This is a genomic window from Methyloversatilis discipulorum (assembly GCF_000385375.1).
Taxonomy (GTDB): Bacteria; Pseudomonadota; Gammaproteobacteria; order Burkholderiales; family Rhodocyclaceae; genus Methyloversatilis; species Methyloversatilis discipulorum_A.
Genome location: NZ_ARVV01000001.1, coordinates 1,117,656 through 1,169,918 on the forward strand (window position 1 = coordinate 1,117,656; position 52,263 = coordinate 1,169,918).

66 protein-coding genes, 3 tRNA genes and 1 pseudogene (2 of these 70 running past the window's edge) are annotated in these 52,263 nt (G+C 65.8%); 41 read left to right on the top strand and 29 right to left on the bottom strand.

Going from position 1 to position 52,263, the window contains the following annotated elements; all coding sequences use genetic code 11:
* The 4 genes from secD to queA all read right to left on the bottom strand — a co-directional run.
* Window positions 1-795, bottom strand: the 5' end (the start) of a protein-coding gene (secD, locus tag METRZ18153_RS0105330) for a protein translocase subunit SecD (RefSeq protein ID WP_020163746.1). Its footprint begins 1,056 nt before the window's first position; 795 of the gene's 1,851 nt are visible here — the first part of the coding sequence; its start codon is at window positions 793-795; its stop codon lies off the left edge, out of view.
* Between the two features lie 63 nt (window positions 796-858).
* On the bottom strand, window positions 859-1,185 hold the full coding sequence (gene yajC / locus METRZ18153_RS0105335; protein WP_019919264.1) for a preprotein translocase subunit YajC: 327 nt from the start codon (window positions 1,183-1,185) through the stop codon (window positions 859-861).
* A 102-nt stretch (window positions 1,186-1,287) separates the two neighbouring features.
* A complete protein-coding gene (tgt, locus tag METRZ18153_RS0105340) occupies window positions 1,288-2,397 on the bottom strand; it encodes a tRNA guanosine(34) transglycosylase Tgt (RefSeq protein ID WP_020163747.1) in 1,110 nt (369 codons plus the stop codon).
* On the bottom strand, window positions 2,387-3,478 hold the full coding sequence (gene queA, locus METRZ18153_RS0105345; protein WP_020163748.1) for a tRNA preQ1(34) S-adenosylmethionine ribosyltransferase-isomerase QueA: 1,092 nt from the start codon (window positions 3,476-3,478) through the stop codon (window positions 2,387-2,389). The genes tgt and queA overlap by 11 nt, the downstream gene beginning before the upstream one ends.
* 61 nt (window positions 3,479-3,539) lie before the next feature.
* On the opposite strand from queA, the gene METRZ18153_RS0105350 reads away from it, so the two are divergent.
* Window positions 3,540-3,624 (top strand) — tRNA-Leu (locus METRZ18153_RS0105350).
* A 65-nt stretch (window positions 3,625-3,689) separates the two neighbouring features.
* On the opposite strand, the gene METRZ18153_RS0105355 is transcribed toward METRZ18153_RS0105350, so the two are convergent.
* The 21 genes from METRZ18153_RS0105355 to METRZ18153_RS0105455 form a co-directional block, all read right to left on the bottom strand.
* Window positions 3,690-4,688: a tyrosine-type recombinase/integrase gene (locus METRZ18153_RS0105355; RefSeq protein WP_020163749.1), complete on the bottom strand. Its 999-nt coding sequence runs from the start codon at window positions 4,686-4,688 to the stop codon at window positions 3,690-3,692.
* 9 nt (window positions 4,689-4,697) lie between these two features.
* Window positions 4,698-4,928 carry a DUF4224 domain-containing protein gene (locus METRZ18153_RS0105360; protein WP_020163750.1) on the bottom strand — a complete coding sequence of 77 codons (231 nt, stop codon included), beginning with the start codon at window positions 4,926-4,928 and terminating at the stop codon, window positions 4,698-4,700.
* On the bottom strand, window positions 4,925-5,128 hold the full coding sequence (locus tag METRZ18153_RS0105365) for a hypothetical protein (RefSeq protein ID WP_020163751.1): 204 nt from the start codon (window positions 5,126-5,128) through the stop codon (window positions 4,925-4,927). The genes METRZ18153_RS0105360 and METRZ18153_RS0105365 overlap by 4 nt, the downstream gene beginning before the upstream one ends.
* On the bottom strand, window positions 5,125-5,457 hold the full coding sequence (locus METRZ18153_RS0105370) for a hypothetical protein (protein ID WP_020163752.1): 333 nt from the start codon (window positions 5,455-5,457) through the stop codon (window positions 5,125-5,127). The genes METRZ18153_RS0105365 and METRZ18153_RS0105370 overlap by 4 nt, the downstream gene beginning before the upstream one ends.
* Window positions 5,454-5,861 carry a hypothetical protein gene (locus METRZ18153_RS0105375; RefSeq protein WP_157257188.1) on the bottom strand — a complete coding sequence of 136 codons (408 nt, stop codon included), beginning with the start codon at window positions 5,859-5,861 and terminating at the stop codon, window positions 5,454-5,456. The genes METRZ18153_RS0105370 and METRZ18153_RS0105375 overlap by 4 nt, the downstream gene beginning before the upstream one ends.
* A gap of 204 nt (window positions 5,862-6,065) precedes the next feature.
* Window positions 6,066-6,566 (bottom strand): DUF551 domain-containing protein, encoded by a 501-nt coding sequence (locus METRZ18153_RS0105380; protein WP_020163754.1) that lies wholly within the window; start codon window positions 6,564-6,566, stop codon window positions 6,066-6,068.
* Window positions 6,563-7,285, bottom strand: a complete 723-nt coding sequence (locus METRZ18153_RS0105385; RefSeq protein WP_020163755.1) for a hypothetical protein — start codon at window positions 7,283-7,285, stop codon at window positions 6,563-6,565. The genes METRZ18153_RS0105380 and METRZ18153_RS0105385 overlap by 4 nt, the downstream gene beginning before the upstream one ends.
* A complete protein-coding gene (locus METRZ18153_RS0105390; RefSeq protein WP_020163756.1) occupies window positions 7,282-7,536 on the bottom strand; it encodes a hypothetical protein in 255 nt (84 codons plus the stop codon). Before METRZ18153_RS0105390 ends, METRZ18153_RS0105385 begins: the two co-directional genes overlap by 4 nt.
* The gene (locus METRZ18153_RS0105395) at window positions 7,533-8,486 is read right to left on the bottom strand and encodes a phosphoadenosine phosphosulfate reductase domain-containing protein (protein WP_020163757.1); all 954 of its coding nucleotides are present in this window, start codon (window positions 8,484-8,486) and stop codon (window positions 7,533-7,535) included. Before METRZ18153_RS0105395 ends, METRZ18153_RS0105390 begins: the two co-directional genes overlap by 4 nt.
* Window positions 8,483-8,932, bottom strand: a complete 450-nt coding sequence (locus METRZ18153_RS0105400) for a hypothetical protein (RefSeq protein ID WP_020163758.1) — start codon at window positions 8,930-8,932, stop codon at window positions 8,483-8,485. The genes METRZ18153_RS0105395 and METRZ18153_RS0105400 overlap by 4 nt, the downstream gene beginning before the upstream one ends.
* Window positions 8,929-9,930 carry a recombinase RecT gene (locus tag METRZ18153_RS0105405; protein WP_020163759.1) on the bottom strand — a complete coding sequence of 334 codons (1,002 nt, stop codon included), beginning with the start codon at window positions 9,928-9,930 and terminating at the stop codon, window positions 8,929-8,931. The genes METRZ18153_RS0105400 and METRZ18153_RS0105405 overlap by 4 nt, the downstream gene beginning before the upstream one ends.
* Window positions 9,912-10,823, bottom strand: coding sequence for a YqaJ viral recombinase family nuclease (locus METRZ18153_RS19930; protein WP_020163760.1), 912 nt, complete (start codon window positions 10,821-10,823; stop codon window positions 9,912-9,914). The genes METRZ18153_RS0105405 and METRZ18153_RS19930 overlap by 19 nt, the downstream gene beginning before the upstream one ends.
* Complete coding sequence (locus METRZ18153_RS0105415) at window positions 10,810-11,073, bottom strand: hypothetical protein (RefSeq protein WP_157257189.1); 264 nt, start codon at window positions 11,071-11,073, stop codon at window positions 10,810-10,812. The genes METRZ18153_RS19930 and METRZ18153_RS0105415 overlap by 14 nt, the downstream gene beginning before the upstream one ends.
* Before the next feature lie 102 nt (window positions 11,074-11,175).
* Window positions 11,176-11,412: a hypothetical protein gene (locus METRZ18153_RS20490; RefSeq protein WP_029143569.1), complete on the bottom strand. Its 237-nt coding sequence runs from the start codon at window positions 11,410-11,412 to the stop codon at window positions 11,176-11,178.
* Window positions 11,409-11,741: a hypothetical protein gene (locus tag METRZ18153_RS0105430; RefSeq protein ID WP_020163764.1), complete on the bottom strand. Its 333-nt coding sequence runs from the start codon at window positions 11,739-11,741 to the stop codon at window positions 11,409-11,411. The genes METRZ18153_RS20490 and METRZ18153_RS0105430 overlap by 4 nt, the downstream gene beginning before the upstream one ends.
* Window positions 11,738-11,974 carry a hypothetical protein gene (locus tag METRZ18153_RS0105435; protein ID WP_020163765.1) on the bottom strand — a complete coding sequence of 79 codons (237 nt, stop codon included), beginning with the start codon at window positions 11,972-11,974 and terminating at the stop codon, window positions 11,738-11,740. Before METRZ18153_RS0105435 ends, METRZ18153_RS0105430 begins: the two co-directional genes overlap by 4 nt.
* Window positions 11,971-12,306 (bottom strand): hypothetical protein, encoded by a 336-nt coding sequence (locus METRZ18153_RS0105440; RefSeq protein WP_020163766.1) that lies wholly within the window; start codon window positions 12,304-12,306, stop codon window positions 11,971-11,973. The genes METRZ18153_RS0105435 and METRZ18153_RS0105440 overlap by 4 nt, the downstream gene beginning before the upstream one ends.
* A gap of 219 nt (window positions 12,307-12,525) precedes the next feature.
* Window positions 12,526-12,816, bottom strand: coding sequence for a hypothetical protein (locus METRZ18153_RS0105445; RefSeq protein WP_157257190.1), 291 nt, complete (start codon window positions 12,814-12,816; stop codon window positions 12,526-12,528).
* Window positions 12,798-13,238 carry a thermonuclease family protein gene (locus tag METRZ18153_RS0105450; protein WP_020163768.1) on the bottom strand — a complete coding sequence of 147 codons (441 nt, stop codon included), beginning with the start codon at window positions 13,236-13,238 and terminating at the stop codon, window positions 12,798-12,800. The genes METRZ18153_RS0105445 and METRZ18153_RS0105450 overlap by 19 nt, the downstream gene beginning before the upstream one ends.
* Window positions 13,211-13,552 (bottom strand): hypothetical protein, encoded by a 342-nt coding sequence (locus METRZ18153_RS20795; RefSeq protein WP_157257191.1) that lies wholly within the window; start codon window positions 13,550-13,552, stop codon window positions 13,211-13,213. Before METRZ18153_RS20795 ends, METRZ18153_RS0105450 begins: the two co-directional genes overlap by 28 nt.
* A gap of 36 nt (window positions 13,553-13,588) precedes the next feature.
* Window positions 13,589-14,050: a hypothetical protein gene (locus tag METRZ18153_RS0105455; protein WP_157257192.1), complete on the bottom strand. Its 462-nt coding sequence runs from the start codon at window positions 14,048-14,050 to the stop codon at window positions 13,589-13,591.
* Window positions 14,051-14,137: 87 nt separating this feature from the next.
* Between METRZ18153_RS0105455 and METRZ18153_RS0105460 the strand changes: the two genes are divergently transcribed.
* From METRZ18153_RS0105460 to METRZ18153_RS0105575, 23 genes are all read left to right on the top strand, one after another.
* Window positions 14,138-14,368, top strand: coding sequence for a transcriptional regulator (locus METRZ18153_RS0105460; RefSeq protein ID WP_020163770.1), 231 nt, complete (start codon window positions 14,138-14,140; stop codon window positions 14,366-14,368).
* A gap of 168 nt (window positions 14,369-14,536) precedes the next feature.
* Window positions 14,537-14,905, top strand: coding sequence for a hypothetical protein (locus METRZ18153_RS0105465; RefSeq protein WP_020163771.1), 369 nt, complete (start codon window positions 14,537-14,539; stop codon window positions 14,903-14,905).
* Window positions 14,902-15,030 carry a hypothetical protein gene (locus tag METRZ18153_RS21205; protein ID WP_020163772.1) on the top strand — a complete coding sequence of 43 codons (129 nt, stop codon included), beginning with the start codon at window positions 14,902-14,904 and terminating at the stop codon, window positions 15,028-15,030. The genes METRZ18153_RS0105465 and METRZ18153_RS21205 overlap by 4 nt, the downstream gene beginning before the upstream one ends.
* Complete coding sequence (locus METRZ18153_RS0105475) at window positions 15,027-15,392, top strand: hypothetical protein (protein WP_020163773.1); 366 nt, start codon at window positions 15,027-15,029, stop codon at window positions 15,390-15,392. The genes METRZ18153_RS21205 and METRZ18153_RS0105475 overlap by 4 nt, the downstream gene beginning before the upstream one ends.
* The gene (locus tag METRZ18153_RS20355; protein ID WP_020163774.1) at window positions 15,389-16,441 is read left to right on the top strand and encodes a YdaU family protein; all 1,053 of its coding nucleotides are present in this window, start codon (window positions 15,389-15,391) and stop codon (window positions 16,439-16,441) included. Before METRZ18153_RS0105475 ends, METRZ18153_RS20355 begins: the two co-directional genes overlap by 4 nt.
* Window positions 16,392-16,796 carry a hypothetical protein gene (locus tag METRZ18153_RS0105485; RefSeq protein ID WP_157257194.1) on the top strand — a complete coding sequence of 135 codons (405 nt, stop codon included), beginning with the start codon at window positions 16,392-16,394 and terminating at the stop codon, window positions 16,794-16,796. Before METRZ18153_RS20355 ends, METRZ18153_RS0105485 begins: the two co-directional genes overlap by 50 nt.
* Window positions 16,793-17,014 carry a hypothetical protein gene (locus METRZ18153_RS0105490; protein ID WP_020163776.1) on the top strand — a complete coding sequence of 74 codons (222 nt, stop codon included), beginning with the start codon at window positions 16,793-16,795 and terminating at the stop codon, window positions 17,012-17,014. Before METRZ18153_RS0105485 ends, METRZ18153_RS0105490 begins: the two co-directional genes overlap by 4 nt.
* Window positions 17,011-17,415: a hypothetical protein gene (locus METRZ18153_RS19945; protein WP_020163777.1), complete on the top strand. Its 405-nt coding sequence runs from the start codon at window positions 17,011-17,013 to the stop codon at window positions 17,413-17,415. Before METRZ18153_RS0105490 ends, METRZ18153_RS19945 begins: the two co-directional genes overlap by 4 nt.
* Window positions 17,412-18,014 (top strand): hypothetical protein, encoded by a 603-nt coding sequence (locus METRZ18153_RS20360; RefSeq protein WP_020163778.1) that lies wholly within the window; start codon window positions 17,412-17,414, stop codon window positions 18,012-18,014. Before METRZ18153_RS19945 ends, METRZ18153_RS20360 begins: the two co-directional genes overlap by 4 nt.
* A 2-nt stretch (window positions 18,015-18,016) precedes the next feature.
* Window positions 18,017-18,247: a hypothetical protein gene (locus METRZ18153_RS0105510; RefSeq protein WP_020163779.1), complete on the top strand. Its 231-nt coding sequence runs from the start codon at window positions 18,017-18,019 to the stop codon at window positions 18,245-18,247.
* On the top strand, window positions 18,247-19,854 hold the full coding sequence (locus METRZ18153_RS0105515; RefSeq protein ID WP_020163780.1) for a portal protein: 1,608 nt from the start codon (window positions 18,247-18,249) through the stop codon (window positions 19,852-19,854). The genes METRZ18153_RS0105510 and METRZ18153_RS0105515 overlap by 1 nt, the downstream gene beginning before the upstream one ends.
* Window positions 19,855-19,864: 10 nt before the next feature.
* Window positions 19,865-21,214 (top strand): hypothetical protein, encoded by a 1,350-nt coding sequence (locus tag METRZ18153_RS0105520; RefSeq protein ID WP_020163781.1) that lies wholly within the window; start codon window positions 19,865-19,867, stop codon window positions 21,212-21,214.
* Between the two features lie 32 nt (window positions 21,215-21,246).
* Window positions 21,247-21,486: a Bbp19 family protein gene (locus tag METRZ18153_RS0105525; protein WP_020163782.1), complete on the top strand. Its 240-nt coding sequence runs from the start codon at window positions 21,247-21,249 to the stop codon at window positions 21,484-21,486.
* Window positions 21,470-22,438 carry a hypothetical protein gene (locus METRZ18153_RS20800; RefSeq protein ID WP_157257196.1) on the top strand — a complete coding sequence of 323 codons (969 nt, stop codon included), beginning with the start codon at window positions 21,470-21,472 and terminating at the stop codon, window positions 22,436-22,438. The genes METRZ18153_RS0105525 and METRZ18153_RS20800 overlap by 17 nt, the downstream gene beginning before the upstream one ends.
* A 15-nt stretch (window positions 22,439-22,453) precedes the next feature.
* Complete coding sequence (locus tag METRZ18153_RS0105535; protein ID WP_020163785.1) at window positions 22,454-22,795, top strand: Gp49 family protein; 342 nt, start codon at window positions 22,454-22,456, stop codon at window positions 22,793-22,795.
* 202 nt (window positions 22,796-22,997) lie between these two features.
* On the top strand, window positions 22,998-23,864 hold the full coding sequence (locus METRZ18153_RS0105540) for a phage capsid protein (protein WP_020163786.1): 867 nt from the start codon (window positions 22,998-23,000) through the stop codon (window positions 23,862-23,864).
* A gap of 26 nt (window positions 23,865-23,890) precedes the next feature.
* A complete protein-coding gene (locus METRZ18153_RS0105545) occupies window positions 23,891-24,400 on the top strand; it encodes a hypothetical protein (RefSeq protein WP_020163787.1) in 510 nt (169 codons plus the stop codon).
* Between the two features lie 82 nt (window positions 24,401-24,482).
* Entirely contained in the window at window positions 24,483-25,064 is a 582-nt protein-coding gene (locus METRZ18153_RS0105550; RefSeq protein ID WP_020163788.1) for a phage connector family protein, read from the top strand.
* Entirely contained in the window at window positions 24,988-27,240 is a 2,253-nt protein-coding gene (locus METRZ18153_RS0105555) for a phage tail protein (protein WP_198291207.1), read from the top strand. Before METRZ18153_RS0105550 ends, METRZ18153_RS0105555 begins: the two co-directional genes overlap by 77 nt.
* Window positions 27,233-27,685, top strand: a complete 453-nt coding sequence (locus METRZ18153_RS0105560; RefSeq protein WP_020163790.1) for a GNAT family N-acetyltransferase — start codon at window positions 27,233-27,235, stop codon at window positions 27,683-27,685. Before METRZ18153_RS0105555 ends, METRZ18153_RS0105560 begins: the two co-directional genes overlap by 8 nt.
* A gap of 2 nt (window positions 27,686-27,687) precedes the next feature.
* The gene (locus METRZ18153_RS19960; protein ID WP_020163791.1) at window positions 27,688-28,206 is read left to right on the top strand and encodes a hypothetical protein; all 519 of its coding nucleotides are present in this window, start codon (window positions 27,688-27,690) and stop codon (window positions 28,204-28,206) included.
* A gap of 3 nt (window positions 28,207-28,209) precedes the next feature.
* On the top strand, window positions 28,210-30,291 hold the full coding sequence (locus METRZ18153_RS0105570) for a hypothetical protein (RefSeq protein ID WP_020665891.1): 2,082 nt from the start codon (window positions 28,210-28,212) through the stop codon (window positions 30,289-30,291).
* The gene (locus METRZ18153_RS0105575) at window positions 30,291-31,541 is read left to right on the top strand and encodes a hypothetical protein (protein WP_020163792.1); all 1,251 of its coding nucleotides are present in this window, start codon (window positions 30,291-30,293) and stop codon (window positions 31,539-31,541) included. Before METRZ18153_RS0105570 ends, METRZ18153_RS0105575 begins: the two co-directional genes overlap by 1 nt.
* Here METRZ18153_RS0105575 and METRZ18153_RS0105580 read toward each other — a convergent pair.
* Complete coding sequence (locus METRZ18153_RS0105580; protein WP_020163793.1) at window positions 31,519-31,719, bottom strand: hypothetical protein; 201 nt, start codon at window positions 31,717-31,719, stop codon at window positions 31,519-31,521. The two genes, METRZ18153_RS0105575 and METRZ18153_RS0105580, sit on opposite strands and share 23 nt — an antisense overlap.
* Between METRZ18153_RS0105580 and METRZ18153_RS0105585 the strand changes: the two genes are divergently transcribed.
* The 16 genes and pseudogenes from METRZ18153_RS0105585 (at window position 31,718) to METRZ18153_RS0105655 (ending at window position 45,679) form a co-directional block, all read left to right on the top strand.
* On the top strand, window positions 31,718-34,249 hold the full coding sequence (locus METRZ18153_RS0105585; protein ID WP_020163794.1) for a hypothetical protein: 2,532 nt from the start codon (window positions 31,718-31,720) through the stop codon (window positions 34,247-34,249). The genes METRZ18153_RS0105580 and METRZ18153_RS0105585 overlap by 2 nt on opposite strands.
* A gap of 2 nt (window positions 34,250-34,251) precedes the next feature.
* Complete coding sequence (locus tag METRZ18153_RS19965; RefSeq protein ID WP_020163795.1) at window positions 34,252-34,590, top strand: hypothetical protein; 339 nt, start codon at window positions 34,252-34,254, stop codon at window positions 34,588-34,590.
* Window positions 34,556-36,205, top strand: a complete 1,650-nt coding sequence (gene terL, locus METRZ18153_RS0105595) for a phage terminase large subunit (RefSeq protein ID WP_020163796.1) — start codon at window positions 34,556-34,558, stop codon at window positions 36,203-36,205. Before METRZ18153_RS19965 ends, terL begins: the two co-directional genes overlap by 35 nt.
* 42 nt (window positions 36,206-36,247) lie before the next feature.
* Window positions 36,248-37,441 (top strand): hypothetical protein, encoded by a 1,194-nt coding sequence (locus tag METRZ18153_RS0105600; RefSeq protein ID WP_020163797.1) that lies wholly within the window; start codon window positions 36,248-36,250, stop codon window positions 37,439-37,441.
* 74 nt (window positions 37,442-37,515) lie between these two features.
* Complete coding sequence (locus tag METRZ18153_RS0105605) at window positions 37,516-37,824, top strand: hypothetical protein (protein ID WP_157257198.1); 309 nt, start codon at window positions 37,516-37,518, stop codon at window positions 37,822-37,824.
* A complete protein-coding gene (locus METRZ18153_RS0105610) occupies window positions 37,821-38,129 on the top strand; it encodes a phage holin family protein (protein WP_020163799.1) in 309 nt (102 codons plus the stop codon). The genes METRZ18153_RS0105605 and METRZ18153_RS0105610 overlap by 4 nt, the downstream gene beginning before the upstream one ends.
* Window positions 38,126-38,527: a M15 family metallopeptidase gene (locus METRZ18153_RS0105615; RefSeq protein ID WP_020163800.1), complete on the top strand. Its 402-nt coding sequence runs from the start codon at window positions 38,126-38,128 to the stop codon at window positions 38,525-38,527. The genes METRZ18153_RS0105610 and METRZ18153_RS0105615 overlap by 4 nt, the downstream gene beginning before the upstream one ends.
* On the top strand, window positions 38,524-39,048 hold the full coding sequence (locus tag METRZ18153_RS0105620; protein ID WP_020163801.1) for a hypothetical protein: 525 nt from the start codon (window positions 38,524-38,526) through the stop codon (window positions 39,046-39,048). Before METRZ18153_RS0105615 ends, METRZ18153_RS0105620 begins: the two co-directional genes overlap by 4 nt.
* 197 nt (window positions 39,049-39,245) lie before the next feature.
* Window positions 39,246-39,368 (top strand) — tRNA-OTHER (locus METRZ18153_RS20805).
* 49 nt (window positions 39,369-39,417) lie between these two features.
* The gene (locus tag METRZ18153_RS0105625) at window positions 39,418-40,359 is read left to right on the top strand and encodes a bifunctional riboflavin kinase/FAD synthetase (RefSeq protein WP_020163802.1); all 942 of its coding nucleotides are present in this window, start codon (window positions 39,418-39,420) and stop codon (window positions 40,357-40,359) included.
* A gap of 15 nt (window positions 40,360-40,374) precedes the next feature.
* Window positions 40,375-43,188 carry an isoleucine--tRNA ligase gene (gene ileS, locus METRZ18153_RS0105630; protein ID WP_020163803.1) on the top strand — a complete coding sequence of 938 codons (2,814 nt, stop codon included), beginning with the start codon at window positions 40,375-40,377 and terminating at the stop codon, window positions 43,186-43,188.
* Window positions 43,189-43,198: 10 nt separating this feature from the next.
* Window positions 43,199-43,693: a signal peptidase II gene (lspA, locus tag METRZ18153_RS0105635; RefSeq protein ID WP_020163804.1), complete on the top strand. Its 495-nt coding sequence runs from the start codon at window positions 43,199-43,201 to the stop codon at window positions 43,691-43,693.
* A complete protein-coding gene (locus tag METRZ18153_RS0105640) occupies window positions 43,690-44,124 on the top strand; it encodes an FKBP-type peptidyl-prolyl cis-trans isomerase (RefSeq protein ID WP_020163805.1) in 435 nt (144 codons plus the stop codon). The genes lspA and METRZ18153_RS0105640 overlap by 4 nt, the downstream gene beginning before the upstream one ends.
* A 10-nt stretch (window positions 44,125-44,134) precedes the next feature.
* Window positions 44,135-45,061: a 4-hydroxy-3-methylbut-2-enyl diphosphate reductase gene (gene ispH / locus METRZ18153_RS0105645; RefSeq protein ID WP_020163806.1), complete on the top strand. Its 927-nt coding sequence runs from the start codon at window positions 44,135-44,137 to the stop codon at window positions 45,059-45,061.
* A gap of 43 nt (window positions 45,062-45,104) precedes the next feature.
* Window positions 45,105-45,525: pseudogene (locus METRZ18153_RS19970) on the top strand (Fur family transcriptional regulator).
* A 78-nt stretch (window positions 45,526-45,603) separates the two neighbouring features.
* Window positions 45,604-45,679 (top strand) — tRNA-Thr (locus METRZ18153_RS0105655).
* Between the two features lie 130 nt (window positions 45,680-45,809).
* On the opposite strand, the gene METRZ18153_RS0105660 is transcribed toward METRZ18153_RS0105655, so the two are convergent.
* On the bottom strand, window positions 45,810-46,397 hold the full coding sequence (locus METRZ18153_RS0105660) for a hypothetical protein (RefSeq protein ID WP_020163807.1): 588 nt from the start codon (window positions 46,395-46,397) through the stop codon (window positions 45,810-45,812).
* Between the two features lie 256 nt (window positions 46,398-46,653).
* Between METRZ18153_RS0105660 and pepN the strand changes: the two genes are divergently transcribed.
* Entirely contained in the window at window positions 46,654-49,302 is a 2,649-nt protein-coding gene (gene pepN, locus METRZ18153_RS0105665) for an aminopeptidase N (RefSeq protein WP_020163808.1), read from the top strand.
* A 39-nt stretch (window positions 49,303-49,341) separates the two neighbouring features.
* Here the strand turns inward: pepN and METRZ18153_RS0105670 are convergent, their stop codons facing one another.
* Window positions 49,342-51,471, bottom strand: coding sequence for a TonB-dependent siderophore receptor (locus METRZ18153_RS0105670; protein WP_232415973.1), 2,130 nt, complete (start codon window positions 51,469-51,471; stop codon window positions 49,342-49,344).
* Between the two features lie 54 nt (window positions 51,472-51,525).
* Window positions 51,526-52,263: the end of a PepSY-associated TM helix domain-containing protein gene (locus tag METRZ18153_RS0105675; protein WP_020163810.1), read on the bottom strand. It continues 840 nt past the right edge of the window; the window shows 738 of its 1,578 coding nt (coding positions 841-1,578); its start codon lies beyond the right edge, outside the window; its stop codon occupies window positions 51,526-51,528.

Sequence of the window (52,263 nt, forward strand, 5' to 3'; positions counted from 1 at the left end):
GACGACGATGCGGTCCGCGCCCTGCTGCTGGATGATGGGTTCGGCCACGCCCAGTTCGTTCACGCGCTTCTGCAGCGTCAGGATGTTCTGCTTGATCGCCGACTCGCGGATGTCCTTCTCGGCGATTTCCTTCATGCGGCCGGTCAGCACGAAGTCGCCGCCGGATTCGCTGGTGGTCCAGGCCATGTCGGGCAGCACGCTCTCGACCGTGCCGCGCGCGGCGTCGCGGCCGGCGGCGTCGCGGAAACGCAGCGCGAGCGTGTCGCCTTCGCGGTTGATGCCGCCATGACGGATGTTCTTCTCGCGCAGCTGGGTGCGCAGGTCGGACGCCATCGAATCGACACGCTTGGTCAGCGCGCCCTTCATGTCGACCTGAAGCAGGAAGTGCACGCCGCCGCGCAGATCGAGGCCGAGGTACATCGGCAGCGCACCGAAGGAGCGCAGCCAGGTCGGCGATTTCGACAGCAGGTTCAGCGCCACGACGTAGCGGGCGTCATTGGCGTCCGGGTTCAGCGCCTTTTCGAGCACGTCGCGTGTCTTCAGCTGGGTGTCGGTATCGGCCAGGCGCACGCGTACGCCGCTGTTGTCCAGTGTCAGGCCGGTGTGGGCGATGGACGCCTGCTTCAGCGTGTTCTCGACCTGCGACATCAGTTCTGCGTCGATGGTGACGCCGGTGCGCGCCGTCGACACCTGCACGGCCGGGGCTTCGCCGTAGAAGTTGGGCAGCGTGTAGATCAGCCCGAGCAGCAGCGCCACGATCACCAGCGCGTTTTTCCAGAGCGGGTAGCGGTTCATTGCGAGGCGGGAATCAGGAGGGGAAATGCCGGTGGCGCTCGCCACCGGCCGGGCCGGAATGGCTTACAGCGCCTTCAGCGTGCCCTTGGGCAGCACGGTCGATACAGCCTGACGCTGCACCGCGACTTCGACGTTCGGTGCCAGTTCGACGGTGATGAAGTTGTCGCTCACCTTGACGATGCGGCCGGCGACGCCACCCTGGGTGACGACCTCGTCGCCCTTGGCCAGCGCTTCGACCATGGACTTGTGTTCCTTGGCGCGCTTCATCTGCGGGCGGATCATCAGGAACCACAGCACGACGAACATCAGGACGATGGGCAGCAGGCCCATGATGCCGCCGGTGGGATCGGCGGCGCCGGCGGCTTGCGCGTAGGCGGGGGAAATGAGCACGGTGGTCTCCGGTTGGACTTATTTGAAAGCTCGCGAGTATATCAGTCGCGTCCTACATGCCCGGATGGGCAGGATTTGCTCACATATCGGCCATTGCGCGGGTCAGACACCGCGCATGCGTTCGGCCAGGAAGGAAGCTGACCACTGAGCGTATTGGCCGGCTTCGATCGCTTCACGCGCTTCGCGCGTGAACTGCTGGTAGAAGTGCAGGTTGTGCAGCGTGTTCAGGCGCGCGCCCAGCATTTCGTTGCAGCGGTGCAGGTGGTGCAGGTAGGCGCGCGTGTAGTGCGTGCAGGTGTGGCACTCGCAGGAGGCGTCGAGCGGCGCGGTGTCGTCCTTGTAGCGCGCGTTCTTCAGCTTGATGTCGCCGTAGCGGGTGAACAGCCAGCCGTTGCGCGCATTGCGGGTCGGCATGACGCAGTCGAACATGTCGATGCCGTAGCCGATCGCGTGCACGATGTCTTCCGGCGTGCCGACCCCCATCAGGTAGTGCGGCGCGTCCTGCGGCAGCCGGGGCGCGGTGTGCGCGAGGATGCGCTGCATGTCCTCCTTCGGTTCGCCGACCGACAGACCGCCGATGGCGTAGCCGTCGAAGCCGATGTCCTTCAGTCCGGCGAGTGACTCGTCGCGCAGGTCTTCATGCATGCCGCCCTGCACGATGGCGAACAGCGCATTCGTGTTGCCCAGCTTGTCGTGCGCGTCGCGCGAGCGCTGTGCCCAGCGCAGGCTGAGCCGCATCGACTCCGCCGCCGTCGCGTGGTCGGCCGGGTAGGGCGTGCACTCGTCGAAAATCATCACCACGTCGGAATTCAGGTCGTGCTGGATGCGCATCGACTCCTCCGGCGTCAGCATGAGCTTGTCGCCGTTGATCGGGCTGGCGAAGCGCACGCCTTCTTCTGTGATCTTGCGCAGCGCGCCGAGCGAGAACACCTGAAAGCCGCCCGAGTCGGTCAGTATGGGCCGGTCCCAGCCCATGAAGCGATGCAGGCCGCCGTGCTTGCGGATGATGTCGGTGCCCGGTCGCAGCCACAGGTGGAAGGTGTTGCCGAGCACGATGCGCGCGCCCATGTCCTTCAGCTCGGCCGGGTCCATGCCCTTGACCGTGCCATAGGTGCCAACCGGCATGAACACCGGCGTTTCGACGCTGCCGTGCGCCAGCGTGACACGGCCGCGGCGGGCGAGACCGTCAGAGGCGAGCAGTTCAAACTTCATCGGAGTCCTTCATGCGCGTCGGAATGAACATGGCGTCGCCGTAGCTGAAAAAGCGGTAGCGCTGCGCCACCGCATGCGCGTAGGCAGCGAAGATGCGGCGCCGGCCCGCAAGCGCGGAAACCAGCATCAGCAGCGTCGACTTCGGCAGGTGGAAATTGGTGAGCAGGCCGTCGATGACGCGGAAGTCGTAGCCGGGTGTGATGAACAGCCGGGTATCGCCGCTGCAGGCGGTCAGTGGACCGTCGCCACAGGCGGCCGCCGCCGATTCCAGGCAGCGCAGGCTGGTGGTGCCGACGGCGATCACTCGCCCGCCGGCTGCCCGGGTGTCGGCGATGGCCTGCGCAGTGTCGGCCGACAGCTGGAAGCGCTCGCTGTGCATCCGGTGCTCGGCCAGGTTTTCGACGCGCACCGGCTGGAAAGTGCCGGCGCCCACGTGCAGCGTCACCCGTGCGGTGCGCACGCCGCGCGCGGCGACCGCGGCCAGCAGCGCTTCGTCGAAATGCAGGCCGGCGGTCGGTGCGGCGACCGAGCCGGGTTCGCGCGCGAACACGGTCTGGTAGCGCTCCTCGTCGGCTTCCGCCGCCGCGCGGTCGATGTAGGGCGGCAGCGGCAGGCGGCCGTGGCGCTCCAGCAGGTCGAGCAGCGGTGCATCGGCCGGTCCGCGCAGCACGAAGAATTCGCCGTCGCGCCCGAGCACTTCCAGGTCGAAGGCGTTCTCCATGCGCAGCCGGCCGCCGGGTCTGGGCGTCTTGCTGGCGCGTACCTGGGCCAGCGCCTCGTGCTCGCCGGTCAGCCGTTCGATCAGTACCTCGACCTGACCTCCGCTGTCCTTCTGTCCGTACAGGCGGGCGTGCATCACCCGTGTGTCGTTGAACACCAGCAGATCGCCGGGGTCGAGCCATTGCGGCAGGTCGCGGATGCTGGCGTCGGTCGGCGCGTCGCAGCCGACGACCAGCAGGCGGCTGGCGCTGCGTTCGGGCAGTGGCGCCTGCGCGATCAGTTCGTCGGGCAGGTCGTAATCGAAGTCGGAGAGCGTGAGCACGGCGTCGGACGGGGCGGAGAAGCGCGAAAAACCGCGCATTGTACCGCCCGGCGACTTGCCGGACGGCGTCGGTCGCCCGCATAATCCGGCCCTCTTCCCTGCCGGGATGGCGGAATCGGTAGACGCAGCGGATTCAAAATCCGCCGCCGCAAGGTGTGGGGGTTCGAGCCCCCCTCCCGGCACCAGAACCAGCGCGGGTTTCAGCGATTCGCTGGAATCTCACCCGCTCACTACGCGCACTATCAGCGCACTATTTCGCGGGGTCGACCAGCTTGCCGCGCCGGATGTAGTGGCGCTGAGTGGTGGCGATCTGCTTGTGTCCGAGTGTGGCCTGTGCGCGCTCGATGTCGTCCATGTCCGTGGCTACCTTCGGGCGGATGTCCCGGAACTGATAGTGGGTTTCGACGCCGGCCGATGCCCGCGCACGGGCGAATCTCTTGACGAACGTGTTGTAGGGCATAGCCTGCCCAGTGTCGTCCTGCACGAGATAGATCGATGTCGCGATGCGCCGGCGCGTGCGTAGCTCGTCCAGCAGCAGGCCCAGCTCGTTCGGCGCCCCAGCCTCGTCGCGCAGTCGGAAGCGAACGGCCGACCCCGTCTTCGTGCGCTGCATGCGCAGGGCGTCGCCTTCGATCTGCCGCGTTGTGGCCTTCAGGATCACGCCGATGTCGGCGCCGGTGAGGCGGCCGATGCGCATTGCGTCTTTCACCGACTGATCGCCGGCCAGCAGGATCGCCGAATAGACCGCGTCCGACATGTACACGTCGCGGCCGCGCTCCCGGTTGCGGCTTACGCCCTGGCACGGATTCGGCTGCGTCGTGTAGCCGTGCTCGCGCGCCCAGTTCCACAGCTTCGAGAGCAGGGCCAGTTCCCGGTTTGCCTGCGTCGCGGCTTTCGCCGACCGGATGCGCCGGTACTCGGCTACGTCGGCCGGCGTCACGCTGTCCAGCGCGGATGCGCCGAACACGCCCACCAGGTTGTCGAGCTGGCGCAGGTAGTCGCGCCGGGTCTTGAGCGCCTTCGTCGGGATGTACTGCTCGCGGAACTTGCCGGCGACGGCCGCGAACGTCACGGCATCGGGGTTCAGGCGCACGCCCTCGCGCTGCGCCCACTCGATCAGGGCCTTCGGCAGATCGTCGGCCGGCGCGACCTTCGTCTCACGGCGGTTGAGGTCGCGGTAGTAGTAGCCGTCACGCTTGAGATACAGGCGCGCGGGAAGATCGCGATTGACGGTGCGGCGGCGTCCCATGTCGAGTGATCAGGCAGCGATGGCCGAAAAGTTGTGCTTCGTCCCGGCATGCACGGTCGGGGCGGTCGATTTTGCGCCGGTCAGGCGGTCCAGCCAATACTGCCGCAGCACGCGGATGTGGCCGGTCTCCGCGATGGCGTAGGGCCAGCGGTTGCGGTCCAGCCACGCCTGCTGTCGCGCCCGGTGCGCGCAGCCGGTTAGCTCGCGCAGTTCTCCGGACGAGAGGTAAGTGTCGGTCATTCCTTCTCCTTCAGCGCGACGGCTTCCGCGTAAAACTCGTGCCCGATGTCATTCGCGTAGAATCCGGCCCATCCGTACAGCCACAGGAAGACGCGTCGGCTGAGCCATCTGACCGGAACGGCCATGACTACCCAGTAGCACACAAATCCCAGCGCCATCTTCAATGCCCATTCCCGGTAGAGCGCGTCGGTGATTTTCATGCTTGCTCCTTCAGCGCTTCGGTCGACGTAATTTTCGCTTCCACGATGGCCTCACGCAAAATGTTCTCCGCCTTGGCCAGCGCACCTTTCGTGTCCGGCTCTGACAGCAGCATCCGATAGCAGCGCTCGATGTCGCTCAGCAGCTTCTCGCGCCTCCTGCGCTCCCCATGCCACTGATCGAAGTAATCACGATGCTCGCGCTCCAGCACTTCCAGCCGATTGGCGGCGGCATCGATCAGTTCGCCCAGCGCGGCCGGGTCTGGCTGCTTGAGCCGCTTGTCTCCGCGGCGCCAGCGGTTGTAGCGGCGCAGCCGGTCGGATAGGGTCATTGCGGCTCCTTCAGCGCGCTTTCGTCGTCCTTGATCAACTGGTAGTGGCGCCCGCCAAGATGGCGCATCCGCAGCGGCTTTGGCTTGTCCCAGATGCACCACGTCCCGTCAGACACTTCCTGCGTCCGCTTCCCCTGTGCATACCAAAGGCTGACCGCCTCCCAGAACGGAGAAGCGCCAGAAGGCTGTTCGATCGGGTCCCCGCGCCTATCGACGACCACGGGGCCGCAGCGCGGGTGATCCTCGAAATGCCATTTCTTGGTGCCGACGGCGATGATTCGAACCGGGCCGCCGAGCGAGATGTGGATATCGTGCATCACTTCTCCTTCAGCGCGCGGATGGTCGATACCCGCCCCTTCGGACAACTCGCCGAGCAGTGCCCGGACTGTCCGCAGATCATGCATCGGTTGTAGATCGGGTCTGTCCGGTGCTCGAACAGCAGCCGTTGCAGTCGGTCGCGCGGGGTCATGGCGTCTGCCACCAGAAGCGACGCGCGAATGAAAAGCCAACCTTGGACGCCTCTCGCTTTGACTGCATGTCGGTCTTGTGGTCGCGCCACAGCTTTGCGGCGCGTGCCCTGCGCTGTAGAAACGTTGAGCCGCACCGGATCATCCCTGCGCTCCTTCAGCGAGTGCGGCAACCGGCGGGGTGGGCAGCGGCATCCAGTGTGTCGGCTCGCCTTCGTGGATCGCCACTTCGGTGTAGTCGTTCCAGTTGTCGATGCATTCGTACCAGCCGCCCTCCAGGCCCACGCCATCGGCGTCTGTCTCTGCCGCTTGTTCGTCGGTCAGCCACCGCGCCATCACGGTTCGGGGCCTGCTGTGGCTGTTTCGATAAAACAGGATTACCTTGCGGCCATCCTTCGGCGCCGTATCAATCGGCTGCCACTGCATCCGCGCCTCGCGCTCACGGCTGGCGGCGAGTTCGGCGCGCAGGCGGCGGATTTCTTCGGACTGCTGGAGCAGCTTGCCGGCTACATCAAGCGTCGGTTGCGGCGTCGGGTGCCAGCACTGGCATTGCGGGCCGGCGTAACCATAGACCCCGGACAGCTTCGGTAGAGAGCACTGCGGGCAGACGATCACGCCCATCGGTGTGTTGATGTCGCTCACGGCTTCACCTCCCCGCGCAGGGCGGCTTCCATCTCGTCGGCCAGTTCCAGCACGCTGTTGTTCCACTCCTCCGCCTCGCGGCTTGCGAACACGAAAGATCCGGTGTCGTGTTCGTGGTAGCCGTTCTCCCCAGCGTGCTTCTCCGCGCTGGCGCGAAGCCAGTTCGCTGCACGCGCGTATCCAGCAGCCTCGCGGGCGGCGCCGTATGAGATCGCAGCGGGCAGGAGGGTCACTCGTTCTCGAAGCTGGTGGGCGGTCGGCTCGTAAGTGCAAAAATGCGGCGGGCCATCGCCAATGCGCGTACCGTTCCAGCATACCCAGCCGATTTCCTCCGGCATCGGCACCTCTGCCGGATCCGCCATCATTTTCGCGGCGTCACGAAATTGATCGGGCGCGGGGGCGAGCGCGGCACGCTGCTGAATTCCGACTTCGCGCACTCTGGCGGCGAGCGCTTCGTCGACATGTCGTCGCGCGAGCTTCTCGGCTAATTCATAGAACCAGTTCGGCATGTCGCTCTGCCCGAGAAAGTACAAGCTTGCGGCGTGACCCATCAGCGTGAAAACGACGGCTTCCCACTGGTCACGCTCGTTCCCCTCCGGCACTCCGCGCTGGATGTGCGCGAGCAGGGCGGCTAGCGCTTCGTCGCTTCCTTCACCGAGGAGAACAGCATCCGCATACGCTTGAGCCAGCCGCTCCGCTTCCTTCATGATGTCGCTCATCCCTGCTTCTCCTTCGTGTTTCGCCCCGGCCGTGGCCCATGCACCTCGGGCAGCAGCGGCGGTGTGTTGCTCTGGCCGTACTGCGCGACGGTCTCTGCGTGCAGTCGGTGGTAGCGGTTGCGGGCGTCCTGCAGGCGGATGCGTGCGCCGATCAGCTCGTCGATCTGCGTGCATATCTCGGCGTCGATCGCGCGCAGCCGCGTCAGCCGGCCGGCGAGGTCGTGCATCTGGCGCTCGATGAGGGTGCTCATTCGCATAGTCCATATGCAGACGCGCACGCCGTCGGCTCGATCAGGTCGGCCAGCAGGTCGTACTGCTTCCCGCCGCGACTGGTCTTCGCCCACTCGACGCGCGCATAGATGTTCAGGTCGGCGAATATCTCGCGACGGTCCGCGGCTTCGTGCCCATCTGACAGCATCGTCGAGAAGCCTCTCTTGCAGGCCTGCCCGACCAGCAGCTCCCACTGCGCGATTCGCTCAACGTGCTCCGGCCATCGCGCGGATATCTGGCGCAGCTCATCCTTACCCACGTTGATGCAAGGCATGCAGCCGACACGCGAGCAGCCCTGCAGATAGAGCGGGTTGGGCTGGATGCCGGCCTGCGCGCAGTGATCGAACACCTGGGCAGCCGACCACTCGACCAGCGGCCTGAAAGCGAACATGCGCGGCCCGATGCGCTCAAACTTCAGCGCATTGGCACGCGCCGGGGATTCGTCGCGGCGCACGCCCTGCCAGGAAACGACCGTATGACCCTGGTCGACCAGTCCCAACTGGAACAGAACGGCGGGCTTCGTCTTGAGCTCTTCCGTGCAGAACTGGGCTTTCCTGCTCGGGAACCGCCCTTTCCATAGACACAGGTCCAGGAACGGATTGCCTGTTGGATGCAGCACAGCCAGCGCTCTGCGCTTGGCCTTGTTCGACCAGCGGAGCCGCCGCCCGGATTTGTCGCGCCTCTGCCGCTGATCCCGCGCGATGAACATCCGCTTCGCAGCAATCTCGTCATCGAACGACGCGCGCAGGCGGTGGATCTGGATGTCCAGCGCCCGTTCGAGGTAGTCCAGGTACTCATAGACCGCCTCGTGCTCATTCCCGGTGTCGCAGAAGATCGGCACCACGCGGTCGCGGCGGAAACGCGACATGGCGAGCAGCAGCGTTGCCGCGCTGTCCTTGCCGCCGCTGACGGAGACGACATGCAGAATCACGCCGCCACCTCCCCCACCTGCCGCGCCCGCTCCTCGCGCCGCATCTGCACCATCTGCTGATACGCCACCCGGAACAGTTCGCCGGACTGCGCCGACCAGAAGCGGATCGCCGTGTCCGCCAGCAGCACCAGCGCGGCGGATTCGTCGGCGCTGACGCCCCACTTGCCGGTCCGCAGCTCGCGGTCGTGAATGTTCAGGATGGCCACCTCGGCCACCTTGCAGGCCTCCGGCACACCCGCTACCGGGCGCGCAGCCATGCTGTTCGCGAGCGCCAGCAGGTCGTGCGTGTCGCACATGTCCAGGAAATGGTCTTTGCCCGCGAAGCCACCGGTGAAGGCCGTCACGCTCATGCGCAGCCGCGTTTCATACCGCGCGTCGAGGCTGATGCACACGATGCCGGGCGGCTGCGCGGCACGGTGCTTGATGTGGGCGCCGCGCTTTCTCACGACGGAATATCCCCGGTCAGCTCGGCGCGCTTCAGGCGGTACTGCTCGCGCAGTGCTTCGCGCTCGTCGGCGTCCTGCACGAGGTCGATCAGCGTAGCGTCGGCGTCGAGCATGTCGGCGTCCTTCGCAGCCTCGATGCGCACCGTCAGGCTGGAGAAGGTCGGGGCTTCGGGCGCGCTCGATTCGATGGCCACCGGATCGGTATCCGCCGGTAGCGCAGGCAGTTCCGGGTCAAGCATGTCGATCATCTGGTCACGGCCGTCGCTGGCCATTCCATCGAGCGCGACCGCGGTCTGGAACTCGATCGAGAGCGGCAGGTACTTGGCGAGCCGGCGGATCACCGTCTTGCGGCCCATCTCGACGAAGTTGTCCTTCCACGGACCGTACTTTCCCTTGCTCTGCGTGCCGGCCATGATCTGCTCGACCTGCTTGCGGCTCATGAACTCGAACGAGTGGCCGCCGTCCTTCAGCTTCGCCACGGCGTAGAAGCCGATCAGCGCGCCGCGCTCGTCGAAGCTCGGACGATGCTCCAGCTTCTCGTCGAGGCCGTAGACCAGTTCGAAGTGATCGTTCTCATGCACCTCGTGCGCGGCGATGCTGACGATCTGGCCTGACCTGCGCGCGAGGTCGATCAGCCCCTTGTAGCCGATGATGACCTGCACCGACTTCACCCAGCGCTCATTACCCTGGCCATCCTTGCGCTTCGTGTTGAACGGCACGAGATAGGCGTGGCCCAGCACCGTGTTCGGCTCCAGACCCATCTGCGCGCACTGGCCGATGGATCCGATCAGGCTGGGCACGTCGCATTCCAGCAGGCCCGGCGTGGTGGTGACAGCGATCTGCGCAACCTTCAGCAGGCGCTCCGCGTTCAGGTGCCGAGGCAGCATCTTGGCGATCTCGCCCTTGCGGGTGTCCAGCAGATGCGCGACCTGCTGCTTCGGCGTCATGTCCTGCAGCTTCTGTCCGGTAGCGATGGCCTTCAGTGCTTGCGTGCCCATTGTTCGGTGTCCTTGGCGTTGGTGAGGCGGAAGTCGATGTATTCGCAGGCCGGCTGCACGATGGTCGTGGCCTTCTTGCGGATCAGTTTTCTGCGGTAGGCCTTGCCGTCGGGGAAGCGCAGAAGCGCCGCGTTGCCCATCTCGGCCAGCAGGTGAGCGCGGGCGCCGTCGACCACGCCTTGGTACTTGTCGCGCATCTCTTCAGCGGTCTTCAGCACGGCGCGCCAGTGCTCGTGCATCGGTGTCGCGTCCAGCGTGCTGCCGTCCGTACCCGGATACAGCTTGCGCAGCGTGTCCAGCGTCTTGCGGTCGGCGAAGTCGAGCGGCGGCTGTGCTTGTGGGATGACGAACTGTTGCCAGAAGTCCGCAGCGCGCTGGCGCATGACGCCAATCAGCTCGTCGTCGCGCTCGACGACATACGGGCGCAGGTCGTCACCGATCAGCGCGAAGACGTGGCAGAGATGACGGCCCGTGATGCCCAGTCCCCACTGCACCTGCGCGACGTAGTGCAGCGGCAGGTTGTCGGTGTCGAGGTCGCCCCACTCTTTGGCCTTGAACGGATGCACCGTCTTGATCTCGATGTTCTCGTCCGCCGTCTGGGCGTCGATCTCGGCAGCGAAGAACGGCACATCGCCGTCGATGTAGCGCACGTTCTGCGCGACGATCTGCAGCCCGTGTTCCTCGCGGATCATGTCGAGGATGTAGGGCTCAAGGCGCGACCCTCGACGCTTGGCAGCAGCGTTGCGGCCGTCCTCGACTGCCGGCTTGATCTTGTCCAGCCACAGGTCGGTTGCCGTCTTGTACGGGCTCACGCCCAGGATGGCCGCGATGTCGCTGCCGCCGATGTACTTCTGGCGGTCGTGCGTCTGCGGAAGGCGCTCAGGCGCATTCATTCCGGTACTCCTTCAGGTTCTTCATCACGCGGCGGGTGCGCCGCATCTGGTGTTCGATCTCGCGCAGTACTTCGGCGGTCTGCACTTGGTAGGCCGTGGCGCGGCACACGGCCACGGCGTCGCCGCCGATGAACTCGGTCTGCGCTGCGATGCTGTCGGCGGCCAGCACGCGCATGGCGGCATGGGCACGGCGCCAGCGCAGGGCGAGGATTCGAGCGCGGAGGGCGAGGGCGGACGGGCGTTTATTCATCGTCCGGCCCTCCCATCTCGTCGATGCAGCGGCCGGCGATCTGCGCAACGGTCATTGCGATGACGACGTAGATCAGTGCGCCGAGCAGGATCAGCGGGGCGCTCATTTCGCGCGCTCCTTCAGCATTGCGTCGGCCATCGCATAGGCGTCCATCGCTGCGCCCGTCCGCCACGTCTCGTCGGGGAACTCGGGGCATTGAGCAAGGCAGACTTGCATCGCCTTAGCCGCGAAGTAATCGCGCAGGGTCATGCCGGCTTCCGGATAGATGAAGTCACCGTTGGGGAGGTTGCTCAGTCCAGGAACCGGAAACGCCGGCCCTCCGTTCTCGTTCGCACTCATGCCGGCACCCCCTCACGCTCGACGATGCCAACCGGCACCACCCCCGGCGTGCCAACAGGCACGACAACCACTTCGCCACCGCGGATCGCCAACTGGTGACCGAGCAGCCGTGCAGCGCGGGCCACCTCGAACACGCTGGCGTTGTCTTCGACCTGCGCGCCCTCGCGGCTACGCATGTAGATGCAGCCGGCGGTCAGCAGCGTCTGCATCACCGCGTCGTAGCCCTGCGTCTGGCCGATCATGCGAAGCGCCGGGTTCTCGTTGCAGGTGGCGACGACGAGGCAATCCACGTCCTCGCGCACGTCGAATTCGTAGCGAGGGGCGTTCATGCCGCCACCTGCTTCGGTTGCTGCATCTGCTTGATCTGCGCGAACGCCTCAGACCCCGGACCGAACTTGGTGACGATGTGGCCGAAGGCATTAACCAGTGCTTCGCGGTTCTCGCAATCGGCGCGGACCATCAGGGCCGCGAGGTCACGGACGAATCCGCCGCCGAACTTCGCCATGGCCTTGACCATCGTGGCGAAATCGTCGTCCGTCATTTCTGCGTAGGTGATGTTCATGCCGCCACCCCGTAGCGCTGGAAGTCGTTCAGCCGGGCGCGGGCCAGACGGTCGTCGGTCGCGAAGTCGTCGGCCAAATCAGCCGCGCGCAGATCGATCTCGACGCGGGCGATCGGCTCGATGATGTGCAGGTCACGCGCCGCGCGGATCGCGGCAAGCTGCTCGTCCCACGGTGCGCCCGATGCCAGCACACGCAGCACGTCGCGCGAGAACGCCTCAACGTCCGCGCCGTGCCATTCCAGCGACTTGCGATCCGGCATGCCGCCCGTCTGTTCGATCGGTTCCCGTACCCGGGCCTCGATCACCTGCTCTGCTGCGCTCCTCGTTTCCATCGCTTCCTCCGTGTGGGGTGTCGATGGCTGAACATTAGCGCAGCTAAATCACAAAGGCAATAGCGGTGCTAAACTTTTTTGCGGGGTCATCCTTTCGGACGATGTCCGCGAACATGGAGGCAGGCGCGATGGACCAAAAAAAACCCGCTCAGAGCGGGGATGGTGTCAAGGTTGAGGGGTCAGAGTTCTACGAGTACCCGGACAAACCGTGGGTGCCGATCATTCAGCGGCTTGAGAAAGAAGGGCTGTGGCCTCCCTCAGAGCCTGCTCTATGTCATACATGCCCTCTATCCAGACCTCGGGGGTTTTTCCGTCGAACTGCTCGATGGCTGATTGATGTTCGACATGACTTAGCGCTTTATCGGCAGCGCGCCTGGCGACCGCTGCGTCGCTTCCTGCCAAGGCTTTGATGAGCACGATCAGGGCTTGAGCACGCCCGGAAATACGCAGCGCTTCTTGCGCGTCGAATGGCCGGCCGGATGGCGAGTCGCTCACCTGTTCTTCCTCCATTCCCACGGCGGCACCGGCTTTGGCTCACCCCACAGGCCACGGCCAGCGGCCCGCGCATCGTCTTGCAGGCCGTACAGGGTGCGGTCTGTGACGTAGCGGTCGAACACCCAGGCCATGCCGCTGCGCACTTGGTGCGCGCTGGCGTCCTCACCTCTGCATGTAACGCGGGCGACGGTGCGGCCGTAGCGGTCGGTCTTCTGAGGGTGTATCTCGGCGCGCACGTTGAAGCACAGGTCGGACAGAGACCGTTTGGAGGCGGCGCCGAACGGCTGCCGGCTCTCCGGCGCATCGATCTCGGCCACGCGCACCTTGAGCTGCTCGCCTCCGTCCGGGCGAACGGTGATGGTGTCGCCGTCGGAGATGGCGACTACGAGGGCGAGCAGGACCTGCGCAGTCAGACGAATTTCTCTTTGATCGCCCATCCCGACGATGGGACGAACTCGGGTTTTATCTCGGATACCACCAGTGCAACTGGGCCAGAGCCCGGAACGACCGCAAACTGAGCAAGGCACAGGCACGCGATGAATGATGCCGGGTAATGCACTTGCTCTGGGAATCCGGCAAGGCATTGCTTTGGGCCATCCGGCGACGGGTATCTGATTCTGGCGATTGAGTCGTCGACGTCGTCGACAACGACTGGAAGACAAGCCCCATCGCGAAGGTTGCAGTCGAGGAACTCCCCTGCAAACTGGATCGCCGCATCTGGACACGAAAACACCAAAGGTTTGGTGTTCATGCGACGGCCTACCAGGCGAGACCACCGGGACATGAGCTATTGCCCCTGTGTCTGCGTGACGCTTTTCCGAGCCCTGGACGCACGGGGCTTCGCCCCGAACTCCTCGACGCGATGGGCTGGCGCCTGCTCTGCGATGCCAAGCGCTGCTTTCATTGCCGGGGTCGAATCGCTCATTGCGTCGGCGATCTGTCGGATGATGCCCCTGACCGTTTCCTGTGTTTCCTCAGGGAGGGTTCGATACAGGACGATCATCATCCGCTCGTCGTCTGTGGGCTTCAGTTCATCCTCCGGGTCGTCTCTCTTGAGCCCGTCGAAGAATCCTGTTCCAAGCCCAAGTTTCAGCTCAATGTGCCGCGCACTGGCGTCGCCAAGCCTCCGATGCGTGGAAAGCCACTGGCTGACCAACGACGCCGGCTTGCCGATCGCGCGCGCGAAGTCCGCCTGGCTGCTGTTGAAGCGGCCAGCAATGAGGCGGCGCAGAAGGTCAAGGCGGTCCATACCCACATAGTAAGCAAAGCTAAATTTAGCGGGGCTATTGACCTTTGACTTTAGCGCGGCTAAATTCAGAGCGTCTAAGGAGTCCATATGAAGCTTGAAACCTACCTTTCCGAAGTCGAAAGCGCTGCCAGCCTGGCCGCGAAACTTGAGGTCACGCCCAGCTTCATCAGCCAGATCGTTACCGGTCGGAAGCCTGTTCCCGCCGAACGCTGCTCGGAAATTGAGCGTGCGACTGGCGGAGCCGTGACGTGCGAAGAGCTTCGCCCGGACCTCGCTGACCACTGGGCTTATCTGCGCGGTACGCAGGCCGCCGCATGACCCCCGGCTCCTCTGCCGTGGTTCTGACCCCAGGCCACGGTCTTCAACCCCTGCCTTCCGGCCGCTTCATGTCGACCGCGCGATCCGGTTGGCGGGGTCTCTTTTTTTTCCTCCGATTCCAACCTGTAACGCAACCTGTAATTCGGTCGCGTTGCATCAGTTCTGCTGATGGTGGCCGCCATGCAACGTGAAATGCCGTTCCTCGAATCGCTCCAGAAATCAAGCTGGGTGGCCGAATCCATCGTTACAGGTTGGGAAACCTACCGTGACGCGGTGATCTGGTGTTGGCAGAACCGCAGGCGGAACAGCCGCGATGAGATCGGCGATCAGGCCATGTTCGCGCGCTCGTCCGGCGTTCATCGCCCGCATGTCTCGCGGATGCTGAACCCGCGCACCAAGGCGCCGATGGATCTCCCGCCCGATCAGCTGCCCAGCTTCGAGGCATTCACCGGTTGGCGCGGCGTTACTCAGTACATGGCGCACATCGGCCGCACGACGGTCATGGAACAGGTGATTGCGGAAAGGAACGTGGCATGAGCCAGTTCCTGCGCCGCTACCTGCAGGTCTGCATGGACGCCGGGTCGTTCCTTGGAATCATCTTCGGAACAGTCGGCGTTCCGTTCGTGCTGCTGGCGTTCGTGTGCTGGAGGTTGTTCAGATGAATGCCCAGACCGACATGTTCAGCCGCACGCCCACGCGCATCAGCCGCCGCGGGATGGAGCGCAAGCAGGCAGGGCAGGAGCGCGCGCTGAAGAACGAGGCGCCTGAGTGGCGTGTCGCCGCGCTCGTGCTGCTTGAGAAGTTCTGCAGCCAGCACCACGCCGGCCATGCCTTCGCGTTCGAGGATTACCGCACCTTCGCCCTGTCGCGCGGACTGCAGCACCCGCACGCGCATCAGTGCTGGGGCGCACTCGCTTCCGCTGCCGCAAAGGCCGGGATGATCGAGCGCACCGGTGACTATCGCCCGGCCAATAGCCCGCGCACGAACCGGCACCCGGTGACGATGTGGAGGGTGGTGGCGTGAATTTTTTCAAGCTTTACATCGGTGATTATCAGCGCGACACGGCGCATCTTTCAGTGACCGAACACGGCGCGTACATGCTGATGCTGCAGCACTACTACGCCACCGAAAAACCCCTGCCCACCGGTAAGGCGCTGCACCGCATGTTGCGCGCCCAAGACAAGGCAGAGCGTGACGCCATAGACGCCGTCGTTGCTCAGTTCTGGACGGTTACCGATGACGGCCTCATCAACGGCCGAGCCGACGAAGAGATCACGAAAGCGGGCAAGCAGGCGGACACGAACGCACGCATTGCGCAGGAACGAGAAGCCAAACGAAAGGCACTACGCGAACAGCACGAACAGAGCACGAATCGTGATGGCGTCGAAACGGATGACAGTGAAGAAAAGGTCGGAATTTCTCGTGAAAAACAACTGAAAAAGTCGAGAAAAACATCAGACGGCTACGCGTCGCCCAGAAACTCCGAAAGCACGCAAGTCATTGATTCTCATACTGACGGATATCACGAATCGTGCTCATGGCGTGCAACGAACGACCAACCTAGCCATAGCCATAGCCAGACACCAGACTTAAAACCCTCTCCCCAGCAAGCAGCGTCAACACCTCAACCGGAGACGCGAGAGCCACCGACTGCCGCCGCGCTGCCTGACGCTGTGACCGACCGCGCCCTGCAGCTGGTGCTGCTGCTCCGCCCGAGAGGCGCAGCCCTGCAGGCCGGTGACCCGAGGGTTCGAACCTGGGCTGAGCGCGGCATCACCGACGCCCAAGCCCTGCAAGCGCTGGAGATCGCCCAGCAGCGCCGGCAGGACGCCGCAGACCCGAAGCCGATCAACGCCGGCTACCTCGACGCGATCCTCGCCGACGTCGTCACCGCGCCGCCTGGCCGAAGTCCGCCGTCCGGAAACCGCCCGATGACCCGAGAGGACAGCCGCCGAATCGCGGCAACCACCCGACTTTCCGACTTCCGCGAGGCATGTGCCGCGGAGCAACGAGGACAGACCGATGACGACAGCAGAACGATCGAAGCCGACGCTTCCAGACTCCTGGGTTGAGCGGATTTTCGACCGCATGCAGGGCCTGTACGGCTCGCTGTGGGTCGATCGCTGGCGCACCGGCGAGATGGTGCAGCGTGCTGGCCGACAGTTCGACCAGGGGCTGCTCAACGCGAAGGCGACATGGGCGCAGGAGCTGGGCGGTTTTGCCGGGCAACCGGAGCGGATCAGCCGGGCGCTCGAAGCCTGCCGAGGTAAGCCGCTTCCGCCCACGTTGCCCGAGTTCGTCGAGCTCTGCCGGGCGCAGGTCGCCGAGCAAGGGGCACCGCGCCTCTCGCTGGCGCATCCGAAGGCTGAAGCCCGCGCCCGGAACATGGCCGGCGTCCAGGCATTGATCCGGAGGATGACGGCATGACCGACTGGCAGATGGCGATGGTGCTCGGCTTCCGCGAGCCGTCCGCCCCGGTTCTCGCTCCGATCTACGACCGCCCGCGCCCGGTTCCCGTCACCGATGCCGAGGCGCGCGCATGGGCTAAAGCGAGGGCGAAGGGCATGCCGTGGCGTGAGATGTCGGCGAAGTTCGGCCGGCCGATCTGCACGATCAGGAGCCACATCGAGCGGGGTTTCGCATGAGCGAGAAGCAGGTCGCGCGCGCGTTTGCCGAGTTCGAGGTGCCTGTCATCCTTGTGAGCCTGCTCAACGCTCGGGAGCACTGGGCGACGAAGGCGAGGCGGGCGAGGAAGCAGCGCGAGGCCGCGAGGATGTGCGCGCTGTCCTGCACGCTGTTCGCGGAGATTGCGGCGGCCATCGCAGACGGTGCGCCGCTGGTCGTGACCATCACCCGCATCGCGCCGCGCCAGCTCGACGACGACAACCTCGCCGGCAGCGCCAAGCACGTCAGGGACGGCATCGCTGACGCGCTGGGCATCGACGACCGTGACGCGCGGGTGCAGTGGCGGTATGCGCAAGCAAAGGAGCGGCATCCGGGCTGCTACACGTGCCGCGTGCGGATCGAGGAGGCGCCGGCCGGATGAGCGCACGCGACCTCGACACCCGCATCGACTGGTTCCGCGTCATCGCCGACCTGAACCGGGCCGGCTACAGCACGCGAGGATTCGCCGACAGCCTGGGCATCGCCCGCACGACGATCGAGGGCTGGAAGGCTGGATCGGAGCCCAAGCACGCCGATGGCGAGAAGCTGCTCGCGTGGTGGGCGCAGGTGACCGGGCGCGAAGTCGGCGCCGCCCCGAGGCAGCCGCGATTGCCGGGAATCCGGCCGTCGCCGACCGCGAACATGCGACCTGTCCCTACGCTGGAGGCTTTCGCCATGTCCCGAGGTATTCCGAACAAGGCCCGCACCGTGCAGACGCCGGGCGAACCCATTGCCACGCAGGAAGCTGCGCAGGCTCCCGCCGAGCATGTGCTGACGGTGCCCGATGCTGGCGCTGACGACGACGCGCGCGAGCTGGAGCCGCAGGACGTTGAGATCGTTGAGGCTGCTGTGAGTCGCAAGCAGGTCGAGACCTCGCAGGAGATCGCCGACCGCACCGGCCGCCCGTACCTCGACCCGCAGGAAGGCTGGGTGCTGCCGTCCGCACCGAACCCGAACGTCGCCAAGATCGGCGGGCGCTGACCATGTGCGGCAGCCCGAAGACTCCGAAGGTCCAGACCTACGACGCGCAGAAAGAGGCGGCGAAGGCTGCGAACGCCGCGGCAGCGAAGCTCAACGCCGAGGCCGCCGCACGCCGCCGTGGCCGTCGCCGCACTTCAATGCTGTCCGCTGGCGCCCGTGGTGCTGACGAGACGATGGGCACGAGCGTGCTGGCCACTGCAGCGCCCGGCGGCAAGGCTCAACTGGGCGCGTAATGGACTCGACTTCCAGCCCCGCCGCAGAGGTCTGCCGCCGCCTCGACCAGATGCGCGCGGACCGCAAGCCGCACGAACCGGTGTGGCGCGACTGCTACCTGCACACGCACCCGATGCGCTCGCACGGGTTTGATGAGTTGATCAAGGACGCCCAGCAGGCCGACACGCGCCAGGCTGACCTGATCGACACCACCGGCACCGAGTCGGCTGACCTTCTCGTTTCCAACATCGCCAGCGGCATGACGCCGCCGAACAGCCTGTGGTTCGAGCTGGAGCCAGGCACCGGCATGGCCGACGATGAGGGCAAGCGCTGGCTGTCCGGCGCTGCCCGTGCGCTCTGGACCAACATCCACGCCAGCAACTTCGACGCCGAGAGCGTGGATGCGCTGACGGATGCTGTCGATGCCGGGTGGTTCGTGCTGTACGTCGAGGAGGCGGAGGAGGGCGGATTCCGGTTCGAGCAGTGGCCGCTGTCCGAGTGCTTCATCGCATCGACCAAGCCGGGCGGCCGGATCGACGTGGTCTATCGCGAGTTCGAGCTGACCGCACAGCAGGCGGTCACGCAGTACGGCGAAGCGGTGAGCGACAAGACCAAGAAGCTCGCGCAGGACAAGCCGGCCGAGAAGGTGCGCTTCGTGCATGCCATCGAGCCGCGCCGTGTGTCGGTAGTCGGCGCCCGGCTGGCGCGCAACCTGCCGTTCGCCTCGCGCATCATCGAGGTGGGGCAGAAGCTCATGGTCCGCGAGTCGGGTTACCACGAGTTCCCGTGCGTCGCGCCGCGGTGGCACCGCATTCCGGGCAGCCCCTACGCGCTCGGTCAGGCATTCAAGGCGCTGCCTGCCATGCGCCAGATCAACGCCATCTGCCGGATGGAGCTGGCGTCGCTGGACCTCGCCATTGCCGGCATGTGGATCGCTGAGGACGATGGCGTCCTGAACCCGCGCACGGTGCGCATCGGCCCGCGCAAGATCGTCGTCGCGAACAGCGTCGATTCGATGAAGCCGCTGGTGCCGGGCTCCGACTTCAACGTCACGTTCAGCAAGATCGAGCGGATCCAGGCGCAGATCCGCAAGATCATGATGGCCGACCAACTGCAGCCGCAGGACGGTCCGGCCATGACCGCGACAGAGATCCACGTCCGCGTCGGCCTCGTGCGCCAGATGCTAGGGCCGATCTACGGCCGCCTTCAAGCCGAGTACCTGCAGCCGCTGATCGAACGCTGCTTCGGGATCATGTACCGCGCCGGCGTGCTTGGTCAGGCGCCCGAATCGCTGCAGCGAGCTGGCTTCACGGTGCGTTACATCGGCCCGCTTGCACGCGCCCAGAAGTTCGAAGACGTGACCGCAGTGCAACGCCTCTACGAGATGGGTGCCGGCATGGCCCAGGTCGCGCCCGAGGTGTTCGACAACATCGACCACGACGAGGCGTTCCGCGAGGTCGCCGAGAACCTGGGCGTGCCTCAGAAGACGCTGCGCCCGGTTGCCGATCGGGACGCTGTGCGCGATCAGCGCCAGGAAGCACAGCAGGAGGCGGCCGAGCAGCAGCAGGCCGCCGCACTCACGCAATCAGCAGGTGACGCCGCGGTGAAGCAGGCGTTCGCGGCATAAGGGGATCAGCATGGGATTCAGCACGACGCTCGGGCCGAACGGGTGGGAGCCGCGGGATACTCAGCCGCAGGAGTACGCCGCTGCGGTGGTGGGGGCGGCTGGTGCGGGTATAGGCGCTTACGCGTCGGCGCGCCCACCGATTGCAATGGCTGTCGGCGACTCGCAGTTGGACAGAACGTTTCTCACGACCGCGACGGAAAATAGCTTGGTCGGATACGGTGCGCTGAATCATGCGAACATGGTGCTGGGGCAGGCATGGGAGTGGGCGGCCGATGCCGATCAGGCAGTCATCGGGGACTCGACCGACGATGTCATGGCGCGGATGGCGGAAATCAAGGGTGTGGCCTGTGACATTCGATTCCTGAGCCTCGGAACGAATGACATCTGGGGCGACCTGCGAACGGGCGATGAAACGATTGCGGGGCTCGCTCAGGTTTTCGACGAGTTGTCCGACAAGCCGCTGATCTACATTCCGGTGACGCCGCGCGCCTACATTGACGCGAACAAGGTCGGTTACGCGCTGCAGGTCAATCGCTGGGCTGCGGCGCAGCAGGCTGTCCGGCGTAACCTCATCGTGGTCGAAAAAGCGGTCGACGCGATCATAGATCCGACCAGTACGCAGTTCGTCGCTGCGGCCGGACTCCTGGACGGAGCGGTGCATTGGAATAACGCAGGCGCGGCCAAGGTGGGCGCTGCTGTCGCAGCGCGATTGTCCGGGCTTTACCCCGGCCGTGCGCGACTCGTCGCCTCTGCAGCAGATGCCTACCCGACTAACAACGCATCAAACCAGTTGCTGCCGGCTCCGATTCTGGCGGGCACGACCGGCGGGAAAACTGCAACCGGTGGCGGCACAGCGCCGACCGGAAACGTGGCTGCCGGATTTGATGTTGACCACGCAGTAGCAGGCACAGGCGCATGTGCATGTTCACTCGTCGCGCGCGCGGACGGTGTCGGCAGCGATCAGCGACTGCAGATCAGCGGCGCCGCGGCAAACGATCGTTGGACGTTTCGGAATACCGGGAACATCACTCAGGGAGTATCGCCGGGAGAGGTTCTTCAGGCGCTGGGCGACATCCGGATTTCGTCACACACCAACCTGACCGCGGTAAATCTTTTCATCCAGGCGCAGGTTGATGGGGGTTCGATCAACTACAACCAGGCTCTGCGTAATAGTGCTGTCGATGCAGCCTACGGAGCCGATTTTGTAGGTGGCATACAGCGCACGCTTGCCGCTGCGTTGCCGGCTGGGGCGACCATCACCGCATTGCAGTTGCGTGTTGATGTCCGTTTCGGCAGCGCCGGCGGCTCGGCAGATGTACTGATCGGACGCCCGACGCTGTGGAACTTGTCACGCGCATAACCCCACAGCCCGCCCCGCGCGGGCTTTCCCCCATGACCAAACCCGACCAACTCCCCGCCGAAACCTACGCCAACGTCTTCGAGAACCACGCCGAGGGCGCGAAGATCCTCGAAGAGCTGACCGCGAGGTTCTGCCGCCCGGCGAAGGTGACCGGGGGCATCGACGCGATTCTGCAGACCTATCACCGCGACGGCGCGCGCTCGGTCATCGAGTTCATCGTCGCTCGCATCAACCAGGCCAACGGAGTACAGACCTATGACCATGAAGGGTAACCGCTATGTTTGGATGGATCAGGCGACTGATGGCACGCAGGGGGGCGGAGCCGGTGCAGCCGGTGGGGCTGGTGCAGGCGCTGCAGCAGATCAAGGAGGCGCGGCCGGGGCAACCGGTGGTGTTGCAGCACCCGTCTCTGCTCTCGCATCCGGCGCTGGTGCAAGCGCTGCAGGAGCGCAGTCAGCAGCCAGCAGCAACGGCAACGGCTTCGACTGGCTCCCCGAGAAGTACCGCGTCGCGAAAGACGGCGGAGAAATCGACCTCGAAGCGTCGGCGAAGAAAGTAGCCGAGGGCTACGCGCACCTGTCGCAGCGGCTTGGCGCCGGTGACGTGCCGCCCAAGAGCCCGGACGAGTACGCACCGAAGGTCGAGGCCGAGGGATTCAACTGGGACGAGTTCAAGGCCGACCCGGAAATGCAGTCCTTCCTGAAGGGCGCGCACGCCAAGGGTGTGACCAACGATCAGCTGTCGTTCATCTTGGGCGAGTACGCTCGCCTGGCACCGATGCTGGTCGAAGGTGCTGGCGCGCTGACCGTCGAGGACTGCAACGCAGCCCTTGCGCAGGTGTGGAAGACGCCGGCCGAGCAGACGGAAGGCATCCGCGGCGCCTACCGCGTAACCGAAATGCTGGCGTCGAAGGCCGGCGTGTCGTTCGAAGAGATCGAGGCGTCCGGACTGGGCAATCACCCGTTGTTCATCCGCATGGTCGCAGCACTCGCGCCTGAGCTGGGCGAGGACAGCAGCCCGAACACGTCCGGCATGTCGTCTGGCATGTCCGACGAGGACTTCAACACGCAGACCGCTGACCTGCGCAACCAGCTCGCGCAGATGCCGGTGAGCGACAAGCGCCGGCCGGCTGTGCAGCAGAAGCTCGACGCGCTGTATGCCAAGCGCTACGGCACCAAGCCGCAGCAGCTCGGCGGCGGCGCGGTCATTCAGACCCGCGCGTAACCAGGAGACTCAGAGATGAACGACACAGCGATCGAGCAGGAAATTCAGGCCAAGGGCCTGACCGCGCCGCGTGTTACGCCAGAGGATGTCGAGGCGAACATCGTCAGCGAGCACTACTTCACGGCGGCGCAGGCAGTAGGGTATGTGTCTGGCGAGATCCCTCCTGCGCCGCTTGATATGTTGACCTTCTGCGTGCTGGTGCTGCGCAACGGCTTCACCGTCACCGGCGAGTCGGCCTGCGCCAGTCCCGAGAACTTCGACGCCGAGCTTGGCCGCAAGATCGCCCGGCAAAACGCCGTGGCCAAGATCTGGCCGCTGATGGGCTACGAACTGCGCACCAAGCTCTGCACTGCCTGACCCTTCCTTTTGCCGGGAAACCGGCCATCCCCTCGCACGACCATTGCGGCCATGACATCGGCCCGCAGTGGCGTGCGGACACCCGATCCCGTGGCCCATAGCCCTCGCGTGACATAGCCGACGCGAGCGGCGTGCAGCAGCAGCAGGCCCGCGTTCGCGGACACCCTGATCCGGCGCTTTCCCCTCTCGGAGAACGCAGATCATGAGCAACCAGATCAACGAAGCATTCGTCCAGCAGTTTGCGGACAACTTCCTGCACGTCGCCCAGCAGAAGACCAGCCGTTTCGAATCGGCCGTCACGCTGGAGCCGGGCATCGTTGGCATGTCCAAGTCCATCAACCGCCTCGGCAAGCGTGCCGCACAGCGCCGCACCGCCCGCCACGGCGACACCCCGATCAACGATCAGCCGCACTCGACCCGTTTCATCGACCTGTTCGACTGGGAAGACGGCGACATGCTCGACGACCAGGACAAGATCCGCATGCTGGTGGATCCGACGTCCGAGTACGTGAACGCGATGATCGCCGCGATGAACCGCGCGAAGGACGATGTGGTGGCGCAGGCGCTGGGCGGCAACAGCCGTTCCTCGACCGGCAACATCGCGCTTCCTGCCTCGCAGAAGATCGCAGTCGGCGGCACGGGTCTGACCAAGGCCAAGATGATCCAGGCCCGCAAGCTCTTCCGCGCGAACGAGGCGGACGAGGAGAACGGCGAAATGCTGTTCATGGGTTACAGCTCGACCGGCCTCTCGGACCTGCTGTCCGACACCACGCTGACCAATACCGAGGTCAACACCGTGCTGTCGCTGCAGTCTGGCCAGATCAAGGAAGCCACGCTGATGGGTTTCCGGATGATCCCGTTCGAGGGCTTCCCGAAGGTTTCGACCACCCGCTACCTGTACGCCTGGGCGAAGACCGGTGTTGCGCTGGGCATCGGCCAGAACATCACGACCGAGGTCGGCAAGGATCCCGGCAAGGGCTTCAACGTGCGCATCTACGCCAAGCAGTCGCTGGGCTCCGTGCGCATCGAGGAAGAGAAGGTCGTCGAAGTCGCCTGCGTCGAATCGTAATCGCGGACCGCAAAGGAGAATGAATCATGGCAGTCGTTGAAACCAAGTCCACCGCGATCACGAACGCGGACACCGCAACGCAGAAGCTCAACAGCACCCGCCTGCAGGAAGGCCGCATGAAGGAGTCGGTCGGCACTGTGGCGGCGGCCAACGGCGACAGCATCGGCTCGATCTACCGTTTCGCGCGCATCCCGTCGGGCGCCCGCGTGTCGGAAGTCATCCTGCTGTGCGACGCGATCACCAGTGGTGCCGGTGACGTGGGCCTGTACGACGTGCCGACCGTGAACAGCGGCGCGGTCGTCGATGCGGATTTCTTCGCCAGCGCGCAGTCGATCGCCTCGGCCATCACCACCGGCACGAACATCGTGCATGAGTCGGGGGTGTATGGCGTCGAGGACATCGAACAGCCGCTGTGGCAGGCGCTGGGTCTGTCGGCCGATCCGCGCAAGCTGTACGACGTGGCGATGACGCTGACCGCGGCCACCACCGCGGCCGGTGACGTCACACTGAAGGTGCGCTACGTCGACGGCAACTGATCGCCGCCTGACCGGCAGCACAACCACGGGCCGGGCGGGGGAAACCTCGTCCGGCCTTTTGCATGACTGAGGCGCGACACCGATGACAAACGCCGTTGCGATCTGCTCCCAGGCTCTGCTGATGCTCGGCGACAAGCCGATATCCAGCTTCGACGAGAACACCGACCGCGCGCTGGTCGCGGCCAACCTGTACCCCACCATCCGCAACTACCTGTTGCGCTGCCATCCGTGGAACTGCGCGACGAAGCGCGTCGTCCTGTCGCCCGACACCAGTGCGCCGGTTTTCGGGTTCGCCTACCGCTTCCGGCAGCCGGACGACTGGATGCGCACGCTGCAGGTGGGGCAGTACGACACGCAGGTGATGGACTACCGCCACGAGTCAGGCTGGTTCCTGTCCGACGAGGCCGTGTTTTACCTGCGCTACATCTGGCGCAACGAAGACGAATCGACGTGGGACGCGCTGTTGATCCATGCCGCAGTGCTCTCGATGCGTCAGGTATTCGCCTACCCGATCACGGCATCCGGAACGCTGGAAGAGCTGGTCACGGCCGTCGTGCGCAACGTGCTGAAGGAGGCCCGCGCCGTGGATGGCCAGGACCAGCCGGCGGAGACCTTCGGCGACTTCCCGCTGCTGGCGAGCCGCTACGGCGGCCGGAGGTTCTGACGCCGTGGGGAAGATCAACCTCATCACGACCAACTTCACCGCCGGGGAGATCAGCCCGCGCCTGATGGGCCGGGTAGACATCTCGCGCTACGCCAACGGCGTGAAGCGGATGGAAAACGCTTTTCCGGTCATCCAGGGCGGGGCGATGCGCCGCTATGGCCTGCGCTTCTATGCCGAGGTGAAGGACAGCACGAAGCCCGTGCGCCTGGTGCCGTACATCTTCAACCGCTCGCAGGCCTACGTGCTGGAGTTCGGCGACAGCTACATGCGCGTGTTCCGCGAGGAAGGGCAGGTGACCGTTGCCGGCGTGCCCTACGAGATCGCCACGCCGTTCGACGAGACGCAGGTGCAGGTCATCAACTACGTGCAGAGCGCGGACACGATGTTCATCGCGCACCCGGACAGCTACACGCAGCGGCTGCAGCGGTATGCGGTCGACCAGTGGGCGCTGGCGGACACGCCCTTTGACGTCGAGCCGTTCGACGAGCTGGGCATGTGGCCTGCCGTGGCGGTGACGCTCTCGTCGGCTGCGGTGGGCACCGGTGTGACGGCAACGGCTGGTGCTAGCGTGTGGCTCGCATCGGACGTGGGGCGCGAGATCATCAGCGGCGCAGGGCTCGCGGTCATCACCGCATACACGTCCGCGACCGTCGTCACCGTCGAGGTGCTGCAGGCGTTTGCCAGCACGTCACTGGCGTCGGAGGCGTGGAATCTGGCCGGCAGCCCGCAGACTAAATGCACATGCAACAAGAAGGAGCCGGTCGGCGATGCGGTCACGCTCACGCTGGCGGCGGACGGATGGCGGAACACGGACGTCGGCAAGTACGTGCGAATCAACCGCGGCTTGGTGAAGATCACCGGCTACACCTCAGCGACCATCGTAGATGGAGAAATCCGCGCGCTGCTGGACGCCACGGTCGGCGCCCCGGCCAACAGCTGGACCCTGAACAGCAGTGTCTGGAACAGCCGCGACGGCTACCCAGGCGCCTGCACGATGTTCGAACAGCGCTTGGTGCTTGGCGGGTCGAACAACTACCCGCAGACGGTTTGGCTCTCGCGCATCGATGTGCCCCTGAACTTCGAGCTGGGCACGCTGGACGATGATGCAGCCAGCTTCACGCTGGCATCCGACCAGATCAACCCGATCGCGCATCTTGCACAGGTGAAGGTGCTGGCGGCGCTGACCTACGGCGGCGAATTCACGATGACCGGCGGGGTGGAAAAGCCGCTCACGCCGACCAATGTGCAGATCAAGCAGCAGTCGGTCTATGGATGTGGCCTCACGCGTCCGGTGCGGATCGGCAACGAGCTGCTGTTCTGGCAGCGCGCCGGCCGCAAGCTTCGGGCGATGGCGTACCGGTTCGATCAGGACACGTTCGCAGCGCCCGATCTCGCGGTTCTGGGCGAGCACCTGACCGAGGGCGGCATCGTGGATATGGCCTACCAGCAGGAGCCGGAGTCCATCGTGTGGGCCGTGCGCGCGGATGGCCTGCTCATCTCGATGACGCTGGACCGCGACCAGGATGTGATCGGCTGGGCGCGGCACACCACCGACGGCGCGTTCGAGCACGTGACCTGCATCCCGGGTGAGGACGGCCGTGATCAGGTGTGGGTCGTCGTGCGGAGAACGATCAACGGCACCGCGCGCAGGTACATCGAGCGCATGGACCCGGACCTGCACACCGACAGCGCCATCGTTGGCACGGCCGGCACGCCGACGAACGTCTGGACCGGCCTCGATCACCTCGAAGGCAAGACGGTCACCGTGAAAGCGGACGGCGTGGTCATCGGATCGGTGACGGTGGCCAGCGGTCAGGTGGTGCTGGAGCGCGCCGCATCCGATGTAGAAATCGGCCTGCCCTACACCTCGCAGATCGTGACGCTGACGCCGGAAGTGCAAGGCGCGCGCGGCACGTCGCAGGGCGCCAAGATGCGCACCGGGAAACTGACCCTGCGCCTGCTGGACACCGTCGGCTGCTCGGTCAATGGCAAGCCGCTGTCGTTCCGGGCGTTCGGCGCCGGCGTACTCGACCAGCCGCCGCAGCCTTTCACCGGCGACAAGGAAATCCCGCTGCTTGGTTTCGAAGACGGCGTGAATGAAATCACCATCGAGCAGGACCAGCCCTACCCGTGGCACATCCTGGCGCTGATACGTGAGGCGACCATCAATGACTGACGTGCGCATGGCCACGCTGGCAGACCTGCCGCAGCTCCTCGGACTCGCGCATGTGATGCACGCCGAGAGTCGGTATCGAGACAGGCCACTGTCGGAGTCGCGCGTCGCCGACCTGATCGCCTCGCTCATCAATTCGCCGGACGGTGTGGTTTTGGTGGCCGATGACGGCGGGCGCATCGTTGGCGGCGTTGTCGGGGTGGTGGCGGACGACTGGTTCACGGTGTGCCGCGTTGCCTACGAGTACGCGGTTTTCCTAGACCCCGGCGCCCGAGGTGGCCGGCTCGCGCTGCGCATGGTTCAGGCCTTCCAGCGCGAGGCGAAGGGGCGCGGCGCAAGCAGGGTAGAGATGGGCATCACCACGGGCGTGCATCCGGAGCGCACTGCCCGGCTGTATGAGCACTGCGGGTTCGAGTTCCTCGGGCCCGTCTATTCGAAGGAGCTGTGAAGATGGGCGCGTTTGCCGTTCCGATGATGATCGCATCCACCGTGATGCAAGGCGTTTCCATGCTGCAGCAGGGCAAGCAGGCGCAGGCGATGGCGAACTACGAGGCCAAGCAGGCCGAGGCGAACGCTGTGGCCGAGCGTAGTGCAGCAGCCGTGCGTGCTGACAAGATCCGGAAGATGGGGCGCATGCAGCGCTCGAGCGCGCGCGCAGCGCTGGCGGCATCGGGTGCGAACGTCGGCGATGGCACAGCACTGGTGATCGACCAGCAGATCGGCCGGGATGCCGAGGAGGACGCGCTCACCGAGATCATGACCGGCGGCCGGCGTGCTGACGCCCTGAACACGCAGGCGGAGCTTTCACGCATCAGCGGCCGGAACGCCCGGAGCGCGTCGTACCTGGGTGCGGCCGGGTCGGTGCTGGCCGGTGGGTATCAAGTGGCGAGCGGCTGGAAGAAGCCGCAAGTCGATGACCCCTTCAAGGACTGGAAACCCAACACGCCTATCGGCAGCCTGGAGTGGTAAGACATGGCACAGATCCCCATCGGACGATTCGGATTCCAGACCGCTGAACCGGCGCCGACGCCGCGGGCGCCTGCGGGTGCGTTCGGCAACACGACCGGCCTGCAGATCGCAGCGGACGCCATAGGCGACGTTGCACGCGTAGAGCTGCGTGACCAGCGCCTGCAAGAAGCCGAGGCGGCGCGTGAAGCCAAGCGCCTGCAGCTGGAGCAGGACCGCGAGGCGAAGCTCCAGCGCACGGAGCTTGACCGCGCCAAGGCCGCGAACCTGCTGCTGGACCGCGAGATCGAACTGGACACCGCAGCGCGCACGCTGGAAGAGCGACTTGCCGCTGGCGAGCTGAGCCACGAGGACGCCGGCAAGGCGTGGCAGGAATCGCTCGCTGCACTGCCGAAGCCTGACATTGAACTGTCCGACCCGGTGGCCGCCGACAACCTGCAGCGCGGCATCAAGCGGCTGGAGTTCCGGTCCGGGACGAAGGTGGGCGAGGCGGCCCGCAAGGCCCGCGCCGGCGAGATCAAGACGCAGGCCGACGGCGTGCTGGACAAGCTGGGCAAGATGGCTGGTCTGCCCGGCGCCGACATGGCGCTCATCGGCAAGCAGGTGGATGCGCTGGACGAGATCGGCGCGCGCGCCTACGGGAAGGAATGGGGCGCCAAGAAGCAGAGCTTCAAGGACGCCGCATGGGATGCGCAGCTCAACCAGCAGGCCATGAGCGCGCGCAACGACGTGAAGGCGCTGGACGCACTTGCGAAAGCGGTGACCGATGGTGAGTACAAAGACAAGCTGGACAGCAACCGCCGCAACACGCTGGTCGCCAAGCTGGAGGGTTACCGCACGTCGCTGATCCAGCGGCAGGAGGCTGCGGCCGCCCGTGCCGCGCGCGCGCAGGAAGCGCGCATACGCAAAGCAGAGGCAGAGTTTAATGTCTTTCAAGCGCTGGCCGACAAGGGCACGATCTTGGACCCGGCCTACATCGACCGCGTGATGACGGTCACTGCTGGGACCGACTATCAGACTGGCGTGCGCCAGCTCGCGCAGCATGCGCAGGCCGTCGGCGGACTTGCCTCGCAGCCGGTGCCGGCGCAGCAGGCCACGCTGGACGCCATCGACCGGGAGATCGCCACCAAGGGCCGCACGCCGGAGTTGGACAAGCGCCGCGAGGCCGTCGCCAAGGTGGTGAATGGCAGCCGCACCGATCTCAACCAGAACGGCCTGCGCGCGGGGCTCGAGCGTGGCGTCATCACGCAAATCGCACCGATCGACACCAGCAGCCCGGAAGGTCTGGCGCGTTCACTCGCCGGGCGCATGCAGCAGGCGGACACGGTGAGCGCATGGGCAGGCAAGACGGTTTCCCCGCTGGACTCGGACGAAGCCGACGCGGTGCGCAAGATGCTGGGCGCGTTGCCGGCGAAGCTGCGATCCGAGGCGGTGGCCAGCATCGCCACGGCCACCGGCCCGCGCGCAGCAGCAGCCATCGCTGCGCAGTTGGACAAGCAGGACAGACCGCTTGCACTGGCCTTCGCCTCTGCCGGTGACCGCACCACGGCCGGCCGCTTCACGTCAGAGCTGATCATCAAGGGTGCCGCCGCCATCAAGGACGGCACGGTCGCGAAAGACGACAAGAATGTGACCGGCTGGCGCGCGCAGATAGCGGCCGAGGTGGAAGGCGCATTCCCGACCGAGACGAGCACGCAGGCGGTCAAGGACGCTGCGTACTACATCGCCGCAGGGATCGCGCAGGAGAGCGGTGGCGCGGTGTCGCCCAAGGACATCCGGAAGGCGGTGACGCTCGCGGCTGGCGGCCAGATCATCGAGCGCAACGGCAAGCGCATCCCGATTCCGGCCGGCATGGATGCAGACGCATTCGAGGACCGGATCAAGTCGGTCCCGGCCGCATCCATCGAGGCACAGGCGCCCGGCGGCCAGGTGCTGGTCGGTGGCACGCCGATGCCGGCAGCAGAGTTCGCCGCCAGCGTGCCCGGTCAGGAACTGATGATCGTCGGGCCGAACCGGTACGCGGTGATCGTGCGCGGCCGGCCGGTGACGAATACGCAGGGCAAGCCTGTGATCGTGGAGGTGCGCTGATGGGCATGCTCGACGCCTACGCGGACGACACCGCGACCACGCTGCAGGCCATGCAGGAGCGGCCGGTTATGCCGGAACCGCCGAAGCCGAAGCACTCGGCATGGACGGCGATCCCGCGCGCGCTGGCGGCGGCCGGCGCTGAAGTGGTCGGCAACGTCTCTGACGTGCTGGACGCATTCGGCCAGACCGCAGCGGCGACCGGCGGCATGGGCGCGGGCATCCGCACGCCGGACGAGAAGCGTGACCAGCAGGCGGACGAGGCGTTCCGGAAGCTCACCACCGAGGGCATCGACTGGCGCAGCGAGGATTCGCGCGCGGCCTATGCGTTCGGGCGTGACCTGCGACCCGACCCGCTGACGGCCGGCACGGCAGAGCAGGCCATATTTGGCATCACCAAGAGCGTAAGCAAGGCCGTAGGGTCGGCGCTGACGCTGGGCCCGATCGGCGGTGCCGTCGGGTTCGGCGTGTCCGAGGGGATGACCGCAGCCGAGGATCTGGCTGACCTTGGTGTGGATGCGGAAACCCGGTTCAAGGTCGGCAGTATCACGGCGGGCATGGGCACCGTCGGCGCGCTGCTTCCCGTGGCTGGCAGCACGACGGCCAAGACGGTGGCGCTCGTTGTCGGCGGCGGCCCGGCCTCGTTCATGGCGCAGCAGGCGGCGATCAGTTCGGTGCTGGAGAACGCCAGCTATGACGAGCTGGCGGCACAGTACGACCCGCTTGACCCGCTGGGGCTCACGATCGCTACCTTGGTACCGGCCGCGTTCGGCACGGCCGCAAGGCTGGGCGCACGCCGCGCAGGCTCCCCGCCGGCCGATGTGGATGCGGCGATGACGCACAACCTCACCGCGATGCAGGATCTGCGTGCAGCCGTGGATGACGTGGCCGGGCAGCCGTCACCGGATGTGCAGGCCGGTACTGTCGTTCCAGACGCACCGCCTGCAAGGCAACCGGACGCGCCGGACGCTCCCCGGCCGGCTCCGGACGCACAGCCAGCCAGCCAGCAGGCAGACGCCGCGAACGATGCTCCGGACGCTGTCTCTGCCCGCGTGAAACAGGTGCTGGACGAGCAGCCCGACCTGGTGGCGCGCGTCGATGATGACGGGAAGCCGGTGAAGTGGGCGGACGAACTGGAGGCGGTGCGCCGGGAAGCGCAGGAAGGAACAGACGACGCGCTGGGCGCGATGGATGCGCCGCTACTTCAGGTGGCGGCCGAGTGCGCGCTGGCTACAGGAACAGCAGGGCTATGACCGCGCCGGCCAGCACCATGCCGCCCACGATGTACAGCCACTGTTTCGTGTAGCGCCACGTCGCGCGAAGGTCGCCACCGAACACCATCAGGCCGAACAGCGGGACGGTGGAGGTCACGATCCCGAAGCAGATCACGACGCGCAGCCAGTACGGAAGCAATGAGAGGAAGTCGAACATGCACGCAGACTGCATCAAGAAAGTGATGGCCGCCGCCGGTGGCCGGAAGCTGTCGGACGCCAAGATCAAGGCGATCGACGACGCGATCAGCGGGAAGATGCGGGAACTCGCCCGGGTCGATCCGGACGGCTGGCGCGCGAAGTCTGCCGATCAGCGTATCACCGAGGCTGCCAAGGCGGCAATGGACGACCTCGACGCGGCGGCCAAGCGCAAAGAGATGCTGGCCGGCGTGCAGGTGCTGAAGTCGGCGGAGGCTGCGCGCCGGGTCGATGACATGCGCGGGGCGGCGGCCACGAAGGTGACGCGCTCGCAGGCGCTGGCACGCGACATCGAGAATTCGAACAACTACGTCCATGCCGTGCATGACGATGCTGTGTCGAGCCTGGGCGACATGCTTGACGCGGCATCCAGCAAGGACGGAACCGGCGTGCTCCGCAACCTGGGCATGCGCATCTTCGATCTGGAAAACCCTCAGATGACTGCCGACGTGGTGCGCGAGGTGTTCAAGAACGCCGACGGCAGCACCGGCAACGCAGTGGCGAAGGCCGGCGCCCGCGCGTGGCTGGACACCATCGAGCGGTTGCGCGTGCGCTTCAACGCGGCCGGCGGCGACGTGGGCCGACTGGACTACGGCTACATCGGGCAGGCGGTCGATCAGGTGCGCGTGCAGGCCACCACCCCGGACGACTTCGCCGGCAAGGTGCTGCCGCTGCTGGACCGCCGCCGCTACCTGAACGAAGACGGATCGATGATGAACGATGCGCAGGTGCGCGAGATCCTGCGCGCGGCTCACGAGACGCTGGCATCCGACGGCATGAACAAGACCGAGCCGGGACAGTTCAAGGGCGCCGGCGCGCGGGCGAACCGGGGCAGCGAATCGCGCGTGCTGCACTTCAAGGACGGGGACGCATGGATCGACTACATGCGCGAGTTCGGCGAGGGCTCTCTGTACGACAGCATGATGGGACACATCGGCGCGATGGCGCGCAACATCGGGCTGGTCGAGCGCTACGGTCCGAACCCGGAGCAGACCTTCCGCGTGCTGTCCGACATCGCCGAGCGTGAGGACGGCCGCGGCACGATGAAGAACAGGGCGCTGGGCAACACGCCGCAGGCGTACTGGGACATCCTGAGTGGCAAGACCAGCAGCCCGGAGAACGCGCGGCTGGCGGCCATCGGACAGGGTGTGCGCAACGTGCAGACCGCGGCCAAGCTGGGCAGCGCGATCATCAGTTCGCTGACCGACATCGGCACCATCGCGGCAACACTCCATTACGACCGGCTGCCGTACTTCCAGATGCTGAAGAACATCGGCAAGAACCTCGACGCCGATCACCGCGAGTTCCTGCAGGCGCACGGCGTCATTGCCGAGAGCCTGACCAGCACGCTGAACCGCTGGACGGGCGATCACCTGACGAACAACCTCACCGGGCGCGTGGCCAGCTCCGTCATGAAGCTCTCGTTCATGAACGCATGGACGGACGGCCTGCGCCGCGCTTTTTCAGCGACGATGATGCAGGGGTTCGCCAAGAAGGTCGGCACCGGCTGGCAGCAACTCGACGAGTGGGACCGGTTCATGATGGCCCGCAAGGGCATCACTGAGGACGACTGGAACATCATCGCCAAGGCAAAGCCCACCGAGCGGGGCGGCGATGCCTACCTCACGCGCGACGCGATCATGGCCACCGGCGAGGATGGTGCGCAGCAGGCGGCCACGAAGTGGATGGCATTCGTCAGCGACGAGGCGCAGTTCGCAATCGTCAATCCGGACATGGCGACCCGGGCGATCGTCACCGGCGGAGGCATGCCGACCGGAACGGTCCGCGGCGAGGCGATGCGCTCGTTCATGCAGTTCAAGAGCTTCCCGACCGCGATGGTCACGAGGCACTGGCGCCGGCTGTTCGACACGCCGCAGGGCTTGGAAGGCGCGCCGGCCGGGTTCGGTGCGCAGACGGCCGCCGGCGCAGCCATCAACAGGACGGCGGTGTTCGCGGGGCTGAACGTTTCACTGATGCTGCTGGGCGCCATCGTGCTGCAGGAGAAGGCCATCCTGCAGGGGAAAGACCCCTACGACATGACGGAGCCGAAGTTCTGGGCGCGGGCGCTGGGGCAGGGCGGTGGCCTGGGCTACGTCGGCGACTTCATCACCAAGGATCCGACCGAGCAGCGCGGCAGCAACTTCGAGCAGGCCGGCGGAACGGTGCTCGGCCCGGCCGGTGGCGCAGTTGCGGGCTTGGCCGGCGACCTGGTGCTGACGAATCTGTGGGAAGCGGCCAAGGGCAAGGACACGCACTTCGGAGCGGAGGCGCTGCGCTGGCTGAACTCGCAGGCGCCGGGCGTGAGCCTGTGGCAGGTCCGCGGCGCGTGGGATCACTGGTTCCTGCACAACATGCAGGAGAACCTGAACCCCGGCTATCTCTCGCGCATGCGCAACCGGGCAATGCAGGACTGGGGCCAGGATTACTGGTGGCAGCCGGGCGAGTTCGCGCCCGAGCGCGCGCCAGACTTCTCGAACGTGACGGGAGATTGACCATGCGACAAGACCAGATCGCGCGACTGCAAGACCTCGCCGAACAGGTGGGCGAAGTGTTCCTCGAAGAATCGGACCCGCAGACTTGGAACGGTGCCGGCCTGCCGCTGGCGGACATGGACAAGGACCAGCGCGGCGGGCGCTACTTCGACAAGAAGAACGCCATCCAGACCGGCACGCTGCTGGCGCGCATCCTCGACCTGCGCGACCGCTTCGCTGGTCCGAGCCACCCGAAGACCGCGGAGTCCGTCGCGGACAGCGAGGCGGAAATCAAGAAGTTCGAGGGCCAAGCCAAGGAACTGCTGCGTGCCGTCAAGTCCCGCGCCGCGCGAGCCGGCTGACGTCCGGTTTCTCGCGTTCTTCCTGCAGTGGGCGGACCTGATGGGCTGGGCCGTGCCCGATATCCACATCCGTGCCTGCGCATGGATGGCGACGCGCGCCGATCTGGCTGTGCTGCGCTGCTTTCGCGGTTTCGGGAAATCCACGCTGCTGGCGATCTACAACGCATGGCGCTACAGCGAGGACCAGACCTACCGGATCCTGCATCAGGGCGACCAGGACGGCACGGCCTACAAGACCAGTCGAGACACCAAGCGCGTGCTGATGCGCCACCCGGCAACACAGCACCTTGCAGCCATCCGCGGCGAGTCGTCGTTCTGGTGGGTGCCGGGTGCGGACGACGAGCGCAACCCGTCGATGCAGGCGGCCGGGATCATGTCGAACATCACCTCATCGCGCGCGGACGAGGTGCAGAACGACGACGTCGAGGTGCCGCGCAACATCCGCACGCCAGAGGCCCGCGAGACGCTGCGCTACCGGCTGGGCGAGCAGACGCACATCCTGGTGCCGGGCGGGCGCAAGCTATTCATCGGCACGCCGCACACGCACGATTCCCTGTACGACGAGATGCAACGCATGGGTGCTGACTGTCTGACCATCCGGATGTTCGAGTTCGAGCACCGCATCGAGAGCGCTGACAGGACGGCGTACCGGCTGCCGTTTCGCCCCGAGTTCGTGTTCTCTGGCATCGGCGAGGCATCGCGGCTGCTGGAAGCCGGCACGGACTATCGTCTCACGCCGGACGGAATCGAGTTCTTCAGCCCGCCCGGCAGTCTGGTCGACATGTATGCCGGCTGCGCATGGCCGGAGCGATTCACGCCGGCCGAGATGACCAAGCGCCGGCAGCAGTGCCGCACCGTCAACGAGTGGGACAGCCAGTATCAGCTACACAGCAAGCCGGTGTCCGAAACGCGGCTGGACCCGGACAGGATGGTCGCCTACGACGTGGAGCCGATCATCCGCCGCGCGAACGGATCGGCCGCCATGTACCTGGGCGGCGTGCGCATCGCTGGGCTGTCTCTGCGCTGGGATCCGGCGTCCGGGAAGATCAATTCCGACGTGTCGGCCGTGGCGCTGCTGCTGCAGGACGAGGCCGGCCGGCGGTACTGGCACCGGTCTGTGGCGCTTACCGGCGAAGTGGCCGTGTTCGATGAGTCGGGCAAGCGCATCACCGGCGGACAGGTGCATCAGCTCGCCGACATCGTCGAAGAGTTCGCGGTGTCGCGCGTGACGGTCGAGACGAACGGCATCGGCACATTCGCCCCGGCCGTGCTGCGCGCATGCCTGAAGCAGCGCCGCCTTCAGTGCGCAGTGAAAGAGGAGCTGGCGGTCAAGGCAAAGAACGTCCGCATCCTCGAATCGTTCGAGCCGCTGCTTCTATCGCAGGGCCAGATATGGGCGCACGTGTCCGTGCTCGACGGGCCGGCGTACCAGCAGATGCGCGACTTCGTGCCGACCGTGAAGGATCAGGAAGACGACTACATCGACGCGGCAGCCGGCGCCATCACCGACACGCCGGAGCGTATCCGCGCCCATGATGCCGGGAAACCGGCCATGGCCATGGCGGAGGATTGGCGTCCGAACGGGGGCGTTCATGAGGTGACGTTCGAATACTGACGGCCAGCGCCCCCGCGCATTCACTCGCGCGAGGCCCAGCCGATGGCAGTCCAGAACCAGACCCCGGTCGCGTCCTTCACGACCTCCGGCGTCACCACCGCATTCCCATTCGCCTTCATGCTGCTGGACGCGGATGACCTCGTCGTCACGCTCGATGGTGTGACGGTATCCAGCGGATTCAGCATTGCCGGAATCGGCGCACCGGCTGGCGGCAGCGCTGTCTTTGCGTCTCCACCTTCGGCTGGACAGCTCCTCGTCCTGCGCCGGAACATCGCCCTGCAGCGCCTGAACGACTACCAGCGCAACGGCGATCTGCTGGCCCAGGTGCTGAACCTCGATCTGGACCGGATATGGCAGGCGCTGCAGGGTCTGCGGCAGGATGCTACGCGGGCGCTAAAACTGCCTGACGGAACACTTACCGATCAGACGATCCCGGACGATGCGGCTGCGCGCGCGGGGAAGCTGGTTGGCTTTGACAGTAGTGGCAACGTGGCTGCGGTTGAGGTATCTACACCCGGCGCGCTGCTTGTATCGGCATTCATCGAAACGCTGCTGCCGTCCGCAAATGCAGCCGCAGCCCGCTCTGTTTTTGGAGCGGTAGGAACCAGCGGAGCGGACACGATCGACGGCGCAAAGACCTTCACGTCTCCACTGACTATCCCTGACGGAACAGATCCGTCTCATGCCGCCAGCGTTGGGCAAATCCAGGATGAAGAAGCGGCGCGAGATGTGGCAATCGCGGCTGCGATTGACCCGGTAACGCTCGCGCCAACGCTGCTTGTGCGGGGAACAATCACGGCCACGTCCGGTGCATCTCTGGATGCACTGTCAGCCGTCCCTTCCTGGGCAACAGAAATCATCATCAGTTTCCATGGTGTCTCGACGAACGGCACTAGCCCGATCACGGTGCGCGCCGCGGTGGGGGGGGCGGCTGTGTCTTCTGGATATCAAGGCTCCGTGAATGAGCCGGGGACCGCCACGGTGAACCTTTCTAGCGGGTTCCAGATCGGCAACAACAACACGGCTGCCGCGGTGTGGCACGGCGTGCTACGGCTTGTGCGCGGAGAGGCCAACAGATGGGCGGCGACTTCCGGCCTTGGACGATCCGATACTGCAGCATTCCGTTCGATGGCCGGATCGGTCGCTCTTTCCGGGACGCTTACCGGGTTTTCGATCACGACGAACGGCGGTGCAGACAACTTCGATGCAGGCGTCGTCGACTGGGTGGCGAGGTAATCGGAATGCCTTGGATAACGCCGGATGGTGAGTATTACGGTGGGCCGGGTCCGGTAGCGGCAGGGGCGGTGAAAGTGCCGGTCCGCCCATCGGATCGCCACGTGTGGCAGGGCGGCCAGTGGGTCCAGGGGCAGGCGCGCGCTCTGCGCCTGGTTCCACTCGACTTCCTGAACCTTTTCACCGAAGCGGAGCAGCTTGCCGTCGTGCAGGCGGGGCTGGCGAACGCTGCGGTGAAGCTCTGGTACGACAAGGCACTGGCGGCCACCTTCATCACGCGCGATGACCCTCAGGTCGAGGGCGGGCTACAGGCGCTGGTCGATGCTGGGCTGCTCACGGAACAACGCAAGGCGGCCGTGCTGGTTGCGATGCTGGAGGCGGAATGATCGACCCGAATCAACACGGCTGGTGGCTGGACACCATTCTGATGGTGATCCTCTCGACCTGGGCCGGGACCGTGAGCTACCTGCGCATGCTGGTAAAGGGCGTCGAGTTCAAGCTTATCTCCTGCGTGAGCCATCTGTCTAGCAGCGCACTGGCGGGCCTGATAACCGTGCTGCTGTGCGATCAGTACGAGCTGTCCGTGCAATGGACCGGGGTGGCATGCGCGCTGTCCGGGCACATGGGCGCCGAGGCCATGAAAATCTTCGAGGACCGCATCAAGCGGAAGGCAGCGGAGATCAGCCTATGAACACCGGAATAGAGAAGTTCGACGCGCGCAGCCGGAGAAACCTGATCGGCGTGCATGCCGACCTCGTGCGCGTGGTGGAGCGCGCCAGCGAGATAACGCCCGTGCCGTTCGTCGTCATCGAGGGCGTGCGCACCGTGGCGCGTCAGGCGGAGCTGGTGAAGGCCGGCGCCAGCCAGACGCGCAACAGCCGGCACCTGTACGGCTTGGCGGTCGATCTGGCGGCCATCGCTGGAAACGAAATCCGCTGGGACTGGCCGCTGTACTACAAGGTCGCGGAAGCGATGCAGCGCGCCGCGGACGAGGAAGGCGTGCAGATCATTTGGGGCGGCTCGTGGCGCAAGTTCAAGGACGGCCCGCACTTCGAGCTGCCCCGCAACATCTATCCGGACCCGAAATGATCGCCGGCACATTCGTGCGCGCGTTGCCCGGCTGGGTGCTATGGCTCGCGCTGGCCGCGCTGGTCGCGGCGTCGGCGGGTTGGGGCTACACGCGCGGGTTGTCAGCCGATCGGGCTGAGCGCGACCGCATCGTCAGCGAGTTCGCAGAGTTCCGAGAGCGGGTGGCCGCCGAGGGGCGGCAGGCTCAAGCGCGCGCCGCAGCCGAGATCACACGAAAGGAGGCTATCAATGAACAGACCCACACCGCCTACGGCGTCGCTCTCGATCGCCTGCGCGCTCTGCACACTGCTGACCGCCTGCGCCTCTCCGCCGGTCCAGCACGTACCGGTGTCAGTGCAATGCCCGCCGATGCCCCGCCCGCCGACCGAGCTGATGCAGCCGCTGCCGACGCTGGACCTGATCCCGGTGGAGATGCGGCCGCCGAAACCCAGGGCTCGCTGACAGAGCGTTGTCAGGCGGCGACACTGCAATGCGCATGGCTCCAGCACTGGATCGATGAGCAGGCCGCCGTCGTGCCCTGAGTGCGCGCGGTACCGGGCCGACCGCAACCAGTGGCGCGCCGTCGCTGTCTATTTCGCCGGCCGTGCGCTCGCGCTTGAGCGCCAACTGTCCCGCCTCTATCCCGCCTGTGAGTCACCGCAGGCGCGGCATCCATACCGGCCGAAATAGCCGCGCACTATTCAGCCACCCGCAGCCCGCAAACCCGCATGCAGCCACGGCCGGTTTTCATGAGATAGTGCGCTGCATGTTCTCGCATCATGATGATTTGACGTGATAACCAGATCGGATTCAAAATCCGCCGCCGCAAGGTGTGGGGGTTCGAGTCCCCCTCCCGGCACCACGACGTGCACAGGTATACTTGCGCGTTTTTCACGCGCATCCCTCTTTTCGTGCAGGTCTTCCGCGCAATCCCGTCCGTCGCAGACACCCCGGTCGCGCTGACCATCGGCAATTTCGATGGCGTGCACCTCGGCCACCAGACATTGCTCGCGCAACTGGCTGAGAAGGCGCGCGCGCTCGGCGTGCCGGCCGCGGTGATGACCTTCGAGCCGCACCCGCGCGAGTTCTTCATGCACGAGCGGCGGCCGACGCGGCTGACCAGCCTGCGCGAGAAGCTCGAGCTCTTCCGCCGGGCAGGCGTCGATCGCGTCTATGTGTGCCGCTTCAACGCGCGCTTCGCCGCGCTCGGTGCGCAGGCCTTCATCGACGAACTGCTGGTGCGCGGACTGGCCGTGCGCCACCTCATCATCGGCGACGATTTCCGCTTCGGTCGCGGCCGCGAAGGCGATTTCGAACGACTGCGCGCGGCCGGCGAACTGCATGGCTTCTCGGTGGCGAGCATGGACACCGTCGAGATCGGTGGCGAGCGCGCTTCCAGTTCCGCCGTGCGCGAAGCGCTGGAACAGGGCGATCTGGCGCGTGCCGAACGCCTGCTCGGCCGCCCGTACGCGATCAGCGGTCGCGTCGAGCACGGGCAGAAGATCGGTCGCCAGCTCGGCTTCCCGACCGCCAACATCCAGCTCAAGCACCGTTCGCTGCCGCTGTCCGGCATCTATGCGGCGACCGTCACCGGTGGCGGGCTGCTGAATGCGCCGGGCGCAGCCAGCGTGGGCGTGCGTCCGACGATTGCCGACGGATTGCGCCCGACCTGCGAGGTCTATGTGCTGGACCGCGAGGTCGACCTGTACGACCAGCACGTGTCCGTGCGCTTCTGCCACAAGCTGCGCGACGAAGCGCGCTACGAAGGCCTGGAGGCGCTGCGCGAAGCGATCGCGCAGGACGTGGCGAACACCCGCGCGTGGTTCGCCGAAAATCCGATTTCCGAAGACTGAACCTGGCTGATCAAGATGGCTGATTACCGCACGACGCTGAACCTGCCCGACACCGCCTTCCCGATGCGCGGCGACCTGCCCAAGCGCGAACCCGGCTGGGTTCAGCAGTGGCAGCAGACCCAGCTCTACAAGCGCATCCGCGAAAAGGCCGCCGGCCGTCCGAAGTTCGTGCTGCACGACGGCCCGCCGTATGCGAACGGCGACATCCACCTCGGCCACGCGGTGAACAAGATCCTGAAGGACATCATCGTCCGCTCGAAGACGCTGGCAGGTTTCGACGCGCCTTACGTGCCGGGCTGGGACTGCCACGGTCTGCCGATCGAGCACCAGATCGAGAAGAAACACGGCAAGAACCTGCCGGCCTCCGAGGTGCGCAAGCTGTGCCGCGCCTTCGCCGGTGAGCAGGTGGAAATCCAGAAGAAGGGTTTCATCCGCCTCGGCGTGCTGGCCGACTGGGACCGCCCCTACCGCACGATGGATTTCGGCAACGAGGCGGGCGAAATCCGCGCGTTGGCCGAAATGGTGAAGAAGGGCTGGGTGTATCGCGGCCTGAAGCCGGTGAACTGGTGTTTCGACTGCGGATCGGCGCTGGCCGAAGCCGAAGTCGAGTACCAGGACAAGGGCAGCCCGGCGGTCGACGTCGGCTTCCCGATCAGCGAGCGCGAGCGCGGCCGTCTGGCCGCCGCATTCGGCCTGGCCGAACTGCCGGCGGGCAGCGCGCATGCGGTGATCTGGACCACCACGCCGTGGACCATCCCGGCCAACCAGGCGCTGAACATGCACCCGGAGCACGTGTATGCGCTGGTGCAGACCGACGCCGGCTGTCTGGTGCTGGCCGAGGCGCTGGTCGAACAGAGCCTGAAGCGCTTCGGCCGCGAAGGCCGCGTTCTGGCCACCGCAACCGGCGACAAGCTGGAGCGCATCGCCTTCCATCATCCGCTGTACGAGCGCGAGTCGCCGGTCTTCCTGGCCGACTACGTAGGCATCGACGCCGGTACCGGCATCGTGCATTGCGCGCCGGCCTATGGCGTGGATGACTTCAACTCCTGCATGAAGAACGGCCTGACCGTGGCCGACGTGCTGAACCCGGTGCAGAGCAACGGCGTGTATGCCGAATCGCTGCCTTTCTTCGGCGGCCTGCACATCTGGAAGGCAAACCCGGTCATCGTGGACAAGCTGGCCGAGGTCGGCGCGCTGTTGTCGCACGAAAAGATCCAGCACAGCTACATGCACTGCTGGCGCCACAAGACGCCGCTGATCTACCGCGCCACCGCGCAGTGGTTCGTCGGCATGGACCTCAAGCCCGAGGGCGGCCCCAGCCTGCGTGAATCGGCGCTGGCCGCGATCGAGAACACCGACTTCTACCCGGACTGGGGCAAGGCGCGGCTGGCAGCAATGATCGCCAACCGGCCGGACTGGTGCATTTCGCGCCAGCGCAACTGGGGCGTGCCGATTCCGTTCTTCATCCACCGCGAAAGCGGCGAACTGCATCCGCGCACGGTCGAACTGATGGAAGCGGTGGCGCAGCGCGTGGACGCCGAAGGCATCGACGCCTGGTTCAACCTCGACGGCGCCGAACTGCTGGGCGCCGACGCGGCGCAGTACGAGAAGATCAGCGACACGCTGGACGTGTGGTTCGATTCCGGCGCTACCCACTGGCACGTGCTGCGCGGCTCGCACGCCGACCTCGCGCGCACCGACGGCGGACCGGTGGCCGACCTCTACCTCGAAGGTTCGGACCAGCACCGCGGCTGGTTCCACTCGTCGCTGCTGACCGGCTGCGCGATCGACGGCCAGGCGCCGTACAAGGCGCTGCTGACCCACGGTTTCACGGTCGATGCGCAGGGTCGCAAGATGTCGAAGTCGCTCGGCAACGGCATCGAGCCACAGGAAGTCGGCAACAAGCTGGGCATCGAAATCCTGCGCCTGTGGCTGGCCTCAACCGACTATTCGGGCGAGCTGTCGATCTCGAAGGAAATCCTCGATCGCGTGGTCGAAACCTACCGCCGGCTGCGCAACACCGTGCGCTTCCTGCTCGCCAATATCGCCGACTTCGACGCGAAGGCGGACATGCTGCCGGCCGACCAGTGGCTGACCATCGACCGCTACGCGCTGGCGCTGACCCGCGACCTGCAGGCGCGCGTGACCGCCGACTACGAGCAGTACGAGTTCCACCGCGTGGTGCAGGCGCTGCAGCACTTCGCGTCGGAAGACCTCGGCGCCTTCTACCTCGACGTGCTGAAGGACCGGCTCTACACCACCGCACCCGGCTCGCACGCCCGCCGTTCGGCGCAGTCGGCGCTGTGGCACGTTACGCACACCCTGGTGCGGCTGATGGCGCCGGTGCTGGCTTTCACCGCCGAGGAAATCTGGACCGTACTCGGCGACAAGTCGGCCGACAGCGTCATGCTGACCACCTGGCACGAACTGCCGGAACAGGCGGACGAAGCCGCACTGATGGCGCGCTGGACACGCATCCGCACCTTGCGCGCCGAATCGGCCCGCGTGCTGGAAACGCTGCGCTCGGAAGGCGGCATCGGTTCGTCGCTGCAGGCCGAAGTCGAGGTGCGCGCTGCCGGCGAACTGCACGACGACCTCGCGTCGCTGGGTGACGATCTGCGCTTCGTGCTGATCACCTCGGCCGCGACGCTGAAGAAGGTGGCGAGCGAGGCGGAGCAGGGCGTCACGGCGACGCCGAGCGCACACGCCAAGTGCGCCCGCTGCTGGCACTACCGCGCAGAAGTCGGCAGCAATGCCGAACATCCGGAACTGTGCGGCCGTTGCGATGCCAATCTGCACGGTGCGGGCGAAGCCCGCGAACACGCCTGAACGGAAGCCGATGAACGCACGCCTTGCCGGCTGGCTCGCCCTGTCCGCCTTCGTGGTCGGGGTGGACCAGCTCACCAAATACCTGATCACGCAGTGGCTGAGCTATGGCCAGAGCTGGTCGGTCACCTGGTTCTTCGATCTGGTGCTGGTGTACAACCCGGGTGCCGCCTTCAGCTTCCTGGCCGACCACGACGGCTGGCAGCGCTGGTTCTTCATCGTACTGACGTCCACAGTGTCGATCTGGCTGATCATGCTGATGCGCAAGCACGTCGCCGAAGTGGTGTTGCCGCTCGGTCTGGCACTGATACTGGGCGGCGCGATCGGCAATCTGATCGACCGCGTCGTGCTCGGCGCCGTGGTCGACTTCCTGTATTTTCATGCCGGGAGCCGAGGCTTCCCGGCCTTCAACGTGGCTGACTCGGCCATCACAGCGGGCGTGGTGCTGATGCTGGCAGACCAGTTCGGTCTGTCGGACCGCTTCGCCCGCGCGGAGAAACAAGCATGAACGACACCGTCAAACCCGACAGCCTGGTCACGCTGCACTTCCGCGTCGCGCTGCCGGAAGGTGGTCAGGCGCTGATCAGCACCTTCGAATCGACGCCGGCCACGCTGCAGCTGGGAGGCGGCGAGCTGGCACCGGCGCTCGAAGCGCGTCTTGCCGGGCTGGAAGTGGGCAGCCACCATGTGTTCGAGCTGGCACCGGGCGAGGTGTTCGGCGAGCACAAGGCCGATCTGGTCGAGCGCTTTGCGCGCCGCGACATTCCGGCCGACATCGAACTGGACGTGCATTCGGTGATCGAATTCACCGATAACGACGGCAACAAGTTTCCCGGGCTGGTGCGCGAACTGGACGAGCAGTCCGCGCTGATCGACTTCAACCACCCGTTGGCGGGCCGCGCCGTGCGTTTCGAGGTGGAGGTGATCGGTGTCTCCTGAGGGCGAGAACATGGACGTGCTGCTGGCCAATCCGCGTGGCTTCTGCGCCGGCGTGGAGCGCGCGATCGCCATCGTCGAGCGCGCGCTGGAGCAGTACGGGGCGCCGATCTATGTGCGCCACGAAGTCGTGCATAACAAGTTCGTCGTCGACAGCCTGCGCGCCAAGGGCGCCATCTTCATCGACGATCTGACGCTGGTACCGGAGGGCGCCACGCTCATCTTCAGCGCGCACGGTGTACCGCAGGCCGTACGTCACGATGCGTCGTCGCGTGGCCTGCGCGTGTTCGATGCGACCTGTCCGCTGGTGACCAAGGTGCACGTCGAAGTGGCCAAGATGCGCGACGCCGGCCGCGAGATCGTCATGATCGGCCACAAGGGGCACCCGGAAGTCGAGGGCACCATGGGACAGTCGGAAGGCGGCATGTATCTGGTCGAAACCGTGGCCGACGTGCAGTCACTTCAAGTGACCGACCCGGACAAGCTGGCCTACGTGACGCAGACCACGCTGTCGGTCGATGACGCGCAGATCATCGTCGACGCGCTGCGCGCCCGCTTTCCGACCATCGTCGGTCCGAAGCGTGACGACATCTGCTACGCGACGCAGAACCGTCAGGATGCGGTCAAGTTCATGGCGCCACGCAGCGATCTGGTGCTGGTGGTGGGTTCGCCCAACAGTTCCAATTCCAACCGCCTGCGCGAAGTGGCAGAGCAGTTCGGCGTACCGGCGCACCTGATCGACAACGCCAACCAGATCGATCCCGCGTGGCTGGCAGGACGCAAGCGCATCGGCGTCACCGCCGGGGCGTCGGCACCCGAAGTGCTGGTGGATGCGGTGATCGCCCGGTTGCGCGAACTGGGTGCGGCATCGGTCAGGACGCTGGATGGCACGCCGGAGAACGTGAATTTTCCGCTGCCGAAGGAACTGGCTCAGCCGTGATCGGGCTTTGCGTGACGGCACTCCGTTTCATATACTCGAAACCATGAAATCTCCGCTCAACCGCGAACAGACCATTGATCTGCTGCGCGCTCACGACATCAACCTGACGCAGCCGCGCATCGACATCGCCTGCGTGCTGTTCTCGCGCATGGAGCACCTGTCGGCCGACCAGATTCTGGCCATGGTCAACGAACGAGACTTCGCCGTCTGCGTCGAAGGCGACTGTCTACAACACGCTCAAGGTGTTGCGTGAGGCCGGGCTGATCCGCGAGGTGATCGTCGATCCGACCAAGGTGTTCTTCGATCCGAACACCGAACCGCATCATCACCTGTACGACGTCGTGACCGGCTGCCTGACCGATATTCCGAACAGCACCTTGCGCATCGAGGGCATGCCGCAATTGCCGCCGGGCATGGTGGCCGACGGTGTAGACATCGTCGTGCGCGTGCGTCCGGGCGTCTGAGTGCGGCGAAATTACCGCTTTCTGCGCTACCTGAATTGATTTTGAGCCCTTCAGCGGCTATCATGCGCGCTCTTTATTGCCGCTGTAGCTCAGTCGGTAGAGCAGCGCATTCGTAATGCGAAGGTCACCAGTTCGATTCCGGTCAGCGGCACCAGTGAAATGAAACAGAAAAGCCAGTTCTTGCGAACTGGCTTTTTTGTTTTGTGCGGCCGGGTTCCATGAAAAAACAAGGGGTTGCAGCCTCGCGGCGGCAACCCCTTCGATTTGATCAGCGCGGTGTGCGCTCAGCCGTTCACCTGCAGGCTGTCGCCAGCGACGTCCTCACTCAGCGCCAGTGGGACACTGAGACTGCGCAGCGCGGCGGTGACGTGGTGCATCGGTGCGATTTCGTGACGGAACAGGTAGGCGAGCACCTTGCCGTTGCTCCAGGTGTCGGGCAGCGCGATGCGCACGGTGTGCGCTGCGCTGGCGTCCAGTGCCGTATGCACGAGCCAGGCGCCGATCTGTTCGCGCAGCAGGAAACGGGTCTTCAGCGGGCTGGTGGCGAGCGACATGCCCGGTGCTTCGGACAGGCGGATGGCCAGGGCGCGTGCCAGCGGGATCCAGTCGGATTCGACCTGCTGGCCGTGGCAGGCGGCGAGAGCGGCGTGTTCCCGCTTCAGGAACTCACACAGCAGCGCTGCCAGTTCGCCAGCCGTCCAGTTGCGCAGGCCCGGAGCAGCCGGGGCTGCATCGTGCGCGGACGTGCTGTCATGATGCGCGGCATTCGCCGAGAAGCGCGGCCAGCTCGCCCGCGTACGGGCCGGGGACAGTTCTTCGCCAGCGCCTGGTTGGCGCGCGACGACGACCCCTTCGTTCAGACTTGCACCCATGGCATACCTTTTGAGTTGTTGATTCGATGGTAATGCTGCGATGTGTCATTCTTTGGAACTTAGGTCACCCGGACTAAGGGTTTACCCGGATGCTACTTTTCCTCCTATCACGGCTTCCTCGACCTCCGTCACACCACCCGCGCTTGGCACGATGCGCCGGAAACGGCCGTGTGGCTTGATGCAGACCGAGGGAATCCCGCAACCCGGAACTTGTCCGAACCTGCACCTCTGGTGTTATCGACACGGAAGTTAACAAATGAAGAACTCTTTTTCGCGCGCCATCCACCTTCGTGATTACGTCGCTCCCGCCTGGTGGGTGGACGAGGTCGAGCTCGACGTAACCCTCGTCGACGACGGTACGGCCCTGGTTGCTGCCGTCATGATGTTGCGCCGCAACGAATCGGTGCCACGCGCACCGCTGCAGCTCGACGGGGAGGCGCTTGAACTGCTGCAGCTCAGCGTCGATGGACGCGCGCTGCCCGCGCCGGCCTCCTTCGTGCGCGAAGGCAGACTTGAACTGGCCGATCTTCCCGACCGTTGCCGTGTCGCGACGCAGGTGCGCATCAAACCGGACGAGAACACCACGCTGTCCGGCTTCTACCGCTCGAAGGACGGCTACTTCACGCAGTGCGAGGCAGAAGGCTTCCGTCGCATCACCTGGTTCCCGGACCGTCCGGACGTCATGTCACGCTACACCGTGACGCTACACGCCGACAGGGCGCGCTTCCCGGACTTGCTGGCCAACGGCAACCTGGTCGCGAGCGGCGACGAGGAGGGTGGTCGCCACTGGGCGCGCTGGGTCGATCCCTTCCCCAAGCCCTGCTACCTGTTCGCCATGGTCGCGGCGAAGCTCGACCGCCTCGACGACAGCTATACGACGGCATCCGGCCGCAAGGTCGATCTCGCGATCTATGTCGAGCCGGGCAAGCTGGACCAGTGCGATTTCGCGATGCATGCACTGAAGAAGTCGATGCGCTGGGACGAACAGCGTTTTGGCCTGGAGCTCGACCTCGACCGCTACATGATCGTCGCCGTCGGTGACTTCAATATGGGGGCGATGGAGAACAAGGGCCTCAACATCTTCAATACCAAGTACGTGCTCGCGCGGCCGGACATCGCCACCGACGTCGATTACATGAACATCGACCGCGTGGTTGCGCACGAGTATTTCCATAACTGGACAGGCAACCGCGTCACCTGCCGCGACTGGTTCCAGCTGTCATTGAAGGAAGGCCTGACCGTTTTCCGTGACCAGGAATACGGGTCGGATGAATACTCGCGCCCGGTACAGCGCATCCAGGAAGTGCGCGGGCTTCGCGCGGCGCAGTTCCCGGAGGACGCCGGGCCGATGGCGCACCCGATACGGCCCGCCAGCTACGAGGAAATCAACAACTTCTATACCGCCACCGTCTATGAGAAGGGGGCCGAGGTGGTGCGGATGATCCACACGCTGCTCGGCGAGGATGGTTTCCGTCGCGGCATGGATCTGTATTTCGAGCGGCACGACGGACAGGCAGTCACCTGCGATGACTTCGTGTCGGCGATGCAGGACGCATCAGGCGTCGACCTGACCCAGTTCCGCCGCTGGTACGAACAGGCCGGTACGCCGCGGCTGAAGGCCGAAGCCGCCTTCGATGCCACCAGCGGACGATGGACGCTGACGCTGACCCAGTCGAACCCGGAAACCGCCTACGAGAAACGTCTGGCTGAGGAGGGGCTGAAGTTTGCCCGCGGTCCGCTGCACATTCCGGTGGCGCTGGGCCTGCTGAGTGCGGATGGACGCGAAATCCTGCCGACCACGGTGCTGTCGCTGACCGAGGCGACGCAGACCTTCGAGTTCGATCTGTCTTCGCACGCGCTCGCGTCGGCGCCGCTGCCGTCGCTGCTGCGCAATTTCTCGGCACCGGTGGCGCTCGATTTCGATTACGGCGATGTCGGGCTGGCGACCTTGATGGCGCACGACAGTGACGAATTCAACCGCTGGGAGGCCGGACAGCGGCTGGCAACGCGATTGATGCTGGCCGGTGTGGCGCAGGTGCAAGCCCGCAGTGAGCCCACGGTGCCCGATCTGTTCGTCGATGCCTTCGCTGCGGTGCTGGCACAGGCGGACGCCGATCCGGCCTTTGCTGCCGAGGCGCTCACGCTGCCATCCGAAGCCTGGCTGGGCGACCAGATGGCGGTGATCGACCCGGACGCCATCCACCGCGTGCGCACGTTTTTCAGGCGCACGCTGGCCGAGCGGCTGCGGCCGCAGTTCGAGGCGTTGCTGGCGCGTCATGTCGTGTCGGGCGCCTACGCACCGGAACCGGCGGCGATGGGCCGGCGCGCACTGCGCAACCTCGCGCTCGGCTACCTGATGACGCTGGACGACAGTGCGCTGCAGCTGCGCGCGCTGGCGCAGTTCCGCGACGCCGACAACATGACCGACCAGTTCGCCGCGTTCTCGCTGCTGGCGCACAGCGAAACGCCGCTGCGCGAAGTGGCGCTGAACGAGTTCTATGCACGCTGGAAGGACGAGGCGCTGGTGGTGGACAAGTGGCTGGCGGTGCAGGCGACCTCGCCGCTGCCGGACGCCCGCGCCCGCGTGCGCGAGCTGATGGCGCACGAGGCCTTCGACCTGAAGAACCCGAACAAGGTGTATGCGCTGGTGCGCACCTTCTGCGCCGCCAATCCGCTGCACTTCCACGCCGCCGACGGCTCCGGCTACGCCTACGCCGCCGGCGTCATCCGCGAACTGGACCCGGTGAATCCGCAGGTCGCGTCGCGGGTGGCCCGGGCTTTCGACCGCTGGCGTCGCTTCGATGACGGCCGTCAGGCCCACGCACGCAAGGCGCTGGAGAGCATCCGCGACCTGCAGGGGCTGTCGGCCGACGTGGCCGAGGTGGTGGGTCGGGCGCTGGCCTGACACCGTGCTGCGGCCCGGCAGGGCCGCAGCCGCCGCGGATCAGAAGCGATAGGTGGCCGAAGCGCGCACCGTGCGCAGCGTGCCGAGGAAGCAGTCACCGCGTGACAGGCAGGTTGTGTAGTACTCGCGGTCGGCGATGTTGTCGACGTTGAGCGCATAGCGCCACTGGCCTGTCCGGTAGGCGAGCAATGCGTCCATCAGCGTGATCGAAGGCGTACGCAGGCTGTCGGTGCCGTCCCAGCTGGCGCCGATGTAGCGTACGCCGCCGCCCACCTCGAACTGACCGGGCAGGTCGAAGGCGGTGAAGCGCTTCACCGCCCAGGCGCTCGCCATGTGTTCCGGAATGCTGGCGAGACGCTTGCCGAGATCCGCCGCGTTGCTCTGGGTGATCTCGCTGTCGGTGTAGGTGTAGGTCGCGATCAGATCGACGCCGCCCGCCAGGCTGGCCTGCGCTTCCGCCTCGACGCCACGTATCGTCGCCTCGCCGACCTGGATGCGGTTCAGCGCGTTGTTCGGGTCGGCGGTCAGGCGGTTCTTCTCCTTCAGCTCGTAGGCGGCCAGCGTCAGGAACAGGCGGCTGCCCGGCGGCTGGTACTTCACGCCGACTTCCCACTGTTCGCCTTCGAGCGGCTTGTAGGCCTCGTTGTAGAAGTTGAAGCCGGCGCTCGGGTTGAACGATTCCGAATAGCTCACGTAGGGCGCCCAGCCGTTGTCGAACAGGTGCAGCAGGCCGGCACGCCAGGTGGTGGCGTGCGTGTCAATGCGCGCCGACGCCGCGTCGAGATCGTTGTTCTGGCGCGCCCAGTCGCGGCGTGCGCCTATGGTGGCGATCCAGCGGCGGTCTATCTTCAGCTGCTCCTGCAGGTAGAAGCCGCTCTGGTAGAGCTGGGTGTCCGGCTGCCGCGCCAGCGCAGGCACCGTGTAGTTGCCGTAGACCGGCGCATAGACGTCGATCGCCGGCGCGTTGCCGCGACCCATTACCGAGCTGGTGAGTACGCGCTGGAAGTCGAAGCCGAACAGCACCGTATGCTCGAACGGTCCGTGCGAGAAGTTCGCCTGCAGTTGCGTGTCGGCGGTGAGCGCCTCGACCTCGGGCTTGGACACGTAGATCGTGCGGTTCAGCGTACGGCCGTCCGGGTTCAGTACGGGGGCCGGGCCGAAGCGGCTGTAGACCGACTGGTAGGTGACCTGGCTGTCGGAATGGCGCACGTTCTGACGCAATGTCAGCGCGTCGTTGAAGCGGTGCTCGAAGCGGTAGCCGAAGGCCTGCTGCTCGCCGATGTAGCGGTCGAATCCCGGTTCGCTGATATTGGTGCGGAACGGAATGCGGCCGTTCGGCGCCGGCAGCACGGTGCCCTGGTGCGGGAAGAAGAACTGCGTCGTGTTCGTGTGATCGCGCTGCAGATTGGCCCACACCGTCAGTTCGGTGTCGGTGCTCGGGCGCCAGGTCAGCGAGGGCATGAACACCATGCGGTCGTCCTGTGTGTGGTCGACCTGGGTCTCCGCATCCTGGCCGACCGCCACCAGCCGGTACAGCCACTTGCCTTCGCTGTCGAGCGGGCCGGTCGAATCGACGGCCAGACGCTTCAGGCCGTTGTTGCCGACGACCGCCTGCACTTCGTGCTGGGCCTCCGCCAGCGGGCGCTTCGACACCAGGTTTACGGTGCCGCCGAAACTGCCCTGGCCGTACATGATGGAGGAGGGGCCGCGCAGCACCTCGACCCGCTCCAGCGTGTAGACGTCCGGACGGATGTTGTTGTAGCTGCCGAACAGCATGCGCAGGCCGTCCTGGTACTGAGTGAAGCTGGCGCCGCGCAGTTGCGCCCAGTCGCCGCGATTGTCCAGTCCATAGGGTTCAGCACGAGCGCCGGCGGTGTAGCGCAGCGCGTCCTGCACCGACACCACCGACTGCGCTTCCAGCCGGTCGCGCGTGATGACCGAGATCGACTGAGCGGTTTCGACCAGCGGCGTGTCGGTCTTGGTGGCCGAGGCGCTGCGCTTTGCGACGTAGCCGCGGACCGGGCCGTCGGCCTTTTCGGTGGCGCGCGCGTCCTCGACCTTGACGGCCGGCAGGGTGGGTACGTCGGCGGCGTGGGCGCCGTGCGTCCAGGCCAGCAGCGCGAGACTGACCGGCCCCAGGCGCATCGCTGCGCGGGGAACTCGTTTCATGGCTTCTCCGGAATCTTGAATCGAATGGCCGGCGACAGCGCGCCGGCGCGGTTTTCAAATGGCCTGGCGCATTGGCTGGGTTCCATCGGTGGGGGCGGCCCAGACGCTGTTCGGATCACCGTCCAGGGCACGTTTTCGTGTCAGCGCGGCGAGCCAGACATAGCCGGCCGCCATCAGCAGCGCGCACAGGTCGATGCCGAGCAGCACCCAGTCGCCGAGCAGGGCGCTGCGCAGCAGATGGTCACCGGTCAGCGCGCCGTGACTGAGCGGAATCGCGGCCGTCAATGCCGCGGTCAAGAGCAGCAGTTCGAACGCTGCGCGCGAGGGCGGGCGAGCGAAGGACCACGCCAGCGCGGCGAAGAACACGCCGAAGCAGGCACTCTTCTCGATCAGTTCGCGGTCGGCCCCCGGCATTGCGGCCGCGATCTGGGTGGCGACGAAGGCTGCGGACACCGCAGCGCAGCAGCCGACGCAGACGCCTATCGTTGCCTGCGCCATGCGCACCAGATGCGTCGGTTGCGCGACCTGCTGGCGCTTGCGCCTTGCCTCTATCCACAGCAGATTGCCGCTGAAGAACAGGAAGGCGCCGGCCAGACCGAGCAGGCCGTACAGACCTTGCACGATGGCGCCGCCATAGCTGCCGAAGTGCAGCGCGTAGAGGGCGGCGTAGGCAGCATGATTGGCATCGTTGCGGCCTCCGGTCTGCACGTTCAGTACGCGGGCGGTAGCGGCTTCGAGCGCCACGCCGCCGGATACTGCCAGCGCACGCGGGCTGGTGCCCCTCACCTCGAC

Excerpts from the sequence above, each read along its gene's own strand:
- tgt (WP_020163747.1), bottom strand. The coding sequence starts at position 2,397 with ATGAAGTTTGAACTGCTCGCCTCTGACGGTCTCGCCCGCCGCGGCCGT.
- queA (WP_020163748.1), bottom strand. The coding sequence starts at position 3,478 with ATGCGCGGTTTTTCGCGCTTCTCCGCCCCGTCCGACGCCGTGCTCACG.
- METRZ18153_RS0105355 (WP_020163749.1), bottom strand. The coding sequence starts at position 4,688 with ATGGGACGCCGCCGCACCGTCAATCGCGATCTTCCCGCGCGCCTGTAT.
- METRZ18153_RS0105360 (WP_020163750.1), bottom strand. The coding sequence starts at position 4,928 with ATGACCGACACTTACCTCTCGTCCGGAGAACTGCGCGAGCTAACCGGC.
- METRZ18153_RS0105365 (WP_020163751.1), bottom strand. The coding sequence starts at position 5,128 with ATGAAAATCACCGACGCGCTCTACCGGGAATGGGCATTGAAGATGGCG.
- METRZ18153_RS0105370 (WP_020163752.1), bottom strand. The coding sequence starts at position 5,457 with ATGACCCTATCCGACCGGCTGCGCCGCTACAACCGCTGGCGCCGCGGA.
- METRZ18153_RS0105375 (WP_157257188.1), bottom strand. The coding sequence starts at position 5,861 with ATGCATGATCTGCGGACAGTCCGGGCACTGCTCGGCGAGTTGTCCGAA.
- METRZ18153_RS0105385 (WP_020163755.1), bottom strand. The coding sequence starts at position 7,285 with ATGAGCGACATCATGAAGGAAGCGGAGCGGCTGGCTCAAGCGTATGCG.
- METRZ18153_RS0105390 (WP_020163756.1), bottom strand. The coding sequence starts at position 7,536 with ATGAGCACCCTCATCGAGCGCCAGATGCACGACCTCGCCGGCCGGCTG.
- METRZ18153_RS0105405 (WP_020163759.1), bottom strand. The coding sequence starts at position 9,930 with ATGGGCACGCAAGCACTGAAGGCCATCGCTACCGGACAGAAGCTGCAG.
- METRZ18153_RS19930 (WP_020163760.1), bottom strand. The coding sequence starts at position 10,823 with ATGAATGCGCCTGAGCGCCTTCCGCAGACGCACGACCGCCAGAAGTAC.
- METRZ18153_RS0105415 (WP_157257189.1), bottom strand. The coding sequence starts at position 11,073 with ATGAATAAACGCCCGTCCGCCCTCGCCCTCCGCGCTCGAATCCTCGCC.
- METRZ18153_RS20490 (WP_029143569.1), bottom strand. The coding sequence starts at position 11,412 with ATGAGTGCGAACGAGAACGGAGGGCCGGCGTTTCCGGTTCCTGGACTG.
- METRZ18153_RS0105430 (WP_020163764.1), bottom strand. The coding sequence starts at position 11,741 with ATGAACGCCCCTCGCTACGAATTCGACGTGCGCGAGGACGTGGATTGC.
- METRZ18153_RS0105435 (WP_020163765.1), bottom strand. The coding sequence starts at position 11,974 with ATGAACATCACCTACGCAGAAATGACGGACGACGATTTCGCCACGATG.
- METRZ18153_RS0105440 (WP_020163766.1), bottom strand. The coding sequence starts at position 12,306 with ATGGAAACGAGGAGCGCAGCAGAGCAGGTGATCGAGGCCCGGGTACGG.
- METRZ18153_RS0105445 (WP_157257190.1), bottom strand. The coding sequence starts at position 12,816 with ATGGAGGAAGAACAGGTGAGCGACTCGCCATCCGGCCGGCCATTCGAC.
- METRZ18153_RS0105450 (WP_020163768.1), bottom strand. The coding sequence starts at position 13,238 with ATGGGCGATCAAAGAGAAATTCGTCTGACTGCGCAGGTCCTGCTCGCC.
- METRZ18153_RS20795 (WP_157257191.1), bottom strand. The coding sequence starts at position 13,552 with ATGAACACCAAACCTTTGGTGTTTTCGTGTCCAGATGCGGCGATCCAG.
- METRZ18153_RS0105455 (WP_157257192.1), bottom strand. The coding sequence starts at position 14,050 with ATGGACCGCCTTGACCTTCTGCGCCGCCTCATTGCTGGCCGCTTCAAC.
- METRZ18153_RS0105460 (WP_020163770.1), top strand. The coding sequence starts at position 14,138 with ATGAAGCTTGAAACCTACCTTTCCGAAGTCGAAAGCGCTGCCAGCCTG.
- METRZ18153_RS0105465 (WP_020163771.1), top strand. The coding sequence starts at position 14,537 with ATGGTGGCCGCCATGCAACGTGAAATGCCGTTCCTCGAATCGCTCCAG.
- METRZ18153_RS21205 (WP_020163772.1), top strand. The coding sequence starts at position 14,902 with ATGAGCCAGTTCCTGCGCCGCTACCTGCAGGTCTGCATGGACGCCGGG.
- METRZ18153_RS0105475 (WP_020163773.1), top strand. The coding sequence starts at position 15,027 with ATGAATGCCCAGACCGACATGTTCAGCCGCACGCCCACGCGCATCAGC.
- METRZ18153_RS0105485 (WP_157257194.1), top strand. The coding sequence starts at position 16,392 with ATGACGACAGCAGAACGATCGAAGCCGACGCTTCCAGACTCCTGGGTT.
- METRZ18153_RS0105490 (WP_020163776.1), top strand. The coding sequence starts at position 16,793 with ATGACCGACTGGCAGATGGCGATGGTGCTCGGCTTCCGCGAGCCGTCC.
- METRZ18153_RS19945 (WP_020163777.1), top strand. The coding sequence starts at position 17,011 with ATGAGCGAGAAGCAGGTCGCGCGCGCGTTTGCCGAGTTCGAGGTGCCT.
- METRZ18153_RS20360 (WP_020163778.1), top strand. The coding sequence starts at position 17,412 with ATGAGCGCACGCGACCTCGACACCCGCATCGACTGGTTCCGCGTCATC.
- METRZ18153_RS0105510 (WP_020163779.1), top strand. The coding sequence starts at position 18,017 with ATGTGCGGCAGCCCGAAGACTCCGAAGGTCCAGACCTACGACGCGCAG.
- METRZ18153_RS0105515 (WP_020163780.1), top strand. The coding sequence starts at position 18,247 with ATGGACTCGACTTCCAGCCCCGCCGCAGAGGTCTGCCGCCGCCTCGAC.
- METRZ18153_RS0105520 (WP_020163781.1), top strand. The coding sequence starts at position 19,865 with ATGGGATTCAGCACGACGCTCGGGCCGAACGGGTGGGAGCCGCGGGAT.
- METRZ18153_RS0105525 (WP_020163782.1), top strand. The coding sequence starts at position 21,247 with ATGACCAAACCCGACCAACTCCCCGCCGAAACCTACGCCAACGTCTTC.
- METRZ18153_RS20800 (WP_157257196.1), top strand. The coding sequence starts at position 21,470 with ATGACCATGAAGGGTAACCGCTATGTTTGGATGGATCAGGCGACTGAT.
- METRZ18153_RS0105535 (WP_020163785.1), top strand. The coding sequence starts at position 22,454 with ATGAACGACACAGCGATCGAGCAGGAAATTCAGGCCAAGGGCCTGACC.
- METRZ18153_RS0105540 (WP_020163786.1), top strand. The coding sequence starts at position 22,998 with ATGAGCAACCAGATCAACGAAGCATTCGTCCAGCAGTTTGCGGACAAC.
- METRZ18153_RS0105545 (WP_020163787.1), top strand. The coding sequence starts at position 23,891 with ATGGCAGTCGTTGAAACCAAGTCCACCGCGATCACGAACGCGGACACC.
- METRZ18153_RS0105550 (WP_020163788.1), top strand. The coding sequence starts at position 24,483 with ATGACAAACGCCGTTGCGATCTGCTCCCAGGCTCTGCTGATGCTCGGC.
- METRZ18153_RS0105555 (WP_198291207.1), top strand. The coding sequence starts at position 24,988 with ATGGCCAGGACCAGCCGGCGGAGACCTTCGGCGACTTCCCGCTGCTGG.
- METRZ18153_RS0105560 (WP_020163790.1), top strand. The coding sequence starts at position 27,233 with ATGACTGACGTGCGCATGGCCACGCTGGCAGACCTGCCGCAGCTCCTC.
- METRZ18153_RS19960 (WP_020163791.1), top strand. The coding sequence starts at position 27,688 with ATGGGCGCGTTTGCCGTTCCGATGATGATCGCATCCACCGTGATGCAA.
- METRZ18153_RS0105570 (WP_020665891.1), top strand. The coding sequence starts at position 28,210 with ATGGCACAGATCCCCATCGGACGATTCGGATTCCAGACCGCTGAACCG.
- METRZ18153_RS0105575 (WP_020163792.1), top strand. The coding sequence starts at position 30,291 with ATGGGCATGCTCGACGCCTACGCGGACGACACCGCGACCACGCTGCAG.
- METRZ18153_RS0105585 (WP_020163794.1), top strand. The coding sequence starts at position 31,718 with ATGCACGCAGACTGCATCAAGAAAGTGATGGCCGCCGCCGGTGGCCGG.
- METRZ18153_RS0105580 (WP_020163793.1), bottom strand. The coding sequence starts at position 31,719 with ATGTTCGACTTCCTCTCATTGCTTCCGTACTGGCTGCGCGTCGTGATC.
- METRZ18153_RS19965 (WP_020163795.1), top strand. The coding sequence starts at position 34,252 with ATGCGACAAGACCAGATCGCGCGACTGCAAGACCTCGCCGAACAGGTG.
- METRZ18153_RS0105600 (WP_020163797.1), top strand. The coding sequence starts at position 36,248 with ATGGCAGTCCAGAACCAGACCCCGGTCGCGTCCTTCACGACCTCCGGC.
- METRZ18153_RS0105610 (WP_020163799.1), top strand. The coding sequence starts at position 37,821 with ATGATCGACCCGAATCAACACGGCTGGTGGCTGGACACCATTCTGATG.
- METRZ18153_RS0105615 (WP_020163800.1), top strand. The coding sequence starts at position 38,126 with ATGAACACCGGAATAGAGAAGTTCGACGCGCGCAGCCGGAGAAACCTG.
- METRZ18153_RS0105620 (WP_020163801.1), top strand. The coding sequence starts at position 38,524 with ATGATCGCCGGCACATTCGTGCGCGCGTTGCCCGGCTGGGTGCTATGG.
- ileS (WP_020163803.1), top strand. The coding sequence starts at position 40,375 with ATGGCTGATTACCGCACGACGCTGAACCTGCCCGACACCGCCTTCCCG.
- lspA (WP_020163804.1), top strand. The coding sequence starts at position 43,199 with ATGAACGCACGCCTTGCCGGCTGGCTCGCCCTGTCCGCCTTCGTGGTC.
- METRZ18153_RS0105640 (WP_020163805.1), top strand. The coding sequence starts at position 43,690 with ATGAACGACACCGTCAAACCCGACAGCCTGGTCACGCTGCACTTCCGC.
- ispH (WP_020163806.1), top strand. The coding sequence starts at position 44,135 with ATGGACGTGCTGCTGGCCAATCCGCGTGGCTTCTGCGCCGGCGTGGAG.
- METRZ18153_RS0105660 (WP_020163807.1), bottom strand. The coding sequence starts at position 46,397 with ATGGGTGCAAGTCTGAACGAAGGGGTCGTCGTCGCGCGCCAACCAGGC.
- pepN (WP_020163808.1), top strand. The coding sequence starts at position 46,654 with ATGAAGAACTCTTTTTCGCGCGCCATCCACCTTCGTGATTACGTCGCT.
- METRZ18153_RS0105670 (WP_232415973.1), bottom strand. The coding sequence starts at position 51,471 with ATGAAACGAGTTCCCCGCGCAGCGATGCGCCTGGGGCCGGTCAGTCTC.